The organism is Acinetobacter sp. TAC-1, from assembly GCF_029025845.1.
In the GTDB taxonomy this organism is placed as follows: domain Bacteria; phylum Pseudomonadota; class Gammaproteobacteria; order Pseudomonadales; family Moraxellaceae; genus Acinetobacter; species Acinetobacter guillouiae.
In genome coordinates, this window is sequence record NZ_CP118892.1 from 1,498,690 (window position 1) to 1,556,360 (window position 57,671).

A 57,671-nucleotide genomic window follows, 5' to 3' on the forward strand; every position below is an offset into this window, starting at 1 on the left:
GGCATTATCAGCAGGGTAAATCGCTGGTATTTATTGTGGGAGATACCGGTGTAAATGATGCGGGTTTAAAAGCAGCAGGGCGTTTGGCGCAATTGGCACATGTGCGTATGTTTGCTGAAACATTCCCACGCATCAGTCATCGTGGTGGTGGTTTGCCAGATCTGGATCGTTTGCCCTATTTCCCTGAAAAGGCGATTGATGTGTTGCAACACTATGATTATGTGGTGTGTGCAGGTGTGATTGATCCAATTAGCTATTTTGGCTATGAGGGCTTGCCATCGCGCTTGGCAGAACCAGATCGTTTACTTTATCTGGCTGATGTTGGTGAGGATGTACCAGCGGCACTCAATGCACTGGCGGATGAACTGAATGCACCAGACTTTGTACCTGTTGCGACGAATCCAATCGACTTACCACCCGCACAAGCAGCATTGAGTCCAGCATCTATTGCGAAAATTCTATCTGCAAGTCTGACCGAGGACTGTATTGTCTCGATTGAGGGGGGAACTTGTGGTTATCCATTTTTTACTGCTTCGAATGATGCGCTAAAACATCGGGTCATGACCAATACCGGTGGCGCAATTGGACAGGGCATTCCTGCTGGTTTTGGCGCTGCATTGGCTGAACGTGGTACACGGGTGTTCTGCCTACAATCTGATGGAAGTGCGCAATATACCATTCAAACATTGTGGAGCATTGCCCGTGAAAATTTACCAGTCACGATTCTGATTGCTGCCAATCATCGTTATGCCATTTTGCAAAATGAATTAAGACGTTTTGGTGTAGAAGAATTCAGTGAAACGGCATTGTCTTTAACCGAACTCAATCAACCGAAAATAGATTGGACAGCTTTGGCCAAAGCATATGGCTTAGCATCTACAGTGACGCGAACCAATCAAGAACTACAAACTGCATTGACTCAAACCAATCAAGCAATGCAACCCCATCTAATCGTAATGGAATTATGAGGTGTATCCCATGGCTATAAATGAGATTTTTCCAGAAGTACATCGTTTTTTAGCGAAACCACAACAATTATTTATTGGCGGTCAATGGACGGACTCGGTCAGTAAACAGACCTTTGATGTTGAAAATCCAGCAACGCAAGAGGTGATTGCTCAAGTGGCAAAAGGTGGTGCAGCGGATGTTGATTTGGCAGTCGATGCTGCCAATCAAGCGTTTAAAACCTGGCGTTATGAGATCCCAGCAACACGTGCCAGATTGTTGTATCAATTGGCAGATTTAGTGGAAAAACACACTGAAGAGTTGGCGCAGATTTTAACGCTGGATAATGGTAAACCATTATTGTATTCACGTCATGAGTGTGGCGGTGCAGCGCATATTTTACGTTACTTCGCGGGTTTTGCGACCAAGGTTGAAGGTCGACAAGTACCAGTTTCAGGTGCACCACAAGGCGCATTTTTAAACTATACCTTACGTGATCCTGTCGGCGTTTGTGGTTTGATTGTGCCATGGAATTTCCCACTGACCATGTGTATTTGGAAACTTGCACCTGCAATGGCTGTGGGCTGTACCGCAATTTTAAAACCTGCTGAACAAACACCATTGATTGCAGTGCGCTTAATGCAGCTTTTTCAAGAAGCGGGCTTCCCAGCAGGGGTGGTCAATCTGGTCACAGGTACAGGTCGTGATGTTGGTGAACCACTCAGTGCGCATCTGCAAGTGAATAAAGTGGCATTTACTGGCTCGACAGCGGTGGGTAAAGCGATTGCCCAACAGGCAACCTCGAATATGAAGCGTGTCACTTTAGAGTTAGGTGGTAAGTCACCCAATATTATTTTACCTGATGCGGATTTGAGTAAAGCCATTCCGGGTGCAGCACAAGCCATTTTTTATAACCAAGGACAGGTGTGCACCGCAGGTTCCCGTTTGTATGTGCATGAAAAAGTGCTGGATGAAGTGCTGGATGGTTTATGCAAACAGGCACAAGGCATGAAAATTGCCAATGGCCTAGATGAAAGCTCAACCATGGGTCCACTGGTGTCTGAACGCCAATATGCGACAGTCAATCGGTATATTCAGCAAGCATTAGCGGAAGGTGCTGAATTATTGACAGGCGGCCAACGTCCAACTGGTTTTGATCGGGGTTATTTTGTTGAGCCGACCATTTTTCTTGATCGTGAAGAAAAAGCCTGTATTGCCAAAGAGGAAATATTTGGTCCTGTATTAACGGTGATGAGTTGGTCAGACACGGATGAGTTGATAGAGCGTGCCAATAATTCAATTTATGGCTTAGCTGCTGGAATTTGGACACAGGATCTATCACAAGCACATCAAATTGCAGCCAAATTAGAAGCAGGATCCGTATGGGTAAATTGCTATAACGTGGTGGACCCAGTTTCTCCATTCGGTGGTTATAAACAATCAGGTTGGGGACGTGAAATGAGCCATGATGTGATTGAAGCTTATACTGAAACCAAAAATGTTTGCGTGAATTTGTATTAATTAAGGTCCCTGCTAAGCTCCCTTGAAAAAAGGGCGTCACTTTCCCACTCAAAGTGGGAATGGGGGATTTTTGACTCAAAAAAAGGACTAAAAAATGGATTTAGAATTAAAAGATCGAGTTGCAATCGTTACTGGTGGCGGGATGGGAATTGGTAAAGATGTAGCCCGTCTTTTATCGCAAGAAGGCTGTAAAGTCGTGATCTGCGCGCGCCGTATGAGTTATCTAAATGAAGCAGCCAAAGAGATTGCAACTGAAACGGGTAATGAGGTGTTGCCATTATTTTGTGATACCACAGATATGAAAGCGGTACAGTTTATGGTTGATCAGGCCGTGCAGCATTTTGGACGAATTGATATTTTGGTCAATGGTGCAGCAGCCCCGTCTGGTGTGGTACGTAATGATATTGAACATGCAGAAGATCATGAGCTATTGGGTGATTTGGATACCAAAGTTATTGGCTATTTCCGTTGTATCAAAGCGGTTACACCCTATATGAAAAAGGCTGGTTTTGGGCGGGTCATCAATATTGGTGGCTTAACAGGTCGTGGCAGTAAAGTCATGTCAGGGATGCGTAATCTTGCGATTGCCCATTTGACCAAGACCTTATCTGACCAACTTGGTCCATCAGGAATCACGGTAAATCTAATCCATCCAGGGGTTGTTGATACACCACATATTCAAGAGCTTTATGAACGTGAAGGGATCAAGCAGAACAAAACACCTGAGCAAGTTCGTCAGGGCTATATCGACAGCACGCCAATTCGCAGGACACTTGCGCCTATCGAAATGGGCTACTTGATTGGTTTTCTGGCTTCACCGAAAGCGGGTGCAATCACCGGTGAGTCGATTGGGATTGATGGTGGTTTGACCCGTGGCATCTTTATCTAAGGAGCAGGCATCATGTCAAATGGAACATTATTAGTGGCGACCGTTGGGCAAGCGGTAATCCGTAGTGGTGATGATGGCAAATTATGGCATCGTTTGGGTGTCGGGCAAGATCTAGAATTTGATGCGATTACTCGCGCTTTATCACAAGATCCTGAACAAGCCAACATCATCTATGTAGGCACAGATATTGGCTTATGTGTCAGCCATGATTGTGGTGGGACATGGCAGCAAATGGATACACCGTTTAAAGGTCAAACCGTTTGGAAAGTTGCTGTTGATCCGCAAAACCGACAAAGAATTTTTGCTGGAACAGGAGCACCCTCACGCGCTGTGCTTTGGCGTAGTCTAGATGGTGGGCAGACTTGGGATGCTGCGCCTGTTGAAATTCCAGAATTTTGTGCAGGGGTCAGTCGTCCGCGTTTACTGGCTTTTGCTTATGATCCAACCGATGCCAATAAAATTTGGTTTGGTTTGGAAGAAGGTGGACTCTTTCATTCACAAGATGGTGGTGAGACTTGGCAACGACTAGATGATCGGTTGCTTTGGGATTTTAATTCCGACGTGCATGCGGTTGCAGTGTTGCCAAATCATGGTCAAAAAGTGGTGGTGGTGGTCTGTGTTAATGCGGTGTATCGCAGTTTTGATGATGGACAGACATGGACAGGAATTATTGCCAAAGAAACTTTTGGTTTGTATTACGTGCGTGCAATGTCGGCACATCATCACAGTCAAAGTACTGTGTATATCAGTATCTCGGACGGGACACCGGGAACCACCAGTAAGATTCTGGTTTCTAAAGATGCAGCAGCAACATGGGAAGTCTTGCCTTTACCGCAACAACCCAACTCCTGTATCTGGGCGATTCAGCAAAACTTTAACAATCCAGCGCAGATGGTTGCTGGCACAAAGTATGGTCATCTATTTACCAGTGAAAATGGCGGTAATAGTTGGATTAAACATTGGCGTGAATTTAGTGAAATAGCAGATGTGTTATGGACGCCTGCAAATACTGAAATCAAGGCGCTACATCAATCTGTGATCGAAAAATAATGCGAGCTAAAGATGAAAATAAAAGTATTACGGACGCATCTTTCACTCTTTGTCAGAGATCCTGAAGCATCTGCTCAATGGTATGCCGATGTTTTGGGGATGGTTGAGCATGCGCGTGGTCCAGCATGGATCATGATGAGTTTTGGTGTAAAGCATCATGACATTGCTTTGATCAAGGCAGCGCCTGATGCTCAGCAAGGTGGACTCGGTTTGCAGCACTATGGTTTGGAAATTGAGGGAACATTTGAAACCCTACAAAAATTGCATGGCATGCTGATCCAAAAAGGCGTGGAAGTGGTCAAAACTACAGATCATACCGTCGGCAATGGCCTGTATTTCAATGACCCAGATGGCAATCGTTTAGAGTTCTTTTTAGAAACCATTCATGATGATGCCGAAGCGATTAAAGCTTTCCATGCTGCTGGTGCTCCAAGCAATCCGATTGAAATTAAACCTATTTTTTAAAGGATTCTGATATGAAAAAAGCAAATTTTGAACAGTATCATATTCGTAAATGGTACAGCTTTGTAGAAGAAACACTGGCAAATGAAAGTGGTGTGTTGGCAGATGGTGAACCGATTTATAAATATGCGGTTGCTGTTGCGATCCATAATCCATTTGCGGGTCAGTTTCAGCAAGATCTTAATGCACTGATTGAAAAATCACCTGAACTGGGTCGTGAATTTGGTCGCCGTATACAGGCTTTGGCACAGGGTCGCGCCATTGAAAGTTATGGTAAAGCCATTTTGGTCGGTATGAATAGCGAATATGAGCATGGCAATGCATTTTTGACCAATCCTGCGGCCAACCCAGTACGTGAGGCCATTGGTGGTGGTAAATCATGGGTGCCTTCGACAGGTAAGCGCGGTGTTGCAGGAACCATTATTGATGTTCCTTTAGCACATAAAGATGCGCTTTATGTGCGTTCACACTATGACACATTTTCTTTATCTTTTAATGATGCACCCAATAACGATGAAATTATCGTGATTTGGGCTTTTGCGACTCGTGGACGCTTACATGCCCGTTTAGGTGGATTAAAAGCCTCTGAAGTTAAAGGTGAGGATGGTCTGAATTAAGCTAGCGATAACGCAGCTCAATCTTAGGCATCGCGCATACATATAAGGACATGACATTATGCGAATAGGAAGCCATTTTTTTAAAAACCGCAGTGGGCTTGGTCTGCATTATTTAACTTGGGGCGAACCTGAGCAGCCTATCTTAATCATGCTGCATGGATTGCGTTCCTACGCTGCAACATGGCACCTGCTTGCACCATTGCTTGCGGAGCATTTTTATGTGGTGGCACTGGATCAGCGTGGACGTGGACAAAGTGATTGGGCGGAATATTCAAGTTACCAAACTGAATATTATGTACATGATCTTGAAGATTTGATTGCTGAATTAAAGGTGGATCAAATCATCTTAATAGGTCATTCATTAGGTGGAACGAATGCCCTTGAATTTACCCGTTTGCATCCTGAGCAGGTTCAGGCATTAATTGTTGAGGATATTGGTCCAGGCTCCTCTATACAAGGCGAGGGTGCAGCACGGATTCGACATGAAATGCAAAGCACACCCTTATCTTTTGCTTCATGGGATGAGGCCACAGCATTTTGGCAAAAGCTACGCCCATTGATTGATGAGCAGGGGATTCAGTCGCGTTTGCAACATACTTTAGTGGAAAAAGATGGCCTGATTCATTGGCGTCATGATCAGGAAGGGATTGCCAAGGCGCGTTTGAGTTTTCCATCGATCGACCTGTGGCCTGCGGTTAAAAGTTTGACTTGTCCTACGCTATTTATAAAGGGTGGCTTGTCAGATTTCTTAACCACTGAGATACTCGAAAAAATTAAGGAAAACAACAAACTGGTCAAAACAGTGGAAATTGCAGGGGCATCACATTATGTCCATGATGATCAAGCTGAACAATTTAATCAGACCGTACAGGATTTTTTAAAACAGTTTGCTTAGCGGTATAGGAAGTCCAAGCAAGGGAGCAATAGGGATGAAGCAGGAACACACACAAGTTGTTATTGTTGGTGGGGGGCCAAATGGAATTGCGCTGGCGCATTATATGGGAATGTATGGAATTCAAAGCATTGTGCTTGAAATGAGTCCAGATATTTTACCGTACCCTCGTGCAGTGGGCATGGATGATGAGGCCTTACGTGTCTTGCAAACTATAGGAGTGGCCGATGAAGTTGTAAAAGACATGATCCAAAATGTGCCATTGCGTTATTACAATGCTCGTGGAATTTGTTTTGCTGAAGTAAAACCGTCAGTTGCTGATTATGGTTGGCCGATGCGCAATATCTTTATGCAGCAGCTTTTAGAAAAATCCATGCGGGAAATGTTGCAATCCTATACACAGGTCGAATTACGTTCTGGGCATGAAATGCTCGATGTTTCCCAAACCGAAGAATCGGCAACAGTTAAAGTTAAAGACAGCAATGGTGAAATTTACCAAATCTCAGCCAAATATGTGATTGGTGCAGATGGTGGTCGTTCCTGTGTGCGTAAAAAGGCTGGGATTCAGCTTGAGGGCTTAACCCATCCACATAAATGGATCGTGGTGGATGCAGCACATGATTCTCTGGATGCACCATATACTGCCTTACATGCCGATCCAAACCGTCCATTTGTCTGTATATATTTGCCTTATCAGCAGCGCCGTTGGGAATTTATGCTATTTGATGGTGAAGACGAAGAAAGCATGTGTAAGGAAGACAACATTCGCCAATTGATCCGTAATCATATTGGGGATGCTGTAGATGAACTGGAAATCATTCGAATTCGTGCCTATACCCATAATTCACGGGTTGCCAACCGATTTATTCAAGGGCGAATTATCTTGATTGGCGATGCGGCACATATTACTCCACCTTGGGCAGGGCAAGGCTTAAATTCAGGTATTCGAGATGTAGGGAACATCGCATGGAAATTGGCTGCGGTTTTAAAAAACTACGCCTCGGAAAAAATCATCGCCAGTTATGATGATGAGCGCCGTACTCATGCGACAGAATTAGTTGCCTTGGCAGACAATATGGGCATGGTCTTAGGGTTGACTAATCCACTTATGGCAGGGGTACGTGATTGGCTATTTCAGGCTTTTAACAATGTCGATGCTTTACGCAGCCATTTGGTTGAATTTAAATTTAAACCGAAACCCTTTATTCATAAAGGTTTGGTCTATCATCCACGTCCGCACATCAAAGAAACCGATGTGGTTGGGAAAATATTTATTCAACCCTATGTCGAAGATGCTCAAGCCAATAAGCTGAAATTTGATGAGATTCTGGGTCAATGGTATGCCGTGGTTGCATTCCGAAAAGATCCACTGGAGCATTTATCCGAGCAGACGCGACAATTTTGGCAAAGTCGTGAGACGCGTTTTATTCAGATCAATCGCGCTAAAAGTGGTTTAAATCGTAAGCAACCTTTACATGCTTCCGAGCAGGTGATTTGTGTAGAAGATGTGGAGCGTAAACTAGAAGACTGGTTTGATCTTGCCCGTGATGAGGTGGTGATTGTACGTCCTGACCGCTTTATTGCAGCCACTTGTGCTTTGGAAAAGCTTGAAGAAACTTTGGAGAAATTGGCATGTCAGTTGATCAATTAACCGAGTTACAACATCGCTTACTCGATGCTCGTATTGCGCGACATGTAATGGATGCCAATGAGTTTGAATCTGTTGAAACCGATCAGGCTTATCTCTGTCAGGCTCAACTGATCCAACACTATTGTCAGGAAACTGACACTACAGTTTCAGGTTGGAAAGTGGCACTTTCGGGTGCGCCTGCTCAAGCCAAATATGCTTTGCAACATCCTGTTTATGGTCATCTTTGCTCAGATATGCAATTGGAAAATGGCAGTTGTATGGCGCTGGCAAATCTGTACCAGCCGAAACTAGAAGTTGAATTGGCCTTTATTTTAAAACAGGCCATTAGCAGTACGGATTTAACTGATGCTGAGTTGTTGGCGAAAGTTGGGCAAATACGCCCAGCAATTGAAATCGCAGATACGCGCTGGCAAAACTGGCAATTTAGTCTCGCTCAATTCTTAGCAGATAATGCGGCGGCGCAGTTTTACATTCTAGGCGATGAAGTAGAGCTATCTATAACTGATTTAGATATTTACCCGCTTATTGAACGTGCCAACCTCGACATCATCGTGACCACACAACCTGAAGATCAGCCAATCCGCAACTATCTTTGGTTGGTGCGGACCCTATTGCAACAGGCTAAAAGTTTAAACGTAGGTGATGTGATTTTAACAGGTTCCATCATTCGCCCGATGGATTTAAACATCGGGCAATATGATTTTTCAGTGCTTGGTCAAAAGCTTTCGTTGCAAGTGATTTAAATCGGGAAAGTATTGTTGATGATGTAAAAAGTTTGGTGTTTGGCAAAAATTTTAAAAATAGGAAAACAATAAAATGGCACAACTGAACGATGTGGGTTTATTAAAATCACAGGCATTGATTAATGGTCAGTGGCGCGATGCTGACACTCAACAGACCTTGAATGTGATCAATCCTGCTACAGGTGAAATTATTTGCACTGTACCGAAAATGGGGCAGCAGGAAGCTTTGGATGCTATTACCGCAGCTGAACAGGCTTTAGCGCTATGGCGTAAAAAAACTGCCAAACAACGCAGTCAGATTTTACGTCAATGGTTTGATTTAATCATGCAGCATCAAGATGATCTGGCCTATATTTTAACCTTGGAACAAGGAAAACCTTTAGCAGAAGCCAAGGGTGAAATTGCATATGGGGCAGCTTATATCGAATGGTTTGCAGAAGAAGCCAAACGGATTTATGGCGATATCATTCCCTCAAATGCCGCTGATCAGAAAATTTTAGTCAACAAACAACCCATCGGGGTTTGTGCGGCAATTACCCCGTGGAATTTCCCCAATGCCATGATTACCCGTAAAGTTGCGCCCGCCTTAGCGGCAGGTTGTACCATGATTGTCCGTCCAGCCTCGCAAACGCCATTATCTGCCTTTGCCATTGCTGAGTTGGCACAACGCGCAGGTATTCCAGCGGGGGTATTCAATGTCATCACTGGAAGTTCTAGCGAAATCGGTGAGGTACTGACTACAGACGAACGCGTGCAAAAGTTTAGTTTTACCGGTTCAACTGAGGTGGGTAAAAAGTTGATTGCGCAATGTGCATCAACAGTAAAAAAGGTGTCGATGGAGTTGGGTGGAAATGCTCCATTTATTGTATTTAATGATGCCGATCTTGATGCTGCTGTAACAGGTGCGATTGCAAGTAAATTTCGTAATGCAGGGCAGACCTGTGTATGTGCCAATCGAATATATGTGCAATCAGCGGTCTATGACGTATTTATCGAAAAATTTGTTGCGGCGGTAAAGCAGTTTAAGGTCGGTAATGGTATGCAGGCTGGCGTAGATTTTGGACCCGTCATTGACGCTGCGGCGATCCGTAAAGTGACAGAACATATTGACGATGCAGTAAGTAAAGGTGCTCAGATTGTATTGGGTGGAAAGCCTCATCCATACGGGGCATTGTTCTTTGAACCGACCATTGTCAAAGATGTTACTGCTGAAATGCAAGTTGCCAAAGAAGAAACTTTTGGTCCATTAGCGCCTGTATTTAAGTTTGAAACAGAGGAAGAGGTTATCGCCTATGCCAATGATACTGAGTTCGGCTTGGCATCTTATTTTTATACTCAGGATTTAGGTAGGGCAATGCTTGTATCTGATGCTTTAGCGTACGGCATGGTGGCACTGAATACTGGAATATTATCCAACGAAGTGGCGCCGTTTGGTGGGATAAAGCAATCAGGATTGGGACGCGAAGGCTCCAAATATGGAATAGAAGATTATTTGGAAATTAAATATGTGTTGTTAGCTGGATTAAGCAAATAATTAATTGTGAGGATTAAGCAAATGAGTAATGAAACATTTGAAAAAGGGCTGGCGATCCGTAAACAAGTGCTTGGCGAAGAATATGTTAATCATTCTATGAACAATGCTGATGATTTTAACTTGCCATTATTAGAGTTAGCCACTGAGTATTGTTGGGGTGCAGTATGGGGGCGAGAAGGGCTGACGAAACCTGAACGAAGTCTGATAAATCTCGCTATGATTTCTGCACTTAACCGCCCAAATGAGCTGAAACTACATGTGAAAGGTGCTTTACGTAATGGTGTTCCAAAAGACAAAATTCGAGAAGTTAGGGGCTGTTGACAATTCATCTATGTTTGCGACGACGAGTGTTTTTTAGGTGATACTAGGCACGAAATATGAAATTTAGTGATTCTAAATGAGTAGTTCGTAACGACGTAGCGGCAAAAAACACTCTAGTCCCGAAGGGTTGTGGCTAAAATTATCTCAGCCTACGTTATGAAACTCCAAAATAGTCTCGCTATTCTCATCGTTTCATGCCTTGTCTGCTCAATTTTAGCCTACAACGCAAGCTATTTATGAAATATCAACAGTCCCCATTACAAGTCACAATTTACTGTGGTGTGCCTGCTGGTGTAGATAGCTTCCGTATTGCCAAAGAAGCGATTGCAGAATATGAACGAGAAAATGGTTAGTGTTTATTTTAGATCTGTATTCTGATTAATTTTGATCTATAGGCTTCTTTAAGAGTTTCTTTTTTAAACCATAAATCAACATATAACTCCCCTCATCTTAGCCTTCTCCCAGCGGGAGAAGGAGCTTTCAATACGACTATGATTCACTCCAGATGATTATTTTTGATTTATGAAAGAGTTTTAATCAAACATTTAATTAATGACAATTTTGTAATAAAAATGCTTTATCGAACATTTACCAATATCTTGTTTCTTTTTTGTATAAATGTAATTGTAAATTTAAAAAACTATTATATAAAATTAATCATTAATTTTTAAAATCAGTAGGAATGTGTAAATTCATACAGATATGCAATCGTTTTAATATTATTTTAAATGAATTTCTTGGAATCTATTTTATCTTTGTAGAGCAGTAACTTACTTGGTTGAGTTTTTAAATATCATGAATATTGTTTACAGAAAGTTGTAATGGGAAAGAAGCTGTTTTTTGTTTGGCTATTGATGTTTCAATTTGCATTTCAGAATGTCTGGTATGTGGTTGAATCTTTATGTCTTAATGAAATTTCGACTCAAACCTATATAAAACAAAATATTGATGATAAAGAATCACTTATTGCTATGAGCGATGTTGAAAGAAATATTGAAAAAATAAGATATAACAATGAGATAAATCAGTTTTGTCAAAATATTTGTTTAAGTGATAAATGTAATTTCATATCGAACTTTGCTGATTTAAAAATTGAACGTTATTTTGAAAATACATTTAATCCATTTTTTAATCTTCTGACTTTTCATAGATACAGATGGTTGAATTTATATCAATCTCCTGAATTAAATAACTTATCTCCTCCTCCTAAATTCAAGTAGCTATACGGTGGCTAGCTAAAGCAGCTCCCACCATTTTATATTTTTTGTATATGCTGAGGAGTATTTAAATGTTTAGTCAAAAAAAAGCGATATGTTATTTTGTGGAACCATTATCTTTAAATTCTATTTTTAAAATAAATATTTTACATTATTTAATTTTGATAAGTAACCACTTGGCACTTTATCTAAAAGAAGATGAGTATTTAATTTATTGTGGGAGGAAATAAAATGAGCATTATATTTTCTTCCAGAATAAGGACCGTGGGTTCAAGAGTTTTTGGTTTTATATTGGCATTTATTATTGCTGTTAGTTTTGGTCTATGGCACGACACTTTTCCACTGATTGAGCATCTTTTATGGTTGCTCGGTTGGATTTTAGTGGGAATCGGAGCGATGGGGCGGATTTGGTGCAGTATTTATATTTTAGGCCATAAAAACGCGAAGTTAGTTATGGATGGTCCGTATTCCATCTGTCGAAATCCACTCTATCTTTTTAGTTTTTTAGCTGCGCTGGGGATTATGTTTTTAACCGAAACCTTGTTCTTTCCTGTGGCTTTTAGCGTGTTGTTTTTAGTTTATTATTACTTTGTCATACGTCAAGAAGAGCGTTTTTTGAGGAAAAAATTTGATCAACTCTATTTGAATTATACTCAAACCACACCACGCTTTTGGCCGAGTTTTAAAAACTATTCTGAACCGCAATATTGTCAAGTGTCATCCAAACATTTTAGGTTGTTCCTCACACAGGTGATCTGGTTTTTCTGGGTTGCTGCGTTTGTACAACTGTTTGAAGAGCTTCGCTTGTTAGGGGTTTTTCCTATTTATTTTAATATATTTTAATCCGCTTTTATTTTACTAACCTGAATAGAGGGCAGTTTATACTTAGAGTATCCAGTAAAAATCATGTTATTGGGTACGCTATGGTGCATATATTGGATGGATGATTTTTAAACTGAATATGCATAAATCCAGATAAAATCCCCTCATCCTAGCCTTCTCCCAACGGGAGAAGGGACTTTCAATACCCATATGATTTACTCAAGATGATCATTTTTTGATTTATAAAAAAGATCGAATGTATTTTTATTTTTTTCAATTTAAAGAATTTTTTTCGCCATTTTTCCCTATTTTATTTTTCTTTTAAAATGAAGAATTCAATACAGAGCCGAGATTTTTAAGCGATTTAGCAAGGGTTTTGCTTCATCTGTCTAAGCAATGGATGAAGTATCAAAAACATCGTAGCTGTTAGGTTCTCCTCATTTTTTAATCGCTTTAAACATCAACTGGAAATGCTGTTGATCCATGTCAAAAAGCACTTTTTAAATAGATCAGAAAAAAACCGCTTGAAAATTAATCTAAGTGGATTATTATATTTAATCTAAGTGGATTAAAAGCCAGTCCATTGAAGTGATCAATTAAAATTAAAATGAAATCGCCATCGTTCTAGGATTGAAGGGCATGGTACATAGGAAACATAAGTTATGGAAAAGATGAATAAATTAAAAGTAGGGATACTGCTAACGACGGTTATGGGTTCAATCACTTTAAGTGCTTGTAACGACAATGATGATTCAGAACGTGTAACTCAACCGCCTAAAGCAGAACTGACGGATTGTATGTGGCAAAATGCTGTTTCAAGTAAGGATGGAACAGGTGGTGCCAATCCAATGAATTATGCGCTTCCAGACTCCAATGTAAATTACTGGTCGAGTGAATTTACAGTACCAGAAGGCGCAAAAGTTTTTATCGATGGTGATTATCCTTATGCCCGCCACACCTCTCTGGTTAGCTATACAGCCAAAGGAGAACGCGTTAATTCTCTGGTAGATGTCAATATTAAACCCAATCAAGGTGTGACCAATCCCTTTATTGTGGGTAATAACCGCTTAAATAAAGAAAGAGGATTCAAAGCTGAGTTGGTGTTAGGCGATCTACCTGCATCGCCTAAAGAAAATACCTTATATGCGCCTAAAACAGACAGTAATGAAGTGGCGTTAATCTATCGTGTTTATGTGCCGAATAAAGGCTTTAATGAGAAAGGCGGCGTCAATTTCCCACGCTATAAAGTACAGTTAGCCAATGGTGAAATCAAAACAGGTCCAGAAGTCTGTACAGTCCTTAAAGTCAAAGAAAAAGCTTTGGATAATGTACAAACACCTTTGAGCGTAATTTTAAGTTTATACAATAAACAACCTTATGTAGGTTTCCCTGCACAATTGAAGCCAACATGGTATACCGCCTATAACGGACCTGCGAATATTAGTTGTATTTATAAATATAACTTAGAGCAGTGTGAAGGGTTTAAAACAGAACGTAAGCTAAACCAGTGGGCTACGCCAGATAACGAATATACCTTCTCTGTGATTAGCCGCAAACTTGGTAAGGTGGTCGTGATAAAAGGTAAACTGCCACAAATCGCGGCAACCTCTGGTAACGAAACCACTTTAGCCAAAGGCGATATTCGTTATTGGTCGATTTGTACCAATGAGCTGATTTCGACAGCGACCAACTTCTGTATTTATGACGAGCAAATGAAGCATAAAGACAAAAATGGTTTTTATACCCTGGTTGTATCATTACCCGAAGATCGTCCAAAGAATGCTACAGATGAATGTGGAATTTCTTATTTGCCTTTAAGCCCGCGTGGTGATGGTTATACTGGTCCAGATGCTGTGGAGAAAGGGCACAATGATGTCGGTTTCTTGATTATGAGAAATTTATTACCGTATTCAAGCTTTAATCAAGCAATCCAGAACACTAAAGTTTGGGGAGATGAAAAAACGGTAATGGGTGATTATTTACCAGAGCTTAACTATACATCTAAAGAGGAATTTGAAGCCAAAGGTTGTTCGTAATTCATCCGTTAAAAATAAGCCAATCTGATTCGGGATTGGTTTATTTTTTATCATTTTTGATATAAAAGAGACCTCTCTTTTTATTTTCTCTATGGAATGTGATGAGTAATCAAACCAAAGAAAAGCTTATCGAGGCAGCGATTGTTCTGTTTTCTCAGAACAATATCGAAACTTTGTCTGTACAGAAAATCAATGAAACTGCAAAAGTAGCCAACAAATCAGCTTTATATTACCACTTCAAGTCGAAATGGGGATTGGTTGAAGCTGCACTAGATCATGTCATGACACCCTATGTCAAAGACAGTCTAGCGCTATTAAATGCAATTCAACCTGAACAGGTCCAAGTGTCTGATGTGGTCGATGCCTTGATGAAACCGATGGTGAAGATTCTTTTACAGGAAAATGGCATACATTATTTAAAGTTCTTTTCTAAAACCATTAGTGCTGGAGATGAAGGGCGGATCATTGTTGTAAAAACGCTAGTACCTATTTCAGATAAAGCGGTCGAATTATTACAACTGGCTTTACCCGATGCAGAGCCTGATGCGATTGCATTAAAAGTACTGTTTACCTTCAATACCATTCTCAATGTGGTCAGTGATATTGGTCTTGAGCATTTTTGGCCAACCAAGGTGAAAGATCACAAGCTACTGGGTAAATATTTAAAAGACTATATTGAAGGTGGAATCCGTTTTAAGGTAAATCAACGTTATGATTAGCCTAAACTGATCATTGATTAAAAATGTTGCTAATAAAACGATGTAAGTCAAAAATGATGTGAGCTAAAGACGATCATGAGTTAATTAACGATCATGAATGAACTTATGGAGGAAAAAGGACTTTATAGCGAGATTAAGTCATCGTATTAGATGCCGAATGAAAAGAACAGTACAGATCAGAAAATCAAAAATTATGGATATTTTAAAGAAGGAACGACAATGAAAATTAAATTTTTAACGGTCTCATTGATGTTTATTTTGCCATTTTCTGTTTTTGCAGCAAATGGACAAGTCGAAAAAGCGGTCATTGAATCAAATAATGCGTATAAAACCAAATATAATTTAGACGATATGACAGAGTTTAATTATGCGCAAAAAGGCTTTATTGCCAAGCCAACAGGTCAAATTAAAAGTGAAAAAGGCAATGTGATCTGGGATTTTGATGCGTTTAACTTTTTAAATGATCCTGCACCAAATACAGTTAATCCTGCGCTCTGGCGACAAGCAAAGCTCAATAATAATGTTGGTCTATTTAAAGTTACAGATCGAGTTTGGCAAATTCGTGGTTTTGATTTGGCAAATATGACCATTATTCAGGGCGATACTGGCTGGATTATTGTGGATACATTAACCTCTAAAGAAACGGCGGAAGCAGCACTTAAATTTGCTAGGCAGCATTTAGGTGAGCAAAAAATTTCAGCCATTATCTTTACCCATAGCCATATCGATCATTTTGGTGGTGCATTAGGTGTTCTTTCTACAGAAGAAATTAACGCTAGAAAAACCCCAATTATTGCGCCGCAAGGCTTTATGGAAGAAGCGACCAGTGAAAATGTGATGGCAGGTTCAGCCATGATACGTCGTGCGACTTATATGTATGGAACTTTTCTACCAAAGAATGCGGAAGGATTGGTGGATACAGGTTTAGGTAAGGCTGTTGCTGTGGGGAAAATGGGCATCCTTGAGCCTACACAACTGATCACTCAAGCAGAACAGAAAATGAGCATTGATGGTTTGGATTTTGTGTTCTATAACGTGCCGGGTTCAGAAGCGCCAGCAGAGTTAACCTTCTCTATTCCATCACTGAAACTTTATAATGGCGCAGAAATTCTTTCGCATACCATGCATAATCTTTATACCCTCCGCGGTGCTAAAGTCCGTGATGCCTTAAAATGGGTGGGCTATTTAGACCAAGCAATGCAGCATGCCAAAACATCCGATGTATTGATTGCACAACATCATTGGCCTGTCTGGGGCAATGATAATATTCAAGATTTTATTAAAACCCAGCGAGATGTTTATAAATTCACGCATGATCAGACGGTAAGATATATGAACTCTGGTTTTAATGGCGCTGAAATTGCCGAGAAAATTCAGCTTCCAGCGGCACTTGATCAAAAACTATATGCGCATGGCTATTATGGAACCCTTAAACATAATGTAAAAGCGGTATACCAATACTATATGGGATGGTTCGATGCCCATCCTTCCAATTTAGATCCATTACCGCCTAAAGCTGTTGCAAAAAAATATATTGAGTTGGCAGGTGGGGAGAACAATGCATTGAAAAATGCGCAGGATGCTTATGCTCAAGCTGACTATAGATGGGCTGCTGAGATTTTAAAACATATTGTGTTGAATAACCCTCAGAACCAGCAAGCAAAAGACTTATTGGCAAATACGTATCGACAATTGGGCTATGCAGCTGAGGCTTCAACTTGGCGTAATTTCTTTTTGGTAGGTGCCCAAGAGCTACAAAATAATGTACCCCTACAAAATACATCTGATCCGAGCGATTTATTGATTCACACGCCAACTGAAAGATTTCTTGAAGCCATGGCGACAAATTTAGATGTGGAAAATTTAAAAAATGAAAACCAGTGTATCAATCTGGTTTTGTCGGATACCCAAGAGAATTTTTCATTATGGGTTGAAAACTCAGTCATGCAGTTTAAGCGTCATGATGACAGTAAAGATTTGGCATCGGATTGCCCAACATTAACCGTAACCAAGCCCTTATATCTAAAAATGATTACAGGTCAAATAGAAGGGGTAAAAGTCCTGCTGTCTAAAGACAGTAAAGTCAAAGGCAATCCATTGAAAATTGGAAAATTCTTTGCCATGTTTAAACGTCCAGATTCAATTTTTCCAATTGTGACTCGACCAAATGGTTAGAGGAAAATGACGAAGCTTAAATGTGTAGGCTTAGATCAGTAGAGTTGAATAAAATGAGAGGACTTATAGATTAGTTCTCCCATTTTTTATATCAGTATTTCAATAAAAGCTCTTGTTTCATCAAGCAAAAATGATGATGTGCAGTGAATCATGTTGGTATTAAAAATTCCTTCTCGTTTTGAGATAAAGCTAGTATGGGTGGACGATTTTAGTATGAGGGGGATTTTATATTGCGCTATGCTTATAGCTACATTGATGTAATCAGGGACCTATATTGGCTTGAATTGTGAATTAGCTAGTGCTCATCTATAATTAAATTCTTGCGTGTAGAAAATAGAGAAGTATGTCATCACAATCTCAAGTCGCTTCTACTCAGGTGACAAAAAGGCAAACCAAGCCAGCAGAAGTCCGAATTGATGAGCTGATGAATGCTGCACAAACGCTTTTTTTAGCAAAAGGCGTTGAAGCCACCACCATTAGCGAAATTATTGCCAGTGTGGGCGTTGCTAAAGGGACCTTTTATCATTACTTTGAATCGAAACAGCATATTGTTGAAGCCTTAAAAAAACGTTATATCGATTTTTTTATCTCGGCTTTAGATAGGGCTGTTGCAACATGTGATGCTGAAGATTGGGTCAGTCAATTTAAGGTTTGGGTCTCTGCCAATATACAAACCTACCTCGAAAGTTATCCGATACATGATATTGTTTTTGGTGCACATCACCATGAACGTAAAAATAATGAAAAAAATATGATATTGGAACAATTGCTGCAAATCTTAAATGGAGGGCAGCAGGCGGGTATTTGGCATTTAGAACAGCCAAGATTGACTGCGTTATTGATTTATTCTGGTGTGCATGGGGTTGCAGATGAAGCAATTGCCAATCAACTGCACGATAGCACAGATTTTTCTCAGCAAATTGCGCTGCAATATTTAAAAATGCTCCATCATGATGGCTGACTTTTACCATTATCTTGAATCTTATAAATCGCTTATCGTCTGATATTCTTTTATTATCAATTTTAATTAGAACCCGAAGATATACATTTTAAAGCTAACCATTCTGCTTAAGTTGTGATCAATGGTGATCTTTGAAAGCGCTTTCAAGACTATCTATAAAAAATGAAAGCTTTGGGTTTTAAGTGGGTTTTTATACATTGACCGACGGTCGGTCAATGTATAATATAATGATTCTCATTTAAATGATCTAGGTGATGTATGAATGCATCTCGCCAGCCGATTTATCTTATTTTAGCGCTCTATATCAGTACCTTTCTGTGTTTGGTGGATTTAAGCAGTGTCAATCTTGCACTTGGAAGTATTCAAAACCAATTTAATAGTGACATGGCAGATCTACAGTGGGTGATTGATAGCTATGCTTTAAGTCTATCGAGTTTAATGTTAGCGGTGGGGGCATTAAGTCAGCGCATAGGGCGTAAAAAATTATGGTTGCTGGGTGTGATCATTTTTATTGTGGGTTCATTGATTTGTGCAATGGCAAGCAATTTTAGCTTGTTGATTATTGGACGAATGATTCAGGGTGTGGCTGGTGCAGTTTTAATCCCTTTGGCATTGGCGATCATGGTGCATCATTTTCATCAACCGCAAGACAAAGCACGTGAAATTGGTCGCTGGAGTTCTTTTAGTGCGTTTTCATTAATTGTCGGCCCGTTGATGGGTGGGTTGCTGGTACATCATTTTGGTTGGCAAAGTATTTTTTGGCTCAATCTTCCTGTTGGGATTCTAACGATTTACTTGGGCTATTATGGTATTGAGGCCGATCAGAAATCGGTGCCTGTACCGTTTGATTATTTAGGTTTGCTCTACAGTGCTGTAGCGATCGTCACATTAACGTATAGCATTATTGCATTACAACATGTGCATTTAGCGCATTGGTTTATGCTGAGTATTTTCTTATTTATCTTGGCAAGTATGGCGTTTGTATGGCAGCAAAAACATGCCACTCATCCATTGATACCCAATCATTTATTTAAAAATAAACGTTTTTTAGCCTATAACGCGATTTCTTTTATTTTGGGGTTTGCAGGATATAGTTCGTTATTTATCTTTGCCTTGTTTTATCAAAAGCAGATTGAGTTAACTGCAGCACAGGCGGGCTGGTTGATTGCACCACAGTTTTTAACGCAGGCATTTGTTTCCATCGCTTTTTCTAAACTACACCAACGTTTTACCGTGGCAAGTCTGTTAACGCTGGGCTTGGCAATCGCAGGCACAGCCTTGTTGGCCATGATGAGTTTTCAAACTGATTCATCTTTTGCACTATTTATCTTTTGTAGTGGACTTATGGGAATTGGTATGGGATTGATCGTTCCGGGCTCAAGTACATTGATCATGGGCAGTGTACAAGTGCAAGATGCAAACTTTGCCGCAGCCATTTTAAATACACTACGCCAATTGGGAATGACAATTGGGATTGCAGTATTAGGTACAGCGATGACTTTTGTGACGACTTTATCTCAACAGCAGGGCAATAGCTTACAATCTGCTGAACTGCTGGCTTTCCATACTACAGTCATGTTGATGGGCGGACTTTTTCTACTGTCTATTTTGTTTATGTTGTATAGCCAGAAACAAGCCTCAATTTAGATTTTCTCACTGTCATTTTGCAGGGAGCAACTGCACTGACTCGAATAGAGCCAAATAAAACAAGAGCACTGATTGACACAGTTCTCTTGTTTTATCAGTCCTTTTTAAGACTGTAAATCAACATAAAAGCCCCTCATCCTAGCCTTCTCCCAGTGGGAGAAGGGACTTCCAATACCAATATGATTTACGCCATATGATCATTTTTTGATTTATGAAAGATCTATTGATTTTATGGAATATGATGAGCATATAGTTTGATGATGAATCGCTATACTCAACAATCTTATTAAGACATTACAAGAGTGAGACATTCGACTTCTTTCTTCAGTCCCTTTTAAGACTATAAATCAACATAAAAGCCCCTCATCCTAGCCTTCTCCCGAAGGGAGAAGGGACTTTCAATAGCAAAATGATTTACGGCATATAATCATATTTTGCTTTATGAAAGATCAATTGATTTTATGGAATGCGATGGGATGAGCATATAGTTAGATGACGAATCGCTATACTCAACAACCTTATTAAGACAGTACAAGAGTGAGACATTCGGCTTCTTTTATCAGTCCTTTTTAAGACTGTAAATCAACATAAAAGCCCCTCATCCTAGCCTTCTCCCAGTGGGAGAAGGGACTTCCAATAGCAAAATGATTTGATCCACATGATCATATTTTGCTTTATGAAAGGTCTATTGATTTTATGGAATGCGATGAGCATATAGTTTGATGATGAATCGCTATACTCAACAACCTTATTAAGACATTATAAGAACGAGATATTCGGCTTCTTTCATTAGTCCTTTTTAAGACTATAAATCAATATAAAAGCCCCTCATCCTAGCCTTCTCCCAGCGGGAGAAGGGACTTTCAATACCAAAATGATTTACGCCATATGATCATATTTTGCTTTATGAAAGGTTTATTGCTTACACAAATGAATTAAAATTTTCACTGCAATAGAATTACTTAAGCTGCTCTAAATTGATTAACGCATTGCCAAAATAATTAAATGCATCCAGTGCACCTTGAATAACTTCATCTTTCTGGCTAGGGCTGAGTTCGGCTTGATCTAAAGCTTGAACAAATCGTTTCCAAACCTTTGCTCGACCTTCAGGGTAAGCTGCCAAATTGCGCGCACCATTCTCAGCGCTTAAGCCTAAGCGTTGCTGCGCTTGTTTAAATAAAAATGCCGCGCCTAAAGTTGATCCTTCTGAAACGTAAATCCAGCCTAAAGCAGCAGGGAAAGTCACATTTAAGCTTTCTAAAGTTTGACCTTGAGGTTGAATGCCTAAATCTTGTAGATCTAACAGTGCTTGTGCAGAACGACCACGGATATCAAGGTCGGTAATATGTAAAGCCACTTGATCTTGTTGAAATAAATGTTCGATTTCAAGTTGAAAATAATACTGAGACAGGGTGAATAAGGCGTATTTTTCTACACTAGAAAATACGTCTGCTTTTGCCATTAGCGTATGCATTCTTTCATGCTCATCTGCGGTCTGTAATTTGAGACGCATGGCTAAACTGAGTTCTTGTTGCGGATTGGCATTGGGTTCAGTGATCAGTGCTTGATTCATGTAATTCTCTGATTAAAAAAGTCTATAAAAAAATGGGTTATATGAGAGATGACGAATGAACTGGATAAAAACCGCAACAGCGTCTACAAAAAAGTTCTTTAGGAATAGCATTTACAAATCACAAAATGTAAACGATAATTATTATTGTTTAGAAATTTTAATTTAATTCTATGATCCCAATTCTCCCCACACCGACGCGGCAACAAATCCTGCAAGAGATGTATTTGGATCACCATGATTGGCTGAAACAATGGCTCAACTCGCGTGTCAGATATCCTTTTACTGCTGCAGATCTGGTTCAAGATACTTTTGTTAAATTGCTGCAAACTAAACAGCTTTTTTCAATTCAGGAACCACGGGCATATCTGGTCAATGTGGCAAAACATGTGCTGATTGATAAGCATCGTCGCTATATTTTAGAGCAGAATTATTTAGAAACACTCAAACAGCATGCAGATGATCAAGATCTTTTAATCAGTTCAAATCAAATTGAAGAGGCTGTAGTTATTTTAGATTTTCTCACCATTGCTTTGCAGAATACGACGGCGCTGACTCGAAAAGCCTTTATCATGTATTACTTTGAAGGCTATAGTCAGAGTGAAATTGCCACTGAGATTGGTAAATCATTACGCACGACACAGCTCTATTTAGCCGAATGTTTACAGTTATGTTATGAGGCGAAAAACAACTTGCTTGAGCTAGGGCTAGATGAACGCTAAACAGTTACAGAAAGAAATGGCTTTATGGATTGTTCGTTTAAATACTGATGATTTGCATGAACGTCAACAAGCGCAAATTGAGTTTGAAGCGTGGCGAAGTAAGTATCCTGAACATCATGATCAACTCGATCAAATGCTTAATTTTTCTGAAACAATGCAGCAGTTTTCGACAACGCATGGCATATCCAGCCAAAACGTTCGCAACTCAATGAAAGTCAGCCAGCAAAGTAAAAAACATATTTTACAACTGTTTAGCAAAGTCTTGCTGTTTTGTGTGAGTATCGGCGGTGTTGTTTATTTCGCTGCGAATTCAACAATGATGTCTTACTACATGGCTGATTATAAAACTGAGGTTGGGCAAATGCATTCGATCACCTTGGAAGATGGTTCCAAAGTGACTTTAGCTGCAAAATCTGCCATTAAACTTGATTTTACCGCTGAAAAAAGACAAATCAATTTAGTCCAAGGGGATATTTATATTGATGTTGCCAAAGACCCACAACGGCCTCTGATCGTTCACACAGCTCAAGCGGATTTTAAAGCGCTCGGTACACGATTTATTGTTTATCAGTACGCCAATAGCAGTGTGTTAAATATGTTGCATTCAAAGGTTGAAACCCGTTCGTTGGCTCAAAATTCTCAAGTAAAAGTAGTCAAGCAAGGGGAAAAAATTAGCGCTGACTCACTTGGTTTAAGCCCGATTTCTGAGTTGGATATTGCATCGGCCGAGTTTGCTTGGGATAAACATCAGATCTTGGCAGATCAACTTCCTTTAGCTGATTTACTGACCAACTTAGGGCGTTATCATCATCAATATTTAATATTTAATCATTCGACCTTAAAAGATTATAAAGTCAGTGGTGTGATTAATGCCAAGCAGGATTTAGATCAAACGCTACGTTTGTTGGTCACTCAATACCCAATTAAAATAACCAAGCTTGGCGATCATGTGATTTATATTACTTCAAAATAACAAAAATGTTATTTTGGTTGAGTTTAATATCTTATTAAATGTAGTTTATTTATGTTTAGTCACATTTTTATATGCTGAAAATACTGTTTAAAACTAAAATAATGACTTAAAATTTACCAATTGATTTATTTATTACATTGAATTTTAACAATAAAATTTATACATGATTTTATGTAATGTACTTGTATGATAAAAAGTCAACTTAGAAACTATTGTGGTGTAGATATATTTTTGTCAGCATAAGGTTTTATTTTAAATTAACTGAAATTTAAAATAAATAGTGGATAGCTAAATTTTTAAATCAGCATAGGCTTAAAATAAGCAGAAACATAGTTTAACTATATTTAATTGCATTTATTTATATTGAGATTTTTGTTCCTATAATGTGAATAAGATTATATTTATCGCATGTTTTTGATTCAAACTTTATAAAGGGGTTATTCAATGAAGAAACTGACTTTAGCAACATTGAGTACTTTGGCTTTAACTTTGTCATGCACAAATGTATTTGCGCTAGATGGGACTATTACCGTAAATGGTGTGGTGACGGATCAGACCTGTGTATTATTAGCAAAAGGTTTTGGGGGGGGGCAGGCCAGTGGTCTTAAAGATATAACAATTAATTTTCCTGCTATGCGTAAATCTTTGTTTGTTGTTCCAAATCAATGGCAATGGATCGAAAACTTTAACCTGTATTTAAGAAATGCTACGGATACAGGTCCTTGTGATGCAGCAACAACTAAAGCCTTTAAAGGGATCCATCTCAGTGTAACCTCACCAGATCACTTGCATGCAACCGATAAAACTTTATTAGTGAATCAAGCCGAAGGTGCTTCTGCGGCAAATCCTATTTTTATGCAAATTATAGCTGTACCTGGTGGTACTTTAGTGCCAGTAGATTTTTCTGCATCTTGGGGAACTCAGGCGAAAAGTGTCATCCGTGATGAAGGTGGTAATAATATATCCCTACACTATTTTGCAACGGTTCTTACTAAGACTGGGGTTGTAGATGCTCAGAATTACACGGCAAAAGTTAATTATACCATCCACTATAATTAATTTTTTGTGTTGGTTTTAGTAGAGAAACATAGGTTTGCTGATGATTGAGCAAGTTAAAAATAATTAAAACTTTATGAGAGGTAATTCAATGAAGAAACTGACTTTAGCAACATTGAGTACTTTGGCTTTAACTTTGTCATGCACAAATGTATTTGCAGTAGATGGCACCCTTACGGTTAATGGTGTGGTGACGGATCAGACCTGTGTATTGCTAGCAAATGGTATTGGGATTGGGGGTGGTCAGGCCAGTGGTCTTAAAGATATAACAATTAATTTTCCTGCTATGCGTAAATCTTTGTTTATTGTTCCAAATCAATGGCAAGGGATCGTAAACTTTAACCTGTATTTAAGAAATGCTACGGGTACAGGTCCTTGTGATGCTGCAACAACTAAAGCCTTTAAAGGAATCCATCTCAGTGTAACGTCACCAGATCACTTGCATGCAACCGATAAAACTTTATTGGTGAATCAAGCCAGTGGTGCTTCTGCGGCAAATCCTATTTTTATGCAAATTTTAGCTATACCTGTTGGTACTTTAGTGCCAGTAGATTTTTCTGCATCTTGGGGAACTCAGGCGAAAAGTGCCTTCTTTGATGAGGGTGGTAATAATATGTACCTACAGTATATGGCAACGGTTCTTACTAAGACTGGGGTTGTAGATGCTCAGAATTACACTGCAAAGATCAATTATACCTTGCACTATAATTAAATTTTTTGTGTTGGTTTTTGTAGAGAAACATAGCTTAGCTGATGATTCAGCAAGTTAAAAATAATTAAAACTTTATGGGTGTAATCCAATGAAGAAACTGACTTTAGCAACATTGAGTACTTTGGCTTTAACTTTGGCGTCTACCAACGTATTTGCTGTAGATGGAACCCTTACGGTTAATGGCGTTATCACTGATCAGACTTGTACTTTACGAGCTGAAGAAAATAGCATTCTAAGTGGTTTAAAAGATCTAACCGTTAGCTTACCCACGCTACCTAAATCAACCTTTACACCGTCAAATCGAGAGCCATTTATTATGGGCTTTAATATCTATTTAAGAGATGCGACGGGTTCGGACTTCTGCGACATCGCAACAAGAAGGGCATTTAGAGGTATACATCTCAGTGCGATTTCACCAGACCACTTGGATACAACCGATAAAACTTTATTGGTCAACACCTCGGGCGCTTCTGTTGCAAATCCTGTTTTTATTCAATTTTATACGGTGGATTCAGTACCTGTGGATTTTTCTGCGTCTTGGGCAGATCAGGCAAAAAGTACAGTTCAGCATCTTAGTAATCATACATTTGTATATTATCGTGTACAGTATGCCTCTAAAACGGGGATAGTCGATGCTCAAAATGTAAATGCGAAGATCAATTATACCTTGCACTATAATTAAATTTTTGTGTTGGTTTTAGTGGTGAGGCATAGATTTAATGATGATTCAGCAACTTAAAAATAATTAAAACTCGATAAAGGGAATATTCAATGCAGAAACTGACTTTAGCAACATTGAGTACTTTGGCTTTAACTTTGGCATGTACCCAAGTGTTTGCTGTAGATGGAACCATTACGGTTAATGGTGTTATCGCTGATGGAACATGTACATTAAATGGTGGTGGTTTTGCAATGGGCTCAAAAGATATAAGCATTGACGTGGGCACTATACCTAAATCAAAGTTTACACCTACACTTCCAGACCCAAGGAAGTATGGATTTACTCTGTACTTATCAAATGCAGCGGGTACAGGTGTCTGTGATGCAGTAACAAGTAAAGCGTTTAAAGGGATCCATCTCAGTGTAACGTCACCAGATGAAGACTTGGATGCAACCGATAAAAGGTTGTTAGTGAATAAAGCCACTGGCGCAGGTGGTGCTTCTAGTAAAAATCCTGTTTTTATTCAAATAGATACTAATGGAAATGGAATTGTCGATTTTTCTGCACCTTGGGGAGTTCAAGCAAAAAGTGCAATTTATACGCTTAGAGATGAAACGTATTTACAATACGATGTAATGCCTGCTTCCAAGACTGGAATTGTCGATGCTCAAAATTACACCGCAAAGATAAATTATACCATGCATTATAATTAATTTTTTGTGTTGGTTTAGTTGGGAAGTATAGGTTTGTTGAAGTGCTCTTTTTATATTTTACTGAGATTTAAATGAATAATTCTTTCAAGCGGTCGAGTATTTCCGTTATTAAACTCAATACAAGCATTTGCCATAGAATCAGGACTTATTGTGTTCCAGTCTATTTTGTAGCCGAGGTGATGCAATAAATTATGGATAAAAACCCTTTGAGTTCTCCCATTACCTTCACGGAAAGGGTGAATATTGTTTAACTGACCAAGTATAAAACCAATATAAACTGCCAAATTAGAATCAGACATAGAACTCAGTGATTCATATTGAGTATTTAGTTTAGTGAACAGGTCTTGGAGCTGATCATAAATGTCGTCATGGTGACAAAATTGAGTTTGTCCCTTGCAGATGTCAACTTTACGAACTTCACCAGCCCATGGATAAATTTCACTGAAAATACAACGATGGATAGAGGTATAGTAAGTTAGGTCCACAGGGAAAACAAAATAAGCATCATCAATGAGTTTTTTAATGGTTATGACAGTGAATTTATTTTCAATTATATTCAGTTCAGACGTCGATTGAATACCGTATGAATTTATGAGCACCCCATTTTCATATACATATGGATCACAACTGGCATCATAACCTACGGCATAATAATGATCGTCTAGTTTACTGCGATCACTCATTTATACTTACTTTCGACGATCGATTTTGTATCGCAAATGCTAGTTGAGAGACTTCTTGAATAGCTTGTTCATACGAAATTGAGCCAGACTCTATACGCTGTAATCTATTTAGATCATCGCTATCAACATGAAGATTATCGACAGCCATAATCCCAATCACACTTTGACTATTGTTACTAAGAACAACGACTTGGGAATGTTCTACACACTGATCAGAGACATCAGTGGATGTTGCGCTACGTGAATCTTGATTACGCACAAATGACATAATTGGCATTCTCAAAGCTCTCCGTCCAAATGTTGTATAAAATATATTCAGCATTATATCACGCACTGTATTTTTCGGTCAATTATTTAGAAATGCAAGACTTTTATAACTTTTTGTTTTTTATTGAGTATTTTGAGTTTTTTGCTATTTGAAAGTCAGGAGGTGTATGTTGAATATAAAAGGTATTGTTATATTATATGTCAAATATACTATAATATTTAGCATATAGTATGGGGTCTTAGATATGAGTGTACTCACTTTTATTCATGGTGCGACTGTTTCTGCGACCGATGTTCGTAAGTCATGGAGCAAAATTGTTGAAAGTGTCAAAGAAAACCATAAACCTGTTTTCGTTTGCACGAACAATAAGCCCGAAGCCGTTGTACTGAGTTTTGAAGAATTTCAAAACATGCAGGAAATCGTTGAAGCAGCTCGACGTGAAATGCTTGGACAACAGATGGTTGGTGATCTTTTGGATATTGCTGAGCTAACAGGTTGTCCTATCAAATATATGCGTTTAAATGCAAGCGGTGTGTTTGAGGAAGCAGAAGGGCAATAAACATGGCTGTTGGTGATATCTATCGGATTTTCGTTAAATTTGACTTAGATTCGCTTGAAGGGAAAGAACGATATACGGTTGAAATTGGTAAAACTCATTTCACTGTTGTAGTTTTGGATTCAATTACACGTCAGTACGAGGGCAAATCAGATTTTATTAAGTTGCACTACTATCCGATTCGAGATTGGAGGCAGGCGGGTTTAAAAAAGGCATCTTATATTAATATTAGTAGCACAATCAGCTTTGATTTTCGGGAAATATTAAAAAGTGGAAAATATACAGGTCAGTTAAGTTTCACTGATATTAAAGAGTTGGCTAGGTTCATTCAAACCTACAAAAAACGTTTGGAAGCGTATAATAAAGCTAACGCTAAAGAAAACCCTTAGCAATAAAAAGCGTACTATTACGGTTTTTTTGTTTTGTCACTCGGCTTGTTGTATAAGTCTTTTTTAAAAGCATAGATCAATATAAAAATCCCTTTCATCTTCACTTTTTTGCAAAGAGAGAAAGCACTTTGAATAGCAATATGATTTACGCCCCACGATCATTTTTGATTGATGAACGAAATCGATTGAACATCATTTTATAAAAAACCATAAGTGCTTTAATGAATATTCAGTCAATGATGTTGATGGTAACACTTTGGATGGGTATAGAAGATCTTAATAAGGAAGCTGGATGATGAGGTCATTTATATGATTGCAAATTCATAAAACATATTATTTTAGTCGGGTTAAATCTATAATGAGAAAATGCTTTTATTGATGTTTAGTCATATTTTGATATGTTGGAAATGGTGTTTAAAATTAAAATAAAATTAAATTTTTGATCATTTGTTTTATTTATGATGATGAATTTTAACAATAAAAAATTATACATGATTTTTTGTAATGAATTTGCATGATAAAAAGTAAACTTAAAAATATTGTGATATGCGGATATTTTTGTCAGCATGAAGTTTTATTTTAAATTGTTGGAAATTTAAAATAAAAATAAATATTAAAATAGACTCTAGCTTGAAATAAGCAGAGTTTTAAAGTGAACAGCAACAGCGTTTATATATTTAGACCTATCTATTTTCGTTGAAATTACCATGTCTCCGAATGTGAATCACAGCATCGTTAAATTATCGCATTTATTAAAGCTTTATAAGGCTGATTCAATGAATAAACTGACTTTACCCACATTGAGTACTTTGCTTTTAACTTTGCCGTGTACAAACGTTTTTGCTGTGGATGGAACCATTACCGTCAATGGTGTTATCACTGATGGGACCTGTATATTACAAGGTAGTGGTAGTGGTGTAAGCGGTAATAAAGATCTAACGATTACTTTGCCCACTGTATCTAAATCAAAATTTAATACAGTGTCAGGGAGAATTGATATGGAGTTAAAAGATGCTACGGGTATAGGTTTCTGTGATGCAGCAACAAATTATGCCTTTAGAGGTATACATCTGAGTGCTATTTCACCAACTGATCTGGATGCAGAAAATAAAGCTTTATTGGTCAATAAAGCTGCAGATTTATCCATTAAAAATCCTATTTTTATTCAAATACGTACTGACGGTGTTGGTACTGCTAGTCGAGTAGATTTTTCTGAACCTTGGGGAACACAGGCGAAAAGCTCTATTTCTTATTCTGGTCTTCGTACATTCTTTTATTACTATGTAGGGTACGTTGCTAAGAATTGGATTGTCGATGCTCAAAATGTACAAGCAACTGTAAATTACACGATGCACTATAATTAAATTTGCCTCTGTTGTTTTTGGTTAGGAAGTATACGTTTACTGAAGATTGAGCAATTTAAAATGATTAAAAATTTATAAAAGGGGGATTCAATGAAGGAACTGATTTTAACGGCATTGAGTACTTTGCTTTTAACTTTGCCGTGTACAAACGTTTTTGCTGTAGATGGCACCATTACCGTCAATGGTGCTATCACGGATCAAACTTGTACATTGCAAGGTGATGGTGGTTATGCAATTGGTTCAAAAGATATCGTTTTTCCATTAGGTACTGTACCTAAATCGTGGTTTACGCCTACACTTCCAGTGCCAATGCGTTATGGATTTACGCTACAGTTAACCAATGCAGCAGGTACAGCTCACTGTGATGTGGCAACAAGTAAAGCCTTTCAGGGGATACATCTGAGTACAATTTCACCAGATGATTTGGATGAGACAGATAAAACTTTACTCGTGAATAAAGCCACAGGTGCAGGTGGTGCTTCTAAGGCACATCCTATTTTTCTTCAAATGCAGACTGAAAACAGTAGACCTGTAGATTTTTCTGCGGCTTGGGGAACTCAGGAGAAAAGCTTAGTACGTATCCGTGCTGATGGTGAAACATATGTATATTACATAGTTGCAGTTGCTTCCAAAACGGGGATTGTCGATGCTCAAAATTTCACGACAAAGATAAATTATACATTGCACTATAATTAAATTTTGTCTGTTGATTTTATTGATGAAGTTTAGATTTATTGATGATTGAGAAAATTAAAACTTATTCAAATCTTATGAGATGTATCCAATGCAGAAACTGACTTTAGCCACATTGAGTGCTTTGGCTTTAAGTTTGACATGTAGTCGCGTGTTTGCTGTAGATGGAACCATTACAGTCAATGGTGTCGTGACTGACGGAACATGTATATTACATAGTGCTGGCGGTGATGCAAGCGGTACTAAAGATCTAACGCTTAACTTGCCCACTGTACCTAAATCAGGGTTTTATCCAAATGTAGCGTTAAGTAAAAAACTCATTTATATGGAGTTACTAAATGCTACAGGTACGGGTGTTTGTGATGTAGCAACATCTAGAGCCTTTAAAGGGATTCATTTGAGTGTAAGTTCACCACCTACTGACTTGGATACAGAGGATAAAACTCTATTGGTCAACAAAGCCTTAGATGCTTCCACTACAAATCCTATTTTTTTTCAAATTACGACTAGAAATGGAATACCTGTAGATTTTTCAGCACCTTGGGGAACTCAGGCGAAAAGTCCTGTTTTTGAGGGTGCTTATGCAGTGGCATATTTAAGTTATTATGTAGCATATATTTCTAAGACAGCAATTGTCGATGCCCAAAATGTCACAGCAACTATCAATTATACAATGCACTATAATTAATTTTTGTGTGTTGGCTAAGTAGATAATCATGCATTTGCTGTTGCTTTAGAAAATTAAAATTTAAAAAAACTGCATTTCATTGCGGTTTTTTTGTTTCTGCTTCGTCATATAACTTAGAACACATGAAAACACAGATTATTTTAACTGAATGAAGTTAATGATTATCATTTAACCTTGGGTGGGTAGAGAATGTCTCAATCTTTATATCAGAATGCAATAAAGCCAGTTGCAATGGCTGTTGCAATCGCACTGTCTATGAGTGCAATCAGTATACAAACGCATGCAAATAACGCTTCGCCTGTTGGCTTTTATCAAGTGCAAAGCGGTTCATTGACTCAAGCTTTAAATAGCTTGGCACAGCAAGCCAATGTATCGTTGTTACTCGATCCAGCAAAAACCAATCGTTATCGGGTAAAGACGATGAAGGGTAAATATACCCTAGATCAGGCTTTTGCATTATTGGTGCAGAATACCCCATTCCAGATTCAAAAAACTTCAGCAGGTTATCTACTTATTGAAAAGCCTGTTGCTACACAAACACCTGTAGTCAATACAGCAAACATTGCAACAGGAAAAACAGCAACTTCAACCACAAATGCTGAAAACCAAATTTATCAGATGACCCCAATTGTGGTCGAGGCGGTAAAAAAAGACACCATACAATTTGGTCAGAGTGTACTCAATCAAAAAGCGATTGATCGTTATCAGGCCAATAATGTTGCACAATTACTCGATCATATGCCCAGTGTCGGTTCAGCAGGATCGCCACGTCCGGGAGGGCAAACGATTAATATTCTCGGCATGGGCGGGGTAGCCGATGTACCCATTACCTTGGACGATTCTGTTAAAACCTTTGATAAATATCGACAGGGTTCAGTCTTTATTGAACCTGAGATTTTAAAGAAAATTACCGTGGATAAAGGACCACATAACGTTGAAGTCGGAAATGGTGGTTTTGGTGGTAAGGTTACACTGGAAACTAAAGATGCCACAGATTTACTGGATGATGGTAAAAATATTGGCGCATTTTTAAAATATTCTCGTTTTTCCAATAACAGTCAAAATACCTATACAGGCGCTGTATATGGTAAAGCCGACAATGGGCTGGTCGATGGGCTGTTTTACTATACCAACCGAGACAGCGGCAATGTAAAGCGACCAGATGGAACTGAGTTTTTGTATTCAGGGCAAGAGCAAGAAACCTATTTAGCCAAACTGAACTTTTATCCTGCCGATGGTCATAAAATTTCTTTAAATGCCATGCGCAGTGGGCATGAAGGCTGGGAGCCTTTTGCAGCTATGCGTGATCAAGATGCAGTGCCGACTGAGGCAGATATTGCTAAGTATGGCTATGATGAAGCTTGGAAACGCCGTTTGGTCGACCGTGATCAGGAAGATACCAGTTATTCTGCAAGTTATGAATTCAATCCTGATGCTAACCCATATCTAAACTTAAAAGCTGTCGCATCCTATTCCAAGACCTATCAGCATGATTTACGCTTGCCAAGTGTGACGGGTTCAGCAGCATTGTTAGGCAATGAAAGCTGGGTAACCTATACCAATACAGCATTAAAAATGAGTAATATCAGTGATATTGAAACAAAACTGGGCACGCATAAATTAAAGGTTGGCGCGCAATACCAGAAAATGGAACAAAACTCGCTGATTTATGACAAAAACAATGCCAAAAAGCCAGATTATAATTTTGGTTATTATGAACCGAACTATATGCCTGCTGGCGATCAACAAATGCTGAGTGCATTTATTGAAGATCAATATCAGATTAACAATTTCGTTATTACGCCATCGCTCCGTTATGATCATATTGAAAATAACGGCAAGCCAAATCGTGCATCACGATTTAATGATCCAGCGGCAGGGCATGATTATTCCAGTAAAACTTATACGGGCTGGTCGCCACGTTTGGCAATGTCTTGGAAACAGGCCGACTATATGACATGGTTTGCGAATGTGAGTAAAACATGGCGTGCGCCTCGTGTCGATGAACAATATTATGTGCAATCCGCAGCAACCACTGTTCCCTCAACCAGTCGTTATTTAGTGCCTGAAAAGATGTTGGCGATTCGTGTTGGCAATGAGATGAATTTTGATGATGTATTTAGTGATGAAGATCATCTGCAAGTGCGTTTAACCTATCATCATAATCGCGGGGGCGATGAGATATTTCGCAATCGCTCAACATTTTGTCAAGCACAAGCAGAAAACAATGCAAATACTGGAAAAGGCAGCGTAGCAGACTGTAAAGGCAATTATGATCGTGGTTTTTATCGTAATGTGACTGATTACACCATCAAAGCCTATGAAGCCGAAGCTTTCTATAATCAGCCGACTTGGTTTGCTGGTTTAACCTATTCCTATATTCGCGGGCAACGTGATAATTCCCCTGTAAATCCATGGTTTGATCAAAAAACATGGATGACCAATATTCCGCCTAAAAAAGCCACAGCGACTTTAGGGGTAAATGTGCCTGAACATCACTTAACTATGGGATGGAGAGGGATCTTTGTTGCTGCACAAGACCGAAGCCTTTCGGACAATGATAAGTCGATTGCGGCATCTTCATTTTCATTACCTAAAACCAAAGGTTATTCACTACATAGCGTTTATGCCGATTGGCAGCCAATTGGTGCAAAAGGACCAACGCTGAATTTCTCGATTGATAATTTATTTAATCGTGATTACAAAATGTATTTGGGTGAATATATGACAGGTACAGGTCGAGACTATAAGGTGAGTATTTCGCAGAAATTCTAATAGGTCTGTGTTTAATATTTGACATGACAACATGAGATTGCGAGAAGTAAATTTGATTTAAGGATTAAGTTTTACTTCTCGTTTTTTATAGAATAGTTTTCTTATAAAAGTATATTTTTTAGATGATTTCTAAATGAGGTGAAGTCTTATAAATCATGAAATTTATAGCATTTTATAAAAGATAATTCATAAGACTGAAGAATTTGCACTGCCACATCTTATATTCAAAATTCAAATAGATTTGTGTAGGCGATGCCACACGATAGAACCACCTTGTATGATTTAACAATACAAAAACGCAGGTTAATTTATATAGTAGTCATGACATGGATTGATATTCACTGCTCATTTTTTCATTAACGCAAGGTTTAACAAATCACCATACATTCAAGTGACTAAAATAATAATTTTTTATCAGTAGACTTCTTTCATAAGTCCTTTTTAAATCAACATAAAAGCCCCTTCATCCTAGCCTTCTCCCAAAGAGGAGAAGGAACTTTCAATACCAATATAATTCACTCCATATGATCATTTTTCGATCTATTAAAGATATTTAGTGATTTACCGATCTCGATGCAATATATATCCATTCGGTTATGAATTCTCATCGAAAGATGATTGGACTTTGGCATCTATTCATTCAAAAAATACCTTCAGGCTAAACAGATAAATCACTGTTTATAAATGATCACCAGAGGATTGGTGTATTAGGATCTGTATAAAAGGGACGATGATGAATACAAATAAAAATAGTTCACAGAACGTAAATCAGGCTGGATCCACCATCGCACAAGCTGTCGAGGATCATGCATTGGTCAGTGTGCCCATGGCAGAGCGTCAGAGTGGGTTTAAACTGGCGATGAGTCCAATGGGCGTTGCAACAGCGCTGGTCATTTTTGCCGTTGGTGGATTTACAGTATTACTTTCAGGCTTTTGGATTGGGCTACTGGCAGGATTTATCGCAACCATTGTTGGTTATAGCATGGGTTATTACCTTGGAAAGATGACTTTTCAAACGGGTATGTCGAGTACGGTCACATCACGGTTTTTCGGTTTTGGTGTCAAAGGTTCATCACTGGGGGCAGCTATTTTTGCCTTTATGATTCTGGGCTTTCTGGCATTGGAAAGTGCCTTATTGTATGAAGGAACGCTGCTGATGTTCAACTTGCAAGATACCATACTGGTGAAAATATCCTTGTATGGAGTGTTGACCCTTGCATGGATTTTGTTGGCGATATTTGGTTTGCAACTTGCGTTAAGAGTTTCAAAATACATGATCGTGATTACACTGGTGGTCACGTTCTATATGATTTATCACCTTTATGCTGTGCGCGGTATGGACCCGATGCTGGTTTTTAATTCTACGGGTTCAGTTGCTGGTGGGTTCTGGCCAAAACTCAGCACGGCACTGGTTCTGATGGGGGCAACTGCAGGTACAATTGCACTGGTCACAATCGATTTTGCTAGATATTGCCGTAATACTCAGGATGTTAAAGTTTTGGCGATGGCTGGGCCGATTATGCAAAACCTGATTATGATTGTATTGGGTGGGTTGGTGGTGATTGGTGGCATACCCGAAGTGGCTGAATATCTGATGCATCGTCAAGCGGGTCTGTCACCACAACAGGCGTCTGAAGCCGCTGCTGGTTTTGCCATGACCAATACCGGTGCATTTTTTGTGGTGCTTGCGGGCTGGGTTGGATTTGTCACCATTTATGCTGCACAGGCCAAAGCACAAGCGATCAATGCTTATTCGGGTTCACTTGCATTGGTTAATCTGTTGGATGCGTTGACTGGCAAAAAACCGGGGCGCGCCTTTATGGTGGTGCTTGGTAATATTTTTGCTTTGATGATGATCGGGGCTGGGATTCTAGGTCAGTTTGTCGCTTGGCTCTCTTATCTGGGTTGTATGACCATGGGCTTGTGTGGCGTGATGCTTATTGACTATTACTATGTGAGGAAAGGGCAGTTTTCATTGCAGACGGCAAAGGTTGAAAGCTGCAATTGGGCAGGGGTAATTACCTTGATTATTGCTTCGGGTATTGGGATCGCGTTGATCGCAAGCAAAATGTTTGAACTGGGTTTCTTTGTGACATTGGGCTTAACTTTCTTGTTGTATCCTATACTTAGAAAATTGATGCCAGAAGGAACAGCAACCCATTTTGTCGAGGCTGATGTTGCACTGGATGCAGCGGATTGACACTCAAATTTTGTGCTTTTGAATCCTAGCTGGTTATCCTACCGTGTGGCGACATGGATGTCGCCGTTGGGCGGGGGTATAGGACGTACCCCTCGCTCAACATGAGCAAAAACAAAGCACTGCTTTGTTTGCAGCGCAAGGTTTGGCATCCCCTACGAAAAGTTAGGCATCGCCTACGCAAAGGTATTTAAACTTTGAAGGTAAGGTGTGGCATTGCAAGCTTTTTTTATAATCAAACAATTTATTTTCCATGCAATTGATCTAATTAAAAATATTGATTAAGTGAAATTATATTCTTGGGTCTGAGTTTTTTGACAGGTTGGACTATACAAGATTTATTATTAACTTAAACCCAGTTAAAGGCTGTATTTTAAAACTGGTGTTTTGCATTGCTTACATTCATTGTATTTCAAGTCGCTCAGCTACTTTCTCAAAGTAAGTGATCTATAGTCGTCGTGGTGTAAGTGGAGATTTTCGAATATTGAGCCAAAAATTTTATTCAACTAACGGGTATTCGCACTCAAAAGCCATGTTGTTATGAACGTGGCTTTTTTAATGCTTAAGCAATTTTTATTCATAATAAAAAGGTTATATATGTGAACTAAATACATGATTGGACGCATATAAATAACCTTGTTAACCTCATTTTATGCTTAAAGATTAAGCAATTATAAATAAAGTGAATATAAGGATATGGGACATGAATAGTAAATTAGATACTGAAAGTGTTGCAGTGAACAAGGACTATATTCCATTTACAGGACAGGAGTATTTAGACAGTCTCAATGATGGGCGTGAAGTATGGATTTATGGTGAGCGGGTAGAAAATATTACCGAGCATCCTGCATTTCGTAATTCAGCACGAATGATTGCCAGAATGTATGATGCCTTACATGCACCTGAAACCAAGGATATTTTAACCACACCGACAGAATGGGGTGGTTTTACTCATCGTTTTTTTCGTGTTGCCCATAATGTTGAAGAGCAAGTGGCTGCACGTGATGCGATTGCGGCATGGCAACGTATTTCATGGGGATGGATGGGGAGGTCGCCTGATTATAAAGGCTGTTTTATTGGAACACTGGGGGTAAATGCAGATTTTTATAAAGGTTTTGAAGAAAACGCACGTCGTTGGTATCGAAAAGCACAAGAAAAAACTTGGTTTATTAACCATGCATTGATGAACCCACCTGTTGACCGTGGTCTTGGCGCGGACGCAGGTAAAGATGTTTTTATTCGTGTCGTTAAGGAAGATGAGCAAGGCATTTATGTGTCTGGCGCTAAAGTTGTTGCCACAGGCTCGGCTTTAACCCATTTCACATTTATTGCACATGTCGGGCAAGTGATGTTTCAAGATCCAGCATTCGCCCCAGTATTTATCGTACCGACCAATGCACCTGGGGTGAAATTACTTTGCCGTACCTCAAATGAGTATCGTGCAGCAGTGCTTGGCAGTCCATTTGATTATCCACTGTCAAGCCGCCTTGATGAAAATGATGCCATTTTGGTATTGGATAATGTCTTTATCCCATGGGAAGACGTTTTTATTTATAACAATTTACAACAAGCAAATGCTTATAACACTGAAGCCGGTTATTTAGAGCGTGCCTCTTTACATGGCTGTACACGCTTTGCGGTCAAACTTGATTTTTTAGTCGGTACTTTAGCAAAAGCACTCGAAATTACAGGCGCAGACAAATTTCACGGTGTGATGTCTCAGATGGGCGAAGTGATTGCATGGCGCAATACCTTTTGGGCATTGTCAGATGCAATGGCGAAAAGTGCTGAAGCTTGGAATGGCATGATTCGTCCAGATCCACATCATGCAGGTGCTTATAGAGTCATCAGCCAATTGGCGATGCCAAAAATCAAAAATATCATTGAACAGATCGTGGCAAGTGGTTTGATTTATCTCAATTCCCATGCCGATGATTTTAAAAATCCCCACATTCAAGGTTATCTCGCCACCTATCTTCGTGGATCGAATGGTAAAGATGCGATTGAGCGTGTCAAAGTCATGAAAATGCTCTGGGATGCGATTGGTACTGAATTTGGCGCTCGGCATGAGCTCTATGAAATTAACTATCTTGGCAGTAATGATGTGACCCGCCAGACCAATCTGTTTGCGGCACAGTCTAGAGGGATGCTCGATTATTGTAAGGACTTTGCTCAAAAAGCCATGGATGAATATGACATTTATGGCTGGACCGTTCCCGACCTGATCAACCCTGATGATGTGAGTATTTTAAATAAAAATTAATTCAGCAGCATGCGTCAATAGAAGGACCAAGAAAATGACAGTTGCGAACTTACAGCGAACAACACTGGGTGAAATGGTGAAGATCATGCAAGCAAACCAGACCGATGTGGATTTTACACCACATGAATTTCGCAAGGCGATGGGGAAATTTGCAACAGGTGTGGTGGTGATTTCTTCTTGTCATGATGGACAAACCCATGCCATGACAGCAAATGCATTTATGTCAGGTTCATTGGAACCCGCCATGGTGCTGGTTTCAGTTGGCAATAGCGCAGCATCACATGAAAAAATCAGTTTGGGTGAGTATTTTGGTATCAGCATTTTGCATGAAGATCAGATAGAGGTCAGTAACCATTTTGCTGGGAAGCACGATGAAGATTTTAAGCCCGAATTTGAATATATCGCGGATTTTCCTGTGATCAAAAATGCTGCTGTTCAGGTGGTGACCAAACTGCAGTTTAGCTATCCATGCGGTGATCATACCTTATTTGTTGGACTGGTCACGCATTTACAGCAACAAGACGGGGTAAAACCACTGGTGTTTCACAGTGGGAAATACGCTCAGATTGCAGGCTAACAGGAAAAGGAATTGAAATATGGTGAAACCCATTGAAATTGCTCAGGTGACGTATGCCGCGCCAGATTTGGCGGTCATGGAAAAGTTTATGACGGATTTTGGTCTGAGCTGTGTCAATAAAACTGATGAGGTGTTGTATATGCGGGGCAGTGGCGAGCAACACCATATACATGTGACCTATCGTGCGGAAAAGCAGCATTTTATTGGTGCTTCAATTGAGGTGTCTTGTCTGCAAGATCTGACTGAACTGGCCAAACTTGAGGGGTCTTCAGCGGTACAGCTTTCATCTGAACTAGGCGGTGGCTATGAAGTGGTCATGCACATGCCAGACGGTTTTGAAATCAAAGCCATTTGGGGACGAGACAAACATGTTGATATCACAGAGCGTAAGGCTTTTGACTTAAACAATGCCACCTGTAAACCACGCTTGAATGAATCTATACGGGTAACGTGTAAACCTTGTCAGGCGATCAAACTTGGGCATTTTGTACTGCATGTCAGTCATCATGATGCATCGGTGCAATGGCTTGAGCAACGTTTTGATTTGCTTCCCTCAGATTACTTTGTCCCACCCGGTGAAGACGGGCCGATTGTGGGAACGTTCCTACGCTTTAACCAAGGTGCAGAAAAAGTAGATCATCACTCGATTTTGATTTTGCAGTCGGACTGGGTGGGTGTGCACCACTGTTCGTTTGAAGTGATTGATTTGGATGCGGTGATGACCGCACATGATTATCTTGTCACGCAGGGTTATCAACTGGATTGTGGGGTTGGACGGCATATGCTCGGTAGCCAGATTTTTGACTACTGGAAAGATCCCTTTGGTTTTAGGGTCGAGCACTATACCGATGGTGACATGCTTGATCAGCATGCACAGCCGATGAAATTCAACGGTACTGCAACCGAAACCACACAATGGGGCATGGCACCAGAACTGGAGTTTTTCCAGTAGGAGATCTTATGACATACGTATTAAAGGCTCCGACCCGTGAAAAACTGATGCGGGTGGGTACGGCGAATATTGCCAACGTTTTACTCAAACATGGTTTTAGTAACGTGATTATGCAGGGTATTTATCCCATAAGTACGACTCAGCAACAATTGGTGGGACCTGCTTATACCTTGCGCTTTATCCCTGCACGTGAAGATTTGAGCAGGATGAGCAATTACAGTCGTGATGACAATCTGCATCGCCGTGCCATTGAGGAATGTCCCGAAGGGGCTGTACTGGTCATGGATGCTTTTGGCTGTACTCGTGGCTCCAGTATGGGAGACATGATGGCAGCCCGACTTAAATATCGTGGTGTTGCTGGGGTAGTCACCGATGGTGGCTATCGTGATTCTCCCGCAATTTATGCAGTGGGTTTGCCTTGCTTTCAGAAACACAATGCACCACCAGCAACGCCGATAGCATTACATCCGATCTCTTTGAATGAACCGATTGGATGTGGTGGTGTTGCGATCTATCCCGGTGATGTTGTGGTGGGTGACGGGGATGGTGTGGTGGTCATTCCACAGGCATTGGTGGATCAGGTTGCGGATGCAGCACTGGATGCTTGCGAATATGAAGCTTTTGCTGCGATGCATATTCGACAGGGAAGATCCATTTTTGGGCTTTTTCCCGCCACAGCAGAAAGTCGCTTGGAATACAGCAGATGGAAAGCTGAGCAAAAACAGGAGCAACAAGAATGAATATCAATACAGGAACATTTAAAAGTTTGGAGGTGCTACTCAATACCACTGAACTCAATGATGATGAATGGATTAATTTTCCTGAGTATGGATTTCGTCAGTATTTCCTTTGGAAGAATGTAGACACTGGTGGCACGATTGCACTGCTTGAATTTCAAAAAGGTGGCTGTATCCCGATCAAGCATATCCATGCGTCCAATCAGTTTATGTTCTGCCTTGAAGGTGAATACGAATATATCGATGTGGGTTTTATACTGAAATCTGGCTGCTTTTATATGAACCCGAAAGACCATCCGCATGGCCCTACACTGGCACATCAGTTTAGTCGGCTGATCGAGATTTATGATGGTCCACATTATTACGAAAAGCCTGCATATCACACAGATGAAAGTATTGGTGATTTTGTAAAGAAAGAAAATCAAGAGAATAGGTTAAAACAATGATGAATATTGCACAAAAAAAATATGCAGAAGATGCACTGTTTGATACACAACAGGTGTTAAAAACTTTTGGTTTGGATCAACTGCATGCAGGTTCCTTTGGTGTAAAACAAGGTTGGTCTACGCTTGAAGGGCGTGAACTTATTTATGCAGTTTGTCCGGCTGATAATGAAACAGTGGGGCAAATTGCAGCATCTAACGCAGAAGATTATGAGGAAATTATACAGGCTGCAGTGGCATATCAGAAAACATGGCGCATGGTTCCAGCGCCGCGCCGTGGTGAATTGGTGCAACGTATTGGTCAGTTGGTACAGGAAAACATGCAGGCCTTGGCGGGTATCGTTGCGCTAGATACAGGTAAATCCGTGATGGAAGCCAAAGGTGAGCTCAAAGAAGTGGTCGAGATGGCAACCCTTGCGACAGGGCAGTCCCGCATGATGTATGGCTTTACCTTACAGTCGCAACGGGTGAAACACCGCATGTATGATCAATGGTTGCCATTGGGTGTGGTGGGGGTGATCAGTGCCTATAATTTCCCCGCAGCGGTTTGGGCGCAAAATGCTTTCCTCTCAGCCATTGGTGGCAATACGGTGATATGGAAACCCAGCCCTAAAGTTCCACTGACCGCAATTGCCTTACAGAAACTGGCCAATCAAGCCATGCTGGAAATGAATTTGGAAGGGGTTTTTTCTTTGTTTATTCCTGCGGATAGCGCTGTGGCTGAACTGATGATCCGTGATCGACGTATCAACATGGTGTCATTTACAGGTTCTACGGGTGTGGGTAAAAAAGTGGCAAGTATCGTAAGCGAGACATTGGGGCGTAAATATATGCTCGAATGTTCAGGCAATAATGGTTGTATTGTCGATGAAACTGCTGATTTACAACTTGCAGCGCGTGCCATTACTTTTGGGGCGATGGGAACCACAGGCCAGCGTTGTACCAGTACTCGTCGTCTGATTGTACACCGCAGTGTCATGCATGAACTGATTGAATTGCTTAAACAGGCGTTTGATCAGATCCGTATTGGTGACCCACGTGAACAAGAGACCATCATCGGTCCACTGATTGATGCAGCTGCGGTAGCGCAATATCAGGCAACGATTCAGCGTGCTCAGGAACTTGGTGCTAAAGTGGTTTATGGGGGGCAGCGCATTGACCGTCCGGGGCTTTATGTGGAGGCATGTTTGATTACGGATGTCGAACCAGAATGGGATTGTGTACAGCACGAAACTTTTGCACCGATTGTATTTGTGATGCCATATGACGACCTTGAACAAGCCATTGCTATTCATAATAACGTTGCGCAGGGGCTTGCTTCAGGTATTCACAGCTCAAACCTAAGCAATATCGAACTGTTCTTATCTGCAGCAGGAAGTGATTGCGGTATTGTTCGGGTCAATATGGGAACAACCGGGGCAGATGTTGGCGCGGCATTCGGTGGTGAAAAGGAAACGGGGGGTGGACGTACCGCAGGATCAGACTCATGGAAAGGTTATGTGCGTCGCCAGAGCGTATGCATTAACTGGAGTCGTGAAAGTGCTTGGGATTCACACATTCGTCTTTCATCAGGAAAAGTGGGCGAGGAATATTGAGTTAAAAAATATCGAGTTAGAAGTATTGAGTTAGAAATATTGAGTCAGGAATATAAGGAAAACAACATGTTAAAAGAAAGGATTATTTCTCCAACAGTCAAAGAACCCGCACCGGGCTTGTGGTCAAACTGCCTGAAAGTGGGCAATCAGGTATTTATCTCTGGAATGACTGCACGGCAGCCAGATGGTGAAACCGTGCTGGGTGATGAATATGAACAGTCGCAAGTGATTTTTCAGAAAATTAAGGATTTAATTGAAGCGGCTGGTGGCACGATGAACAATATTGTCAAAATGACCATCTTTGTCACCAATATTGCCAATAACACCGCCGTCTGGAAAGCACGTAAGGAATTCTTTGAAGGTGATTTTCCGGCTTGTACGCTTGTAGAAGTGCAGGCTTTAGCCAAAGCTGAAATCCTACTGGAAATTGAAGCAACTGCAATTCTGGGTTAATCCCTTGATTCGGGCAGTCTAACTGCCCGATGGTTTTATCTATTAAAAAATGAGGAATATCAGAATGTCAGTAGAAACACTTTTCCCAGTTAAAGCACCTGTCCTTATACCGATCGTCAATCAATCCAAAAAATTTCCAGTCAACCGTATCTTTTGTATGGGACGTAACTATATGGCGCATGCTGCGGAAATGGGGGTGAGTGTAGATAAATCGACGCAATCACCTTTTTATTTTTTAAAAGATGCGGCAACTTATGTTCCATCGGGCAGTGAGATTCCCTATCCACTGAAAACCCAAAATTATCACCATGAAATTGAACTGGTAATTGCAATTGGTCGCCCTGGGGTAAATATTCGCGCAGATCAAGCTTTTGATTATATATACGGTTATGCCTGTGGTCTGGATATGACACGCCGTGATGTACAGCTTATTGCACGTGATCAAGGAAAACCGTGGGATCTGGGTAAAAATTTTGATCAGTCCGCAGTGTTATCCGATATTGTTCCAGCGTCGGAGGTAAAAGTGGATGTAAATGCGGTAAATATTGAATTAAGGGTAAATGGTCAAACGACTCAGCGTTCAAATACCCAGCATTTGATCTGGAATATTGCTGAGATGATTGAAGATCTTTCCACTTATTATACGTTGCAAGCAGGAGATTTAATTTTTACGGGTACGCCAGAAGGTGTCGGGCCTGTAGTGGCGGGAGATCTGCTAGAAGGTTCTGTTGAGGGAGTCGCAGAGATTAAATTGCAAATTCGCTAAGATAAAAGAATCGTTAAGATAAAAATATAGTCAAATCACTTAATTATTTATACAAGTGATTTCTATCAAGTCATTAATCATAAATGAAGCTTATGTTTTTACATGAACTTTTAGAAACAGTTGGTCATCAATTCATTTTTAGTACTTTTGAATCCTAGATGGTGATCCTACTGTGTGGCGACATGGATGTCGCTGTTGGGCGGGGGTACAGGACGTACCCCTCGCCAAACAGAAGATTTTTGTCACTTTTCATCTCTGAAAAGTGAGGCATCGCCTACGCAAAGGTATTTAAACTTTGAATGTAAAGTGTGGCAATGCAAGCTTTTTATAATCAAATAATTTATTTCTTGCATATAATTGATTTAATTTAAAATATTAATTAATAGAAATTATATGTTTGTCTCTGAGTTTTTTGACAGGTTAACTATAGATTAAAACAATCAAGCCATCACCAATGGAATGACTTGATTATCGACTTAGAAAACGTAACGTGCTGCAATAAATGGAGCACTATGTAATGCATTTCTATAGGGATCTTTTCGGTTATCAATCTGATACTTGTTACGGAAATATTCATAACCGAAACCAAGTTTAAGGCCGTCTTTAGCGCCAACATCGTACATATAATTCATCTGAAAAAGGGTGGCCGGTTTGGCATCCTCGTTAAAATAGCCTGGACCCGTACTGCCAATAAAGTCGACAAAACCATCAACAAAGCCTTTGTCATGTAAGGGAAAACCAAAGTTGGCCCACAGTGCATAGGTTGGATCGAAATTGAACCGACCACCAGTGAAATTGTTGTTTACACTTTCATAGTACCAGTCTGCGCCGACTTCAAAATAACCTTTGGGAACATTGAAATCCATGCTTAAACCCGCACGAGCTTTAGTTGGGTTAGGTTCCATTGCTGAGTTTTTTAGCCCCTTATCTACCCTTAAAGTCAGGTTGATATCACGGATCAGTTTGTTTTCAATTTTATTGTCAAAAATTGAATTATAGGAAAAGTAACGACGATAGAACGCATAGTATTCAGTCGCGCCACCATCACCATTTGCTTTAGGGTCTTTGTCATTGGATAGAAAAATGTTAGCAACCAATACATTACGTCCATACTGATCACCACTTAAATGGGTGAAATTTAGAATGGTTTTGGATACCTGATCGGGGTTGGCAGGCTCTCGGTATTGATTACTCCATGAAACACTTGTCTGATTGCTTTGCCAGAACTCTGCATGGGTTGTTAAGCTGAAACAGCTTAGGGTCACGCCATATAAAATATGTTTGGCGATATTATGCTTTAAAGATTTAAAATACATAGATGCGTCCTTGATCTTTATATTCGAATTTTAATTTTGACTGAATCTATTTATGCGTCTATTTATATTTAAAGATTGATTTATAATAAAAGGGTTATGGATTTAATTGGATTGTGAATGGTAATTATATATAGTGGAATTTATCTAAAATAAATGGATTTTATATTGGGGGTGATATTATGGCGAAGATTGATCATTATTTACGTTCAAACCTGAAATTAAGACATTTACAATTATTGGTGACACTGGATGAAATGCGACATATTGGAAAGGTCGCAAATTATTTAAATGTTACTCAGCCTGCAATTTCAAAAACGTTGGCAGACTTTGAAGAAGGGTTAAATATCAAACTCTTTGATCGCACCACAAGAGGAATGTTACCCACAGAAGCAGGTGTATGTTTGGTGAAATATGCTAAAAAAATTCTAAATGAAATCGCTTCTGCACGAGATGATCTGGTGGCAATCAGTGAAGGGCGGGCTACCCGTATTGCCATAGGGTTGTTGCCCGCAGTTTCACTGTCCATTCTTCCAAATTTTATCGCAAGAGTGGAAAATGAAATGGTTTCCACAAGTATTAACGCACGAGAGGGCAGCTCAGACGTCTTAATTTCATTGCTTCGTACAGGTGAGTTAGATGTGATGATCGGAAATCTGGCCGCAAAGCCACTGGGCATAGAATTTAGAACCAAGCATTTGTATAAAGATCCGATTGTGGTAGTGGTGAAAAAAGGGCATCCACTGGTGACCAAGCAGGATCTCACTTGGACAGATCTGTCAGAATTCCCAATGGTACTTCCACCTGAATTTGCCACCACTCGAATTGTGATCGAAGAATTCTTACTGTGTCATCAAGTCAATTTATCCAAACGTTATGTGGAGTCTTTATCCACACTGACCAATATCGGGGTGCTTTTGGCAACAGAGTCGATTGGTTTTTTATCTTTTCAACTTGCCGATTATTTTAAAAAAGCCAATCTTGTGGATATTTTACCTTTGACGATGAAAAATATTTATATTGATATAGGTTTAGTTTGGTATACGGAAAGAACATTAACTCCATCGCAATTGAATATTATTTCAATGCTTGAAGATACGGTTTGTATCAGTAACTTAAAATAATAAAAACGCTCTATTTAATGGATTAATTTAAATTATAATTCACATTATTTTTTAGTGTTTAATCACCCTATTATTCCAGAAAATATTTTCTTGATGATGACCTATTTAGATTCAGCACAAAATAATAGGATGGCGTACAAGTTTCTTCAGCATCATCAGATTAAAATTTTACCTGACTGCTTTTTTATAACTTACTTTCGCGCAATCAGCACATCAACTGAGGCAACAGGAAATTGCACATTCTCTATGGTTTCAATGTGCTGACAACCCAGTTGTTTTAAGCTGCGATAAATATCGTCCTTTTGTGGAACGTAATTGCCTTGCATACGCATATTGAGATAATAGCTTTGAATACCTGCATCATATTGAGATGGGTCAATTTCGGCATGACAACAAATCAATACACCATTGGGTGATAGAGCTGTAAGCAGTCTTTGTAAAATTAAAGCATAGTCATCAACAAAATGTAGTACAGATGAGCACCAAATAATGTCGTATTGAGGTTGAGGTTTTAAAGTTTGAAAGTCCAGAGTTTGCAAGTCCGCAGCTAAACAATGTAAGCGTTGGTGTGCTGGATGGTTTGCTAAAGTAGGTCGAATTGCCTCGATGACATGCGGAAGTTCTAAAAGGGTACATTCAAGTTGAGTAAACTTTTCAGCCAAATGCATCGCAACCCGTCCAGCGCCAGCACCGACATCAAGAAAATGCCTTGCTGTTTTAAATTCACGGACTACGTCAGAAAGCACATCTGCAATGTGAACTGTAACAGCGTTTTGTTCTTGGGCAATTTGTATTTGAGCCGCTTGTGCCCATGCAGATCCGATTGTTTCTGGTGTTCGAGATTGGGCTTGGAAATCACGAGAAAAAGACACAGAAAGTTGACCAGCAACAGACTGAGTCACTTGTTGGCGATATAACAACGCATCAGCACAATACTGATCTGATATCGGATCAAAGTAGTCTTTAAGTGCTGGTTTAATACGATAAAGCATAGCTTGTCTGGTTGGGTCAAACTGGGTGTCTAACAGTTGTAAACTGGCCAAGAGCTGTAATAGATAATCGGTATTTTGCGGATGCAAAGCATGTTTCTTTGCTAGGACTGTGGCATCTTCAAATTGAAATAATGATGCAAAGAGCTTTTTTTCAATTGAAAAATCTAAGGCTTGTGCCTGTATTTGTGACAGGTAAATTTGCCAAATGAAATGTAAAGGATGAGGTTGAGTCAGTATGTGTACGGCTTGATTTAGAGAAAGATTCATTAAAAGCACCTTTTAAAATTACATAGGGAATGCCGAGAACATTCAGTCTAGACATTCGATCCAAAGATACGATATGATGACAGAATAAATGAGAATGATTATTATTTATTATATGCGGATTATAGAAAATAGTATGCGGAATGAAGTTTTCAGCTAGATGGAGTGTTGAGTGATGACACAATTACATCATCGTGTGCGGGTTGATGTAGCGCGTTCGGTTCAAGAGATCTCTTCACGGCAACACCGTATTGGCTTGCCTGAAGATTTTGGTCATTGCTATGCAGACACTTTGCAGATTGAAACTGGCTTGCTACTTAACCAATTACACTATTGTCCTCAATATGCATTAGAAGAAGAAACCCAAGCAACACACCCAAACCCCGTGATGGTATTGACTGTTGGATTACAAGGGTGCTCAAAATATCAGAGTAAGAATGCAGAGCAGCTCAGTTTTAAAGCGGACCATATCAGTATCAACACTTTTCCATCCATTGAAGGAATACGTCACTATCAAAAACAACAGACGGTTTCTCAACTTCGCTTGATTATGACTTCGGAATTTTTGAGTAAATATCTAAGCTCACAACAGCTCAAGGCATTATTTCTCCCAAACCATATCAACCCAATCGCTTTTCAGCCTGTTTCAAGGACCAGTAAAGTCCATGCTTGCGCATTGGCACATTCACTGGTACAGCGCGACAACCAACCACAACATAGCTTACAACAACATATTCATGCACTGAGTTTGTTATCAGAACAGTTGCCGTTCATTGCGCCTGATGAATCAGCAGTCTCATCTGCAAACTTAAGTATGCAGGATGTGCAAAATTTGGAAAAAGCCAAAGCTTTAATGATCAATCAATTAGATCAAGCATTGACGATGCAGTATATCGCCGGTGTGATCGGTATGAATGTATATAAATTCAAAGCCTGTTTTATCAAGCTGTATGGGGTCAATCCGACTGAATATTTATTGCAATTGAGGATGCAACAAGCCCACAGCCTCCTTGAGTCAGGTTTGCACGTGGCTCAAGTGGCGTGGCAGGTGGGCTATCAATATCCCAATAATTTTACAGTTGCGTTTACTCGTTTTTATGGAAAATCACCCAAAGCATTATTTGCAAAAAATAAATCTAAATGACATGAGGAATGCGTAATGAAAAAAATATCGCTTAACTTGCAAGATGAGATTGCAGACACGCTACTGATTACCTTATATGCCAAATCCGTTGAAACGCAGAAAAAAAATCCCTTAATCAATGATCAAACAGCCTGTGAGTTGGTGGAAAAAATTGATTATGATTTTTCAAAATATAAAAACAAGAAGGCCACGTCGGTTGGTGTTGCATTGCGTTCAACACATTTTGATCAGAAGGTTAAAGACTTTATTCAGCTTCATCATTATCTTAATCATCAGCCGATTATTGTATTTGTAGGCTGTGGTTTAGATAGCCGTATACAACGTATCGGTAACAGTGCTGAACATGCTGAGTTTTATCAATTGGATATTGCTGAAGTCATTGAGCAACGTCAGCAACTGATATCCGCGCATAAAAATGAACACTTTATTGCAAGTTCAATGTTATCGACCACGTGGATGGATCAATTAAAAGAAACGCATCCCAATGGTCATTTTATGTTTGTGATCGAAGGGGTATTGATGTACTTCAATCAAGCCCAAAATCAACAGGTGTTAACTGCTTTAGCCGAGCGGTTTTCAGGTGCTGAAATTCATTTTGACATGCTCAATGCTTGGATGAGTACTAAGTCTGCTTTACACGATACTGTAAGTAAAACCAAAGCCACATTTAAGTTTGGTTTGGATGATGAAAAAGACATTGAAACATGGCATCCCAAACTTAAGCATGTGCGGACCTATTTGTTTAATCAATTTAAAGGTTGGCATCGAATGGGATTGATGCTCACGACACTAATGTCAATTGTGCCAAAACTCAAAACTTCTTCACGTATTGTCATATTTAAAATTAGCTAGCTTTCTTTTTAAATGTTACTCGATTAAGCCATAGATCAAATTTAAAAGTATCAGCGTTCTATAAAAATGGATTTGTATGATTATAAAGCTTGCAATGCCTCACTTTACATTTAAAGTTTAAATAGATTTGTGTAGGCAATGCCTCACTTTTCGTAGGGGATGCCAAACCTTGCGCTGCAAACAAAGCAGTGCTTTATTTTTGCTCATATACCTCCGCTCAACGACGACATCCATGTCGCCACACGATAGAACCACCATGTATGATTAAACAATACAAACAAAACCGCAGATTAATTTATATGTATTAGAGGTTGATTAACTGTTCATTTCTAGGCAACGCAAGCTCTGTTTATTTGAATCATTTTTCTTGGCTGTGCGTCTGTTAAATCGTCCACTAGCTCCAAAACACTTGGGCGCAAGACATAAGCCTCAAGTCTGTAGGCCACAGTCTTCCTATTGAAATAAAATACTGATTAAAACCAGCGTGAGTAACAGGATATAACCTCGCTCATGCATTTGATTAGATAATTTTCCGGTCCATTGTATTGCCAATTTCATGCCGAAAAAGCCCCCTATAATTAACGCAATCAAAGCAGGGTAGTAAAAATAACCAATAAAATGCGTACCTAAATGTTGTGGTTGAATGATTTGCCCAATGATCAAGGTGATACAACCTGCAATCGCAACCGGCATACTCAAAGGATTGGCAAGGGCAACGGCTGAAGACATATCCAAACCACAGCGCCGGAACAGCGGAACAGTCATTACACTGCCTCCAACACCCAATGCTGATGCAATCCCGCCGATAAAGATGCCGCCTAGGCCTTGTTCTGTTTTGGTGAGTAATCTTACGGCTTGAGGATTTGAGTGGGGCTGTTTAAATTGACGAAGCACACAATCAAAAATTGTTATACACAAATAGAGTGCAAAAGCCCATTTTAACAGGTGTGATGAAATATTTAGGGCGAGTAGAGTGCCTAAAATTGCGCCAGCAGCAATCCAATATGCGATTGGGAAGAGGTATTGTTTGTATATTTTTCGCTGTTTATATTGCTGATAAGTTGCCAATCCAGAGTTGATCACCATCAACAATAATGAGGTGGCAACTGCACTTTTAAAAGCTAAATCATAGGCGGTAGAATGAATTGGATATTGCATACGAATTGTCGAATAAACCAAAGGAACAACAACAAAGCCACCGGCAAAACCAAATAATATGGTGAGTATGCCACTGATAAATCCTGCAACCAATAAAATAAGATAAAGTTCCATACACAGAGATCTTTGAAAATAAATACCAGTTTAAGGATTTCTCGATCGATAAAATTTGTTATATTCCGCATTTAATTACTCAAATCAGACAGGGATATGAAACAAATCTCGATTCATAGTGTTGAGCATTTAAAACATAAAATGATTGCGATAGAAACGCAGTACGCTGAGTATTATGTGTTAAAGATGCACAGCCATAAACGAGCACAATTACTCTATGCAGCTCAGGGTGTGATGCATGTAGAAACACCACAAGGAAACTGGATCATTCCTCCTGAAAGGGCGGTTTGGATTCCACCGCAAGTTCCGCATCAACTGACTTTATTCAATGTTAAAACCTGTAGTTTGTATATCCTTCCTGAAGATGTCCCTAGGCAGATTGAATGTTGCGAAGTGCTGTCAATTTCACCTTTGCTTCGACAATTACTTTTAAAAGCACCAGCGTTAAATGAACCGCTTTCAAGACATGATGAGCTGATTCAAGAATTGATTTTAACTGAGCTGGCTATTTCTGAAAAAATTGAACTGCATTTACCTTTGCCGGAAAATAAAGCCATTTTAGAAATTTGCCAAAAGTTCTTAAAGCAGCCCAATATTCATTTATCACCCGAAGAAATTTCGACACAACTTTATATCAGCGAGCGGCATTTTAGTCGGCTGTTTAAAAGTGAAGTTGGGATGTCTTTTTCAAAATGGCGACAACATGCTTGTGTATTGTTAAGTCTGGAAAAATTAATTCAAAACCAGCCGATACAGCACATTGCTTATGATTTTGGCTTTAAAAATCCTGCTGCATTCACCACCATGTTTCATCGCGTTTTGGGTTTAAGCCCGACTCAATATATGAGTCATCTGCAAAATAAAACATCCAAATAAAATACATTATTGTTTTTGACCAATCGTTATAAAAAATAAGCCTAACTTATCAGTGATGTGATTGATACAGTCGAATTATTAGAAAAAGCATGTTTTATTTAAAGGGTTATTCCTTTCATACATAGGTCACTAAAAGGAAAGCGTAAAAAAATAGTGATAAATATAAATGAAAATGATTATAATTAAGCTTCAAGTTTTTAGGTCATTGTTTAATGCAGTTTAATAAATCCTCCCTCGCATTTTCAGTTTTTGCCATCATGTTATCCACCGCTCATGCTGAGTCAGAATCAGATATAACGCAAAATGCTGTAAGCAATAAATTGCCAACGATTATCGTACAAGCAGACAGTGATAAAAAAGCTTATGCAGCAAAAACAGCAAGTGCGGTATTGCGATCTAAAGCGCCTTTATTTGAAACAGCTCAGTCGATTAGTGCGATCACCAATCAGCAAATTGAACAAAAGCAAGCAAAAACAGTAGCAGAAGCCTTAGAAGGTGTAGCAGGCGTGACCTCTGGTCAATATGGACGAAGAGGCTGGGATGACTTTATTATTCGTGGACAAATATCCAGTTCACAAACTTATATTGATGGGTTACGTATCCAAGCATCGGATAATGTTTTACGAGCGGAAGATATTTCAGGCTTAGAGTCTATTGAAGTGGTCAAAGGTCCCACCTCAGTTGGTTTCGGTTTGGCGCTGCCAGGCGGTTTAGTCAATTTAACCACCAAACGCCCACAAGCAGAAACCGCTTACAAAGGCACATTAAGTTATGGAAGCTATGGTTTAAAAGAAGGTACATTTGACCTAAATTATGCCCCTGATAATCGTGCAAAAGGCGCTTTTCGTATTGTAGGACGGGTCTCTGATCAAGATGACCCGACTGACCATGTTTATTTTAAAAATCAATATATTGCTCCATCTTACAATTTTGATTTAGGCGATAAAGATGATTTATCCGTCATTGCCAGCTATCAACACCGTGAATACATCCGTCAACAGGGCATTCCTTATAGCAAAGGCGATTATAAAAAATACCCTTCAAGCCTATTCTTTGGTGAACCTGATCATGGTTATGACGTCGATGTTTATCGTCTTGGTGCAAATTATGCGCACTACTTTGATAATGCTTGGGTGTTTAAACAAAACTTTGCGGTTACCAAAACTGATACCCAAGGCAATCCGATATTGGCATCAGGTAACAGTCCTCTACCAGACATTAAACGTTCTGTAAATAATCAAGATAAGCAAGATACCAACTATACTTTGGACAGCAACCTGCAACGTAATTTTGATTTTGGAAAGATCAACTACGACGTGATGGTCGGTGTCGATATGATGCGAGAGCGTAGTGATTACTATCGTAGAAACGATACCATCAACTCTTTTAATGCTAACCATCCAGTCTATGGAATCACCAGTACCAAACTGGGCGCGCCAACACAGCAATTGACCTATAGCCAATTTACGGGTCTTTATCTACGCAATACAATTAAAGTAGATGATCACTGGATTATTGGATTGTCTGGTCGACACGATTGGACTCAGGTTGAAATTGACGATGTATTAAAAAATAGCAACAGCAAAAACTCTGACAATGCATTTACGGGCAGTGGATCGGTGATGTACCGTATCAATGATATGTTTGCACCATATATCAGTTATTCAACCTCATTTATGCCTGTAACAGATGCTGGCGAAGATGGTCAATTGTTGAATCCTGAAGAGGGTAAACAGGCCGAAGTCGGGGTTAAGTTACAAGCACTGGATCAGCGTCTACAAGGCTATATTGCCTATTATGATCTGACCCGTAAAAATGTGACTGAAACAGATATCTCTCAGAAATTCTCAATCCAAACAGGTGAACAAGTCACCAAAGGTTTTGAAGCAGAAATTGCAGCGGCATTAACTGATCAATGGAATGCAACAGCAACCTATAGCTATATCCCAACAGCAAAAGTCACTGAAAGTGTGATTGCCAGTGATATTGGCAAACGGACCAATCATGTACCTAAAAATGCCAGTTCATTATCCACCCAGTACTATTTTAGCCCAGATAAATTAGGTTGGAATATTGGCGCAGGGATTCGTTATCAAGGTTCTCGAACAGCGCAACGTAATACAGATTTTGTCTACTTACCAAGTTATGCCTTATTTGATGTAAATGCGGGTTATGAAGCCAAGAATTGGGGTGCGGGTTTAACGATTAAAAACTTATTTGATAGAGAGTATCTGGCAGGCACCACACCAAATGCACAATTGGTCAATTGGGGAGATCCTATGATGGTTCGTCTGAATGTGAAATTTAAATATTAACAGTAGCTTAGTTTAGATACTGTTTTCACTATTTGAATTGAGTAGTAATACATAAGTTTTATGGGTATTGGAAACAATACCCATTTTTTTCAAGATCAAAATACTTAGAACGAGACATACTTAGATTTATTAGAATAATGGCTAATCGAGTGAAAACCTTAAGATATTCAATTTAGAACAACACTATGTCTAATTTCTACCATCGTAATAAAAACAATTGCTCCTATTGAGAAGTGATTAAAAAGCTTAAATTAAGATGCAGTGAATGATGTCGATTATGCAGAGATCTGCTTGAAAAGCATTTTATGATTACAGCAATTCGTTTTAAAACATTCTATAATTCAGGCCTATTTATTTTGCTGTATTTATCTAAATTTTTTTATGTCTCAGCTTTCCCAATACTTTGCTCAAAACCAATTTTGTTGTTTGGTGGAATATTTGCCTTCAAAGCAAGAGATGCTGCCTGTAGCAACACAGCTGGCGGGCTTTCCTGTATGTATGACTTTGTCAGATCGAGTACGTTCAGATGATGATATTGCACCATTAATCGCCGCACAATCTTATCCGCAGCAGATTGAAAAAGTAGTGCACTATGCAGGTAAAGGTCGAGATATACATGATTTCAATCTGTTTTTAACGCAAGCCAAACAACATGGACAACAAAATTTATTGTTACTGACTGGCGATAAGTTAAAACAACATCATGATGGGCGAGGTAGTCATGCTCGAACACGCTATTTAGAATCGGTGAATGCGGTCATCGCTGCCAAACAACAAGGTGGTTTTCATATTGGCGTTGCCTTGAATCCGTTTAAATATAGTCAAGCAGAAAAACAAGCACAGTATTTAAAATTACATAAAAAACTACAAGCAGGTGCTGATTATATTATTACCCAATTGGGCTTTGACCTCGTTGCACTTAAACAAGCACATGAGTTTTTAATTGAAGAAAACTATACACAAAAAATTCTTGCTTGTGTGATGCCGCTGACTTTAGCACGAGCGAAATTTATGCTGAAACATAACGTTGCAGGTATTGTGATTACACCACATATGCTTGAAGTGTTGGCTCAAGAACATGATTCTGATCAAACTGAAAATACTTATTTACGTTGTGCTTTACAAATTTTGATTTGTCAGCATATTGGTTATGCTGGTGTGCATCTTTCTGCGTGCCATAAAGCCGATGAGCAAGCGATTTTAACGGGTTATATTGAACAGTATCGACATCTTGATCTCAAACAATGTCAACAATTATGGGCTCAATTATGGCAGCTTAAAACTGGCAATGAATTACGTCCAGCTGTTGTAGAAAAGTCTAAGCTGCGTAATTTGCAACAGAAAGTGAAATATCAATTTTTAGATACCATTCACAGTACCATGTTTAATTCCAGTTTGGTCAAAGGGCTGGGTGCTTATATTTTTAGTGCGAATTTTTGGAATAAAGCCCTTGCAGCAAAATTACTGTTACAAGCGGAATATTTGAGTAAGCACTTTATTGTCGGGTGTGAGAGCTGTGGTCAGTGTCGGCTGGCTGAAACCTTATATATTTGCCCTGAAACTTGCCCTAAAGGTCTGGCAAATGGTCCATGCGGTGGCACACATTTAGACCGTTGTGAGTTTGGGGATCGAGAGTGTATACACTCTGTCAAAGCTCGATTGGCTGAAGAGGTCGATCAAATTCAGGTATTAAAAAAGCAGCTGATTCCAACTGTACCGATAGAAGTACGTGGAACCAGCTCTTGGAAAAACTGGTATGTGAAGCAATGATAAGGGGAGGTGTCTGGATAAATTAATTTTCCTCATCCATCACGTTGGTATAAAACTTTTCACCTAATTTGATCCGGTCACGACCGTTTTTCATACGCCAGCGATTGGTATCTCGCAGTGAATAAACACAGCCACAGTATTCTTGTTGGTAAAATTCTTCACGTTTGCTGATTTCGATCATACGATGTGCACCGCCGCTTTTGCGCCAGTTATAATCCCAATATTCAATTTGTGGGTAATGTGCGGCAGCTCGAATTCCACAGCCGTTAATTTGTTGCATATCTTTCCAACGCGATATGCCCAATGAACTGCTGATTAAACTAAATCCATGTTCGTGTGCGTAGAGTGCGGTTCTCTCAAAACGCATATCAAAACACATGGTACAGCGGATGCCTTTTTCAGGCTCATTTTCCATACCTTTGGCACGTTCAAACCAATTGTCTGTATCGTAGTCACAGTCAATAAATGGAATATTATGCTTCTCAGCAAAGCGAATATTTTCTTCTTTGCGAATTAAATATTCTTTGACTGGATGAATATTTGGATTATAGAAAAAAATTGAAAAGTCGATGCCTGATTCAATTAAGGTTTCCATGACTTCACCTGAGCACGGCGCGCAACATGAATGCAGCAACAATTTGTCGTGGCCTTGGGGGAGTGTGAGCTTTTGGCGTTCCAGAGTCATGCTAAACAATATAAAAAATGAATAATCTTCTATTGTAAAAGTTTTAAAGTCTTGTGGTGTTTGAATTCACTGAAATGTTTTCAGTCTATGCTGAAAGTTTTTAAGGATGATATTTTAAATCGCCAGATTTAGTTCATTCAATAATGGAGTGATTTAATTGTATGGATGAGTAAGAGCATCTTCAATGTTTTGCTTATTATTTAAAAATGAATAAAAATAACAAATTTTAAATTTAAGTGAAAATAATTAAACATAAACGCCATCAATCCGTTATGCTATAGCCAGATCACCTTTAACATATTAATTTGGTAATGACGGAATGTTAGAACTTCGACATCTAAAAACACTCACTGCTTTACGTGAACATGGTTCATTGGTTGCAGCAGCAGGAGATTTGTGTTTAACACCTTCTGCTTTATCACACCAGCTTCGAGAGTTAGATCAATGGTTTGGTGTCGAAGTGGTGAATCGTCGCTCACGTCCAGTGAGTTTTTCTAATGTTGGTCAACGATTACTGAAACTTGCTGATGATATTTTGCCACAAGTGCAAATTGCCCAGTCTGATATTACCCGAATTGTACATGGGCAAACGGGACGAATCGTTTTCTCTTCTGAATGCCACAGTTGTTTTGATTGGCTTATGCCATTGCTAAACCAGTATCGTCAACAATACCCAGATGTAGATTTAGATTTTGCCTCAGGATTTGAAGCCAATCCGCATGAGTTATTACAAACTGGTGAGTTTGATCTGTTAATTACAGCAGATCCAATTGCGCTAAAAGGGGTAGAGTATTTTCCAATTTTTGAATATGAATCGCGATTGGTGCTCTCAATCACGCATCCTTTAGCACGAATGAAAGAAATTACGGTGCAAGAGTTGGCGGAAGAAACTTTGGTGACCTATCCAGTGGATAAACATCGACTGGATATCATGTCGAGATTATTTATTCCTGCCAATATTCAGCCAAAACATATTCGCACCACAGACTTAACTCAAATGTTGATTCAACTTGTGGCAAGTGGTCATGGTATCGCAGCACTGCCTGATTGGGTGGT

General features: G+C 39.4%; 51 protein-coding genes and 2 pseudogenes (2 of these 53 only partly in view). 47 read left to right on the top strand and 6 right to left on the bottom strand.

The window, feature by feature from the left end; translation table 11 throughout:
* From PYV58_RS06880 to PYV58_RS06970, 19 genes and pseudogenes are all read left to right on the top strand, one after another.
* Nucleotides 1-968: the 3' portion of an acetolactate synthase large subunit gene (locus PYV58_RS06880; RefSeq protein ID WP_034616481.1), read on the top strand. Its footprint begins 577 nt before the window's first position; only the last 968 of its 1,545 coding nucleotides appear in the window; its start codon lies beyond the left edge, outside the window; its stop codon occupies nucleotides 966-968.
* A gap of 10 nt (nucleotides 969-978) precedes the next feature.
* Nucleotides 979-2,466 carry an aldehyde dehydrogenase family protein gene (locus tag PYV58_RS06885; RefSeq protein WP_034616477.1) on the top strand — a complete coding sequence of 496 codons (1,488 nt, stop codon included), beginning with the start codon at nucleotides 979-981 and terminating at the stop codon, nucleotides 2,464-2,466.
* A 94-nt stretch (nucleotides 2,467-2,560) separates the two neighbouring features.
* Nucleotides 2,561-3,355: an SDR family oxidoreductase gene (locus tag PYV58_RS06890; protein ID WP_004822873.1), complete on the top strand. Its 795-nt coding sequence runs from the start codon at nucleotides 2,561-2,563 to the stop codon at nucleotides 3,353-3,355.
* Between the two features lie 12 nt (nucleotides 3,356-3,367).
* Complete coding sequence (locus PYV58_RS06895; protein WP_004822870.1) at nucleotides 3,368-4,405, top strand: YCF48-related protein; 1,038 nt, start codon at nucleotides 3,368-3,370, stop codon at nucleotides 4,403-4,405.
* A gap of 12 nt (nucleotides 4,406-4,417) precedes the next feature.
* Complete coding sequence (locus PYV58_RS06900) at nucleotides 4,418-4,870, top strand: VOC family protein (RefSeq protein ID WP_034616475.1); 453 nt, start codon at nucleotides 4,418-4,420, stop codon at nucleotides 4,868-4,870.
* Between the two features lie 11 nt (nucleotides 4,871-4,881).
* Nucleotides 4,882-5,484 carry an amino acid synthesis family protein gene (locus PYV58_RS06905; protein ID WP_034616472.1) on the top strand — a complete coding sequence of 201 codons (603 nt, stop codon included), beginning with the start codon at nucleotides 4,882-4,884 and terminating at the stop codon, nucleotides 5,482-5,484.
* Between the two features lie 58 nt (nucleotides 5,485-5,542).
* Complete coding sequence (locus PYV58_RS06910) at nucleotides 5,543-6,379, top strand: alpha/beta hydrolase (protein WP_034616468.1); 837 nt, start codon at nucleotides 5,543-5,545, stop codon at nucleotides 6,377-6,379.
* 34 nt (nucleotides 6,380-6,413) lie between these two features.
* The gene (locus PYV58_RS06915) at nucleotides 6,414-8,027 is read left to right on the top strand and encodes a bifunctional 3-(3-hydroxy-phenyl)propionate/3-hydroxycinnamic acid hydroxylase (RefSeq protein WP_034616465.1); all 1,614 of its coding nucleotides are present in this window, start codon (nucleotides 6,414-6,416) and stop codon (nucleotides 8,025-8,027) included.
* Nucleotides 8,009-8,770, top strand: a complete 762-nt coding sequence (locus PYV58_RS06920; RefSeq protein ID WP_051671074.1) for a hypothetical protein — start codon at nucleotides 8,009-8,011, stop codon at nucleotides 8,768-8,770. Before PYV58_RS06915 ends, PYV58_RS06920 begins: the two co-directional genes overlap by 19 nt.
* A gap of 73 nt (nucleotides 8,771-8,843) precedes the next feature.
* Nucleotides 8,844-10,304, top strand: a complete 1,461-nt coding sequence (locus PYV58_RS06925; RefSeq protein ID WP_275059730.1) for an NAD-dependent succinate-semialdehyde dehydrogenase — start codon at nucleotides 8,844-8,846, stop codon at nucleotides 10,302-10,304.
* A 21-nt stretch (nucleotides 10,305-10,325) separates the two neighbouring features.
* A pseudogene (locus PYV58_RS06930) lies at nucleotides 10,326-10,613 on the top strand (carboxymuconolactone decarboxylase family protein); the annotation flags it as partial.
* Nucleotides 10,614-10,864: 251 nt separating this feature from the next.
* Nucleotides 10,865-10,978 (top strand): annotated as a pseudogene (locus PYV58_RS06935) (4-carboxymuconolactone decarboxylase); the annotation flags it as partial.
* A 468-nt stretch (nucleotides 10,979-11,446) separates the two neighbouring features.
* Nucleotides 11,447-11,845 (top strand): hypothetical protein, encoded by a 399-nt coding sequence (locus PYV58_RS06940; RefSeq protein ID WP_034618139.1) that lies wholly within the window; start codon nucleotides 11,447-11,449, stop codon nucleotides 11,843-11,845.
* A 228-nt stretch (nucleotides 11,846-12,073) separates the two neighbouring features.
* Complete coding sequence (locus tag PYV58_RS06945; RefSeq protein ID WP_034618137.1) at nucleotides 12,074-12,685, top strand: isoprenylcysteine carboxylmethyltransferase family protein; 612 nt, start codon at nucleotides 12,074-12,076, stop codon at nucleotides 12,683-12,685.
* Nucleotides 12,686-13,326: 641 nt separating this feature from the next.
* Nucleotides 13,327-14,700 (top strand): hypothetical protein, encoded by a 1,374-nt coding sequence (locus PYV58_RS06950; protein ID WP_034618135.1) that lies wholly within the window; start codon nucleotides 13,327-13,329, stop codon nucleotides 14,698-14,700.
* A 101-nt stretch (nucleotides 14,701-14,801) separates the two neighbouring features.
* A complete protein-coding gene (locus PYV58_RS06955; protein WP_004822846.1) occupies nucleotides 14,802-15,419 on the top strand; it encodes a TetR/AcrR family transcriptional regulator in 618 nt (205 codons plus the stop codon).
* Between the two features lie 219 nt (nucleotides 15,420-15,638).
* Complete coding sequence (locus PYV58_RS06960) at nucleotides 15,639-17,594, top strand: alkyl sulfatase dimerization domain-containing protein (protein WP_034618141.1); 1,956 nt, start codon at nucleotides 15,639-15,641, stop codon at nucleotides 17,592-17,594.
* A 343-nt stretch (nucleotides 17,595-17,937) separates the two neighbouring features.
* Complete coding sequence (locus tag PYV58_RS06965) at nucleotides 17,938-18,555, top strand: TetR/AcrR family transcriptional regulator (protein WP_034618132.1); 618 nt, start codon at nucleotides 17,938-17,940, stop codon at nucleotides 18,553-18,555.
* 258 nt (nucleotides 18,556-18,813) lie between these two features.
* Nucleotides 18,814-20,202 (top strand): MFS transporter, encoded by a 1,389-nt coding sequence (locus PYV58_RS06970; RefSeq protein WP_034618130.1) that lies wholly within the window; start codon nucleotides 18,814-18,816, stop codon nucleotides 20,200-20,202.
* 958 nt (nucleotides 20,203-21,160) lie between these two features.
* Here PYV58_RS06970 and PYV58_RS06975 read toward each other — a convergent pair.
* Entirely contained in the window at nucleotides 21,161-21,775 is a 615-nt protein-coding gene (locus PYV58_RS06975; RefSeq protein WP_034618375.1) for a biliverdin-producing heme oxygenase, read from the bottom strand.
* Nucleotides 21,776-21,945: 170 nt separating this feature from the next.
* Between PYV58_RS06975 and PYV58_RS06980 the strand changes: the two genes are divergently transcribed.
* The 6 genes from PYV58_RS06980 to PYV58_RS07005 all read left to right on the top strand — a co-directional run bounded on the left by PYV58_RS06980 (nucleotide 21,946) and on the right by PYV58_RS07005 (nucleotide 26,609).
* The gene (locus tag PYV58_RS06980) at nucleotides 21,946-22,494 is read left to right on the top strand and encodes a sigma-70 family RNA polymerase sigma factor (RefSeq protein WP_034618376.1); all 549 of its coding nucleotides are present in this window, start codon (nucleotides 21,946-21,948) and stop codon (nucleotides 22,492-22,494) included.
* Nucleotides 22,484-23,467: a FecR domain-containing protein gene (locus PYV58_RS06985; RefSeq protein WP_034618377.1), complete on the top strand. Its 984-nt coding sequence runs from the start codon at nucleotides 22,484-22,486 to the stop codon at nucleotides 23,465-23,467. Before PYV58_RS06980 ends, PYV58_RS06985 begins: the two co-directional genes overlap by 11 nt.
* A 444-nt stretch (nucleotides 23,468-23,911) precedes the next feature.
* Nucleotides 23,912-24,526: a type 1 fimbrial protein gene (locus PYV58_RS06990; RefSeq protein ID WP_275059731.1), complete on the top strand. Its 615-nt coding sequence runs from the start codon at nucleotides 23,912-23,914 to the stop codon at nucleotides 24,524-24,526.
* Nucleotides 24,527-24,614: 88 nt separating this feature from the next.
* Nucleotides 24,615-25,235, top strand: coding sequence for a type 1 fimbrial protein (locus PYV58_RS06995; RefSeq protein ID WP_275059732.1), 621 nt, complete (start codon nucleotides 24,615-24,617; stop codon nucleotides 25,233-25,235).
* Between the two features lie 88 nt (nucleotides 25,236-25,323).
* Nucleotides 25,324-25,917, top strand: coding sequence for a fimbrial protein (locus tag PYV58_RS07000; protein WP_275059733.1), 594 nt, complete (start codon nucleotides 25,324-25,326; stop codon nucleotides 25,915-25,917).
* 89 nt (nucleotides 25,918-26,006) lie between these two features.
* The gene (locus PYV58_RS07005) at nucleotides 26,007-26,609 is read left to right on the top strand and encodes a type 1 fimbrial protein (RefSeq protein ID WP_034618356.1); all 603 of its coding nucleotides are present in this window, start codon (nucleotides 26,007-26,009) and stop codon (nucleotides 26,607-26,609) included.
* A 50-nt stretch (nucleotides 26,610-26,659) separates the two neighbouring features.
* Here PYV58_RS07005 and PYV58_RS07010 read toward each other — a convergent pair whose 3' ends face one another.
* Nucleotides 26,660-27,292: a Fic family protein gene (locus PYV58_RS07010; protein WP_034618357.1), complete on the bottom strand. Its 633-nt coding sequence runs from the start codon at nucleotides 27,290-27,292 to the stop codon at nucleotides 26,660-26,662.
* A 512-nt stretch (nucleotides 27,293-27,804) separates the two neighbouring features.
* On the opposite strand from PYV58_RS07010, the gene PYV58_RS07015 reads away from it, so the two are divergent.
* From PYV58_RS07015 to PYV58_RS07085, 15 genes are all read left to right on the top strand, one after another.
* A complete protein-coding gene (locus PYV58_RS07015) occupies nucleotides 27,805-28,119 on the top strand; it encodes a type II toxin-antitoxin system Phd/YefM family antitoxin (protein ID WP_034618359.1) in 315 nt (104 codons plus the stop codon).
* A 2-nt stretch (nucleotides 28,120-28,121) separates the two neighbouring features.
* Nucleotides 28,122-28,505 carry a hypothetical protein gene (locus tag PYV58_RS07020; protein WP_051671134.1) on the top strand — a complete coding sequence of 128 codons (384 nt, stop codon included), beginning with the start codon at nucleotides 28,122-28,124 and terminating at the stop codon, nucleotides 28,503-28,505.
* A 776-nt stretch (nucleotides 28,506-29,281) separates the two neighbouring features.
* Nucleotides 29,282-29,869, top strand: a complete 588-nt coding sequence (locus tag PYV58_RS07025; RefSeq protein ID WP_275059734.1) for a type 1 fimbrial protein — start codon at nucleotides 29,282-29,284, stop codon at nucleotides 29,867-29,869.
* A 90-nt stretch (nucleotides 29,870-29,959) separates the two neighbouring features.
* Nucleotides 29,960-30,565, top strand: coding sequence for a type 1 fimbrial protein (locus PYV58_RS07030; protein ID WP_275059735.1), 606 nt, complete (start codon nucleotides 29,960-29,962; stop codon nucleotides 30,563-30,565).
* Between the two features lie 88 nt (nucleotides 30,566-30,653).
* Nucleotides 30,654-31,250 carry a hypothetical protein gene (locus PYV58_RS07035; RefSeq protein WP_034618315.1) on the top strand — a complete coding sequence of 199 codons (597 nt, stop codon included), beginning with the start codon at nucleotides 30,654-30,656 and terminating at the stop codon, nucleotides 31,248-31,250.
* 189 nt (nucleotides 31,251-31,439) lie between these two features.
* On the top strand, nucleotides 31,440-34,025 hold the full coding sequence (locus PYV58_RS07040) for a TonB-dependent hemoglobin/transferrin/lactoferrin family receptor (RefSeq protein ID WP_034618314.1): 2,586 nt from the start codon (nucleotides 31,440-31,442) through the stop codon (nucleotides 34,023-34,025).
* A 733-nt stretch (nucleotides 34,026-34,758) separates the two neighbouring features.
* Nucleotides 34,759-36,225, top strand: a complete 1,467-nt coding sequence (locus PYV58_RS07045; RefSeq protein WP_034618313.1) for a hypothetical protein — start codon at nucleotides 34,759-34,761, stop codon at nucleotides 36,223-36,225.
* 700 nt (nucleotides 36,226-36,925) lie between these two features.
* Entirely contained in the window at nucleotides 36,926-38,485 is a 1,560-nt protein-coding gene (locus PYV58_RS07050; RefSeq protein ID WP_034611845.1) for a 4-hydroxyphenylacetate 3-hydroxylase N-terminal domain-containing protein, read from the top strand.
* Between the two features lie 34 nt (nucleotides 38,486-38,519).
* The gene (locus PYV58_RS07055) at nucleotides 38,520-39,062 is read left to right on the top strand and encodes a flavin reductase family protein (protein WP_051670991.1); all 543 of its coding nucleotides are present in this window, start codon (nucleotides 38,520-38,522) and stop codon (nucleotides 39,060-39,062) included.
* Between the two features lie 19 nt (nucleotides 39,063-39,081).
* Nucleotides 39,082-40,014, top strand: coding sequence for a VOC family protein (locus tag PYV58_RS07060; protein WP_034611849.1), 933 nt, complete (start codon nucleotides 39,082-39,084; stop codon nucleotides 40,012-40,014).
* Between the two features lie 8 nt (nucleotides 40,015-40,022).
* Nucleotides 40,023-40,754 carry a dimethylmenaquinone methyltransferase gene (locus PYV58_RS07065; protein ID WP_034611853.1) on the top strand — a complete coding sequence of 244 codons (732 nt, stop codon included), beginning with the start codon at nucleotides 40,023-40,025 and terminating at the stop codon, nucleotides 40,752-40,754.
* Nucleotides 40,751-41,197, top strand: coding sequence for a cupin domain-containing protein (locus PYV58_RS07070; protein ID WP_034611855.1), 447 nt, complete (start codon nucleotides 40,751-40,753; stop codon nucleotides 41,195-41,197). Before PYV58_RS07065 ends, PYV58_RS07070 begins: the two co-directional genes overlap by 4 nt.
* Nucleotides 41,194-42,789 carry an aldehyde dehydrogenase family protein gene (locus tag PYV58_RS07075; RefSeq protein WP_051670994.1) on the top strand — a complete coding sequence of 532 codons (1,596 nt, stop codon included), beginning with the start codon at nucleotides 41,194-41,196 and terminating at the stop codon, nucleotides 42,787-42,789. The genes PYV58_RS07070 and PYV58_RS07075 overlap by 4 nt, the downstream gene beginning before the upstream one ends.
* 66 nt (nucleotides 42,790-42,855) lie before the next feature.
* Nucleotides 42,856-43,242: a RidA family protein gene (locus tag PYV58_RS07080; protein WP_034611859.1), complete on the top strand. Its 387-nt coding sequence runs from the start codon at nucleotides 42,856-42,858 to the stop codon at nucleotides 43,240-43,242.
* Between the two features lie 64 nt (nucleotides 43,243-43,306).
* The gene (locus PYV58_RS07085; RefSeq protein ID WP_034611863.1) at nucleotides 43,307-44,008 is read left to right on the top strand and encodes a fumarylacetoacetate hydrolase family protein; all 702 of its coding nucleotides are present in this window, start codon (nucleotides 43,307-43,309) and stop codon (nucleotides 44,006-44,008) included.
* Between the two features lie 476 nt (nucleotides 44,009-44,484).
* Here PYV58_RS07085 and PYV58_RS07090 read toward each other — a convergent pair whose 3' ends face one another.
* Nucleotides 44,485-45,324 carry a hypothetical protein gene (locus tag PYV58_RS07090; protein WP_034618323.1) on the bottom strand — a complete coding sequence of 280 codons (840 nt, stop codon included), beginning with the start codon at nucleotides 45,322-45,324 and terminating at the stop codon, nucleotides 44,485-44,487.
* A 179-nt stretch (nucleotides 45,325-45,503) separates the two neighbouring features.
* Here PYV58_RS07090 and PYV58_RS07095 point away from each other — a divergent pair, with 179 nt between their 5' ends.
* A complete protein-coding gene (locus tag PYV58_RS07095; protein WP_034618322.1) occupies nucleotides 45,504-46,445 on the top strand; it encodes a LysR substrate-binding domain-containing protein in 942 nt (313 codons plus the stop codon).
* Nucleotides 46,446-46,636: 191 nt separating this feature from the next.
* Here the strand turns inward: PYV58_RS07095 and PYV58_RS07100 are convergent, their stop codons facing one another.
* The gene (locus PYV58_RS07100; RefSeq protein WP_034618321.1) at nucleotides 46,637-47,704 is read right to left on the bottom strand and encodes a class I SAM-dependent methyltransferase; all 1,068 of its coding nucleotides are present in this window, start codon (nucleotides 47,702-47,704) and stop codon (nucleotides 46,637-46,639) included.
* A gap of 172 nt (nucleotides 47,705-47,876) precedes the next feature.
* Between PYV58_RS07100 and PYV58_RS07105 the strand changes: the two genes are divergently transcribed.
* Nucleotides 47,877-48,845 carry an AraC family transcriptional regulator gene (locus tag PYV58_RS07105; RefSeq protein ID WP_034618320.1) on the top strand — a complete coding sequence of 323 codons (969 nt, stop codon included), beginning with the start codon at nucleotides 47,877-47,879 and terminating at the stop codon, nucleotides 48,843-48,845.
* 15 nt (nucleotides 48,846-48,860) lie between these two features.
* The gene (locus tag PYV58_RS07110) at nucleotides 48,861-49,697 is read left to right on the top strand and encodes a class I SAM-dependent methyltransferase (protein ID WP_034618319.1); all 837 of its coding nucleotides are present in this window, start codon (nucleotides 48,861-48,863) and stop codon (nucleotides 49,695-49,697) included.
* Nucleotides 49,698-50,150: 453 nt separating this feature from the next.
* Here the strand turns inward: PYV58_RS07110 and PYV58_RS07115 are convergent, their stop codons facing one another.
* Nucleotides 50,151-50,969, bottom strand: a complete 819-nt coding sequence (locus PYV58_RS07115) for a sulfite exporter TauE/SafE family protein (protein ID WP_034611843.1) — start codon at nucleotides 50,967-50,969, stop codon at nucleotides 50,151-50,153.
* Between the two features lie 96 nt (nucleotides 50,970-51,065).
* Between PYV58_RS07115 and PYV58_RS07120 the strand changes: the two genes are divergently transcribed.
* The 3 genes from PYV58_RS07120 (at nucleotide 51,066) to PYV58_RS07130 (ending at nucleotide 55,930) form a co-directional block, all read left to right on the top strand.
* A complete protein-coding gene (locus PYV58_RS07120; protein ID WP_034611840.1) occupies nucleotides 51,066-51,845 on the top strand; it encodes a helix-turn-helix transcriptional regulator in 780 nt (259 codons plus the stop codon).
* A gap of 212 nt (nucleotides 51,846-52,057) precedes the next feature.
* Entirely contained in the window at nucleotides 52,058-54,160 is a 2,103-nt protein-coding gene (locus PYV58_RS07125) for a TonB-dependent siderophore receptor (protein ID WP_034611838.1), read from the top strand.
* Between the two features lie 381 nt (nucleotides 54,161-54,541).
* Nucleotides 54,542-55,930 carry a methylenetetrahydrofolate reductase C-terminal domain-containing protein gene (locus PYV58_RS07130; protein WP_034611835.1) on the top strand — a complete coding sequence of 463 codons (1,389 nt, stop codon included), beginning with the start codon at nucleotides 54,542-54,544 and terminating at the stop codon, nucleotides 55,928-55,930.
* 22 nt (nucleotides 55,931-55,952) lie between these two features.
* On the opposite strand, the gene PYV58_RS07135 is transcribed toward PYV58_RS07130, so the two are convergent.
* Complete coding sequence (locus tag PYV58_RS07135; RefSeq protein WP_081401524.1) at nucleotides 55,953-56,615, bottom strand: epoxyqueuosine reductase QueH; 663 nt, start codon at nucleotides 56,613-56,615, stop codon at nucleotides 55,953-55,955.
* A 319-nt stretch (nucleotides 56,616-56,934) separates the two neighbouring features.
* Between PYV58_RS07135 and PYV58_RS07140 the strand changes: the two genes are divergently transcribed.
* A protein-coding gene (locus PYV58_RS07140; protein WP_004724679.1) for a LysR family transcriptional regulator crosses the window boundary here: on the top strand, nucleotides 56,935-57,671 show its 5' portion. The gene runs 178 nt beyond the window's last position; the window shows 737 of its 915 coding nt (coding positions 1-737); it begins with the start codon at nucleotides 56,935-56,937; the stop codon falls past the right edge of the window.

Bases quoted from the DNA above. Each gene is read 5' to 3' on its own strand.
- PYV58_RS06885 (WP_034616477.1), top strand. From the start codon at position 979: ATGGCTATAAATGAGATTTTTCCAGAAGTACATCGTTTTTTAGCGAAA.
- PYV58_RS06890 (WP_004822873.1), top strand. From the start codon at position 2,561: ATGGATTTAGAATTAAAAGATCGAGTTGCAATCGTTACTGGTGGCGGG.
- PYV58_RS06895 (WP_004822870.1), top strand. From the start codon at position 3,368: ATGTCAAATGGAACATTATTAGTGGCGACCGTTGGGCAAGCGGTAATC.
- PYV58_RS06900 (WP_034616475.1), top strand. From the start codon at position 4,418: ATGAAAATAAAAGTATTACGGACGCATCTTTCACTCTTTGTCAGAGAT.
- PYV58_RS06905 (WP_034616472.1), top strand. From the start codon at position 4,882: ATGAAAAAAGCAAATTTTGAACAGTATCATATTCGTAAATGGTACAGC.
- PYV58_RS06910 (WP_034616468.1), top strand. From the start codon at position 5,543: ATGCGAATAGGAAGCCATTTTTTTAAAAACCGCAGTGGGCTTGGTCTG.
- PYV58_RS06915 (WP_034616465.1), top strand. From the start codon at position 6,414: ATGAAGCAGGAACACACACAAGTTGTTATTGTTGGTGGGGGGCCAAAT.
- PYV58_RS06920 (WP_051671074.1), top strand. From the start codon at position 8,009: ATGTCAGTTGATCAATTAACCGAGTTACAACATCGCTTACTCGATGCT.
- PYV58_RS06925 (WP_275059730.1), top strand. From the start codon at position 8,844: ATGGCACAACTGAACGATGTGGGTTTATTAAAATCACAGGCATTGATT.
- PYV58_RS06940 (WP_034618139.1), top strand. From the start codon at position 11,447: ATGGGAAAGAAGCTGTTTTTTGTTTGGCTATTGATGTTTCAATTTGCA.
- PYV58_RS06945 (WP_034618137.1), top strand. From the start codon at position 12,074: ATGAGCATTATATTTTCTTCCAGAATAAGGACCGTGGGTTCAAGAGTT.
- PYV58_RS06950 (WP_034618135.1), top strand. From the start codon at position 13,327: ATGGAAAAGATGAATAAATTAAAAGTAGGGATACTGCTAACGACGGTT.
- PYV58_RS06955 (WP_004822846.1), top strand. From the start codon at position 14,802: ATGAGTAATCAAACCAAAGAAAAGCTTATCGAGGCAGCGATTGTTCTG.
- PYV58_RS06960 (WP_034618141.1), top strand. From the start codon at position 15,639: ATGAAAATTAAATTTTTAACGGTCTCATTGATGTTTATTTTGCCATTT.
- PYV58_RS06965 (WP_034618132.1), top strand. From the start codon at position 17,938: ATGTCATCACAATCTCAAGTCGCTTCTACTCAGGTGACAAAAAGGCAA.
- PYV58_RS06970 (WP_034618130.1), top strand. From the start codon at position 18,814: ATGAATGCATCTCGCCAGCCGATTTATCTTATTTTAGCGCTCTATATC.
- PYV58_RS06975 (WP_034618375.1), bottom strand. From the start codon at position 21,775: ATGAATCAAGCACTGATCACTGAACCCAATGCCAATCCGCAACAAGAA.
- PYV58_RS06980 (WP_034618376.1), top strand. From the start codon at position 21,946: ATGATCCCAATTCTCCCCACACCGACGCGGCAACAAATCCTGCAAGAG.
- PYV58_RS06985 (WP_034618377.1), top strand. From the start codon at position 22,484: ATGAACGCTAAACAGTTACAGAAAGAAATGGCTTTATGGATTGTTCGT.
- PYV58_RS06990 (WP_275059731.1), top strand. From the start codon at position 23,912: ATGAAGAAACTGACTTTAGCAACATTGAGTACTTTGGCTTTAACTTTG.
- PYV58_RS06995 (WP_275059732.1), top strand. From the start codon at position 24,615: ATGAAGAAACTGACTTTAGCAACATTGAGTACTTTGGCTTTAACTTTG.
- PYV58_RS07000 (WP_275059733.1), top strand. From the start codon at position 25,324: ATGAAGAAACTGACTTTAGCAACATTGAGTACTTTGGCTTTAACTTTG.
- PYV58_RS07005 (WP_034618356.1), top strand. From the start codon at position 26,007: ATGCAGAAACTGACTTTAGCAACATTGAGTACTTTGGCTTTAACTTTG.
- PYV58_RS07010 (WP_034618357.1), bottom strand. From the start codon at position 27,292: ATGAGTGATCGCAGTAAACTAGACGATCATTATTATGCCGTAGGTTAT.
- PYV58_RS07015 (WP_034618359.1), top strand. From the start codon at position 27,805: ATGAGTGTACTCACTTTTATTCATGGTGCGACTGTTTCTGCGACCGAT.
- PYV58_RS07020 (WP_051671134.1), top strand. From the start codon at position 28,122: ATGGCTGTTGGTGATATCTATCGGATTTTCGTTAAATTTGACTTAGAT.
- PYV58_RS07025 (WP_275059734.1), top strand. From the start codon at position 29,282: ATGAATAAACTGACTTTACCCACATTGAGTACTTTGCTTTTAACTTTG.
- PYV58_RS07030 (WP_275059735.1), top strand. From the start codon at position 29,960: ATGAAGGAACTGATTTTAACGGCATTGAGTACTTTGCTTTTAACTTTG.
- PYV58_RS07035 (WP_034618315.1), top strand. From the start codon at position 30,654: ATGCAGAAACTGACTTTAGCCACATTGAGTGCTTTGGCTTTAAGTTTG.
- PYV58_RS07040 (WP_034618314.1), top strand. From the start codon at position 31,440: ATGTCTCAATCTTTATATCAGAATGCAATAAAGCCAGTTGCAATGGCT.
- PYV58_RS07045 (WP_034618313.1), top strand. From the start codon at position 34,759: ATGAATACAAATAAAAATAGTTCACAGAACGTAAATCAGGCTGGATCC.
- PYV58_RS07050 (WP_034611845.1), top strand. From the start codon at position 36,926: ATGAATAGTAAATTAGATACTGAAAGTGTTGCAGTGAACAAGGACTAT.
- PYV58_RS07055 (WP_051670991.1), top strand. From the start codon at position 38,520: ATGACAGTTGCGAACTTACAGCGAACAACACTGGGTGAAATGGTGAAG.
- PYV58_RS07060 (WP_034611849.1), top strand. From the start codon at position 39,082: ATGGTGAAACCCATTGAAATTGCTCAGGTGACGTATGCCGCGCCAGAT.
- PYV58_RS07065 (WP_034611853.1), top strand. From the start codon at position 40,023: ATGACATACGTATTAAAGGCTCCGACCCGTGAAAAACTGATGCGGGTG.
- PYV58_RS07070 (WP_034611855.1), top strand. From the start codon at position 40,751: ATGAATATCAATACAGGAACATTTAAAAGTTTGGAGGTGCTACTCAAT.
- PYV58_RS07075 (WP_051670994.1), top strand. From the start codon at position 41,194: ATGATGAATATTGCACAAAAAAAATATGCAGAAGATGCACTGTTTGAT.
- PYV58_RS07080 (WP_034611859.1), top strand. From the start codon at position 42,856: ATGTTAAAAGAAAGGATTATTTCTCCAACAGTCAAAGAACCCGCACCG.
- PYV58_RS07085 (WP_034611863.1), top strand. From the start codon at position 43,307: ATGTCAGTAGAAACACTTTTCCCAGTTAAAGCACCTGTCCTTATACCG.
- PYV58_RS07090 (WP_034618323.1), bottom strand. From the start codon at position 45,324: ATGTATTTTAAATCTTTAAAGCATAATATCGCCAAACATATTTTATAT.
- PYV58_RS07095 (WP_034618322.1), top strand. From the start codon at position 45,504: ATGGCGAAGATTGATCATTATTTACGTTCAAACCTGAAATTAAGACAT.
- PYV58_RS07100 (WP_034618321.1), bottom strand. From the start codon at position 47,704: ATGAATCTTTCTCTAAATCAAGCCGTACACATACTGACTCAACCTCAT.
- PYV58_RS07105 (WP_034618320.1), top strand. From the start codon at position 47,877: ATGACACAATTACATCATCGTGTGCGGGTTGATGTAGCGCGTTCGGTT.
- PYV58_RS07110 (WP_034618319.1), top strand. From the start codon at position 48,861: ATGAAAAAAATATCGCTTAACTTGCAAGATGAGATTGCAGACACGCTA.
- PYV58_RS07115 (WP_034611843.1), bottom strand. From the start codon at position 50,969: ATGGAACTTTATCTTATTTTATTGGTTGCAGGATTTATCAGTGGCATA.
- PYV58_RS07120 (WP_034611840.1), top strand. From the start codon at position 51,066: ATGAAACAAATCTCGATTCATAGTGTTGAGCATTTAAAACATAAAATG.
- PYV58_RS07125 (WP_034611838.1), top strand. From the start codon at position 52,058: ATGCAGTTTAATAAATCCTCCCTCGCATTTTCAGTTTTTGCCATCATG.
- PYV58_RS07130 (WP_034611835.1), top strand. From the start codon at position 54,542: ATGTCTCAGCTTTCCCAATACTTTGCTCAAAACCAATTTTGTTGTTTG.
- PYV58_RS07135 (WP_081401524.1), bottom strand. From the start codon at position 56,615: ATGACTCTGGAACGCCAAAAGCTCACACTCCCCCAAGGCCACGACAAA.